Source organism: Reyranella sp. (genome assembly GCF_052439685.1).
Lineage (GTDB): Bacteria > Pseudomonadota > Alphaproteobacteria > Reyranellales > Reyranellaceae > Reyranella.
This window is the reverse complement of record NZ_JBQVQG010000018.1, coordinates 1-55205: the sequence shown is the minus strand read 5'-3', so window position 1 is coordinate 55205 and position 55205 is coordinate 1. Positions and strand designations below refer to the sequence as shown.

57 protein-coding genes (1 of these 57 running past the window's edge) are annotated in these 55205 nt (G+C 67.1%); 26 read left to right on the top strand and 31 right to left on the bottom strand.

Annotation, left to right across the window (positions count from 1 at the left end; translation table 11 throughout):
• The 5 genes from holA to ACT6UX_RS20800 all read right to left on the bottom strand — a co-directional run.
• Positions 1 to 836: the 5' portion of a DNA polymerase III subunit delta gene (gene holA, locus ACT6UX_RS20820; RefSeq protein WP_444777065.1), read on the bottom strand. It extends 208 nt beyond the left edge of the window; the window shows 836 of its 1044 coding nt (coding positions 1-836); the start codon lies at positions 834 to 836; its stop codon lies beyond the left edge, outside the window.
• A gap of 36 nt (positions 837 to 872) precedes the next feature.
• The gene (locus tag ACT6UX_RS20815) at positions 873 to 1043 is read right to left on the bottom strand and encodes a hypothetical protein (RefSeq protein WP_444777064.1); all 171 of its coding nucleotides are present in this window, start codon (positions 1041 to 1043) and stop codon (positions 873 to 875) included.
• Positions 1044 to 1228: 185 nt separating this feature from the next.
• Positions 1229 to 3172, bottom strand: coding sequence for an O-linked N-acetylglucosamine transferase, SPINDLY family protein (locus ACT6UX_RS20810; RefSeq protein WP_444777063.1), 1944 nt, complete (start codon positions 3170 to 3172; stop codon positions 1229 to 1231).
• A 37-nt stretch (positions 3173 to 3209) separates the two neighbouring features.
• Positions 3210 to 5822 (bottom strand): leucine--tRNA ligase, encoded by a 2613-nt coding sequence (gene leuS, locus ACT6UX_RS20805; RefSeq protein WP_444777062.1) that lies wholly within the window; start codon positions 5820 to 5822, stop codon positions 3210 to 3212.
• Between the two features lie 104 nt (positions 5823 to 5926).
• Complete coding sequence (locus ACT6UX_RS20800) at positions 5927 to 6487, bottom strand: DUF3576 domain-containing protein (protein ID WP_444777061.1); 561 nt, start codon at positions 6485 to 6487, stop codon at positions 5927 to 5929.
• Positions 6488 to 6885: 398 nt separating this feature from the next.
• Here ACT6UX_RS20800 and ACT6UX_RS20795 point away from each other — a divergent pair, with 398 nt between their 5' ends.
• Positions 6886 to 8268 (top strand): porin, encoded by a 1383-nt coding sequence (locus ACT6UX_RS20795; protein ID WP_444777060.1) that lies wholly within the window; start codon positions 6886 to 6888, stop codon positions 8266 to 8268.
• A gap of 74 nt (positions 8269 to 8342) precedes the next feature.
• Here the strand turns inward: ACT6UX_RS20795 and ACT6UX_RS20790 are convergent, their stop codons facing one another.
• The 9 genes from ACT6UX_RS20790 to ACT6UX_RS20750 form a co-directional block, all read right to left on the bottom strand.
• Positions 8343 to 9044: a class I SAM-dependent methyltransferase gene (locus ACT6UX_RS20790; protein ID WP_444777059.1), complete on the bottom strand. Its 702-nt coding sequence runs from the start codon at positions 9042 to 9044 to the stop codon at positions 8343 to 8345.
• Between the two features lie 65 nt (positions 9045 to 9109).
• Positions 9110 to 9796 (bottom strand): LutC/YkgG family protein, encoded by a 687-nt coding sequence (locus ACT6UX_RS20785; protein WP_444777058.1) that lies wholly within the window; start codon positions 9794 to 9796, stop codon positions 9110 to 9112.
• The gene (locus ACT6UX_RS20780) at positions 9793 to 11211 is read right to left on the bottom strand and encodes a LutB/LldF family L-lactate oxidation iron-sulfur protein (protein ID WP_444777057.1); all 1419 of its coding nucleotides are present in this window, start codon (positions 11209 to 11211) and stop codon (positions 9793 to 9795) included. The genes ACT6UX_RS20785 and ACT6UX_RS20780 overlap by 4 nt, the downstream gene beginning before the upstream one ends.
• Positions 11211 to 11984 (bottom strand): (Fe-S)-binding protein, encoded by a 774-nt coding sequence (locus ACT6UX_RS20775; RefSeq protein ID WP_444777118.1) that lies wholly within the window; start codon positions 11982 to 11984, stop codon positions 11211 to 11213. The genes ACT6UX_RS20780 and ACT6UX_RS20775 overlap by 1 nt, the downstream gene beginning before the upstream one ends.
• 139 nt (positions 11985 to 12123) lie before the next feature.
• Entirely contained in the window at positions 12124 to 13227 is a 1104-nt protein-coding gene (gene mltA / locus ACT6UX_RS20770) for a murein transglycosylase A (RefSeq protein WP_444777056.1), read from the bottom strand.
• A 16-nt stretch (positions 13228 to 13243) separates the two neighbouring features.
• Positions 13244 to 13954 (bottom strand): Tim44/TimA family putative adaptor protein, encoded by a 711-nt coding sequence (locus tag ACT6UX_RS20765; protein ID WP_444777055.1) that lies wholly within the window; start codon positions 13952 to 13954, stop codon positions 13244 to 13246.
• A gap of 91 nt (positions 13955 to 14045) precedes the next feature.
• Positions 14046 to 15398, bottom strand: coding sequence for an adenylate/guanylate cyclase domain-containing protein (locus ACT6UX_RS20760; RefSeq protein ID WP_444777054.1), 1353 nt, complete (start codon positions 15396 to 15398; stop codon positions 14046 to 14048).
• Complete coding sequence (locus tag ACT6UX_RS20755; protein WP_444777053.1) at positions 15398 to 16234, bottom strand: class I SAM-dependent methyltransferase; 837 nt, start codon at positions 16232 to 16234, stop codon at positions 15398 to 15400. The genes ACT6UX_RS20760 and ACT6UX_RS20755 overlap by 1 nt, the downstream gene beginning before the upstream one ends.
• Positions 16235 to 16244: 10 nt before the next feature.
• Complete coding sequence (locus ACT6UX_RS20750) at positions 16245 to 17093, bottom strand: MBL fold metallo-hydrolase (RefSeq protein ID WP_444777052.1); 849 nt, start codon at positions 17091 to 17093, stop codon at positions 16245 to 16247.
• Between the two features lie 199 nt (positions 17094 to 17292).
• Here ACT6UX_RS20750 and hspQ point away from each other — a divergent pair, with 199 nt between their 5' ends.
• A complete protein-coding gene (gene hspQ, locus ACT6UX_RS20745; RefSeq protein WP_444777051.1) occupies positions 17293 to 17664 on the top strand; it encodes a heat shock protein HspQ in 372 nt (123 codons plus the stop codon).
• Here hspQ and ACT6UX_RS20740 read toward each other — a convergent pair whose 3' ends face one another.
• From ACT6UX_RS20740 to ACT6UX_RS20715, 6 genes are all read right to left on the bottom strand, one after another.
• Positions 17665 to 18327 carry a cysteine hydrolase family protein gene (locus ACT6UX_RS20740; RefSeq protein WP_444777050.1) on the bottom strand — a complete coding sequence of 221 codons (663 nt, stop codon included), beginning with the start codon at positions 18325 to 18327 and terminating at the stop codon, positions 17665 to 17667.
• Positions 18327 to 19838, bottom strand: a complete 1512-nt coding sequence (locus ACT6UX_RS20735) for an ABC transporter ATP-binding protein (RefSeq protein ID WP_444777049.1) — start codon at positions 19836 to 19838, stop codon at positions 18327 to 18329. The genes ACT6UX_RS20740 and ACT6UX_RS20735 overlap by 1 nt, the downstream gene beginning before the upstream one ends.
• Positions 19835 to 20518 (bottom strand): biuret amidohydrolase, encoded by a 684-nt coding sequence (gene biuH / locus ACT6UX_RS20730; RefSeq protein ID WP_444777048.1) that lies wholly within the window; start codon positions 20516 to 20518, stop codon positions 19835 to 19837. The genes ACT6UX_RS20735 and biuH overlap by 4 nt, the downstream gene beginning before the upstream one ends.
• A gap of 8 nt (positions 20519 to 20526) precedes the next feature.
• Complete coding sequence (locus ACT6UX_RS20725) at positions 20527 to 21453, bottom strand: ABC transporter permease (RefSeq protein ID WP_444777047.1); 927 nt, start codon at positions 21451 to 21453, stop codon at positions 20527 to 20529.
• Between the two features lie 2 nt (positions 21454 to 21455).
• A complete protein-coding gene (locus ACT6UX_RS20720) occupies positions 21456 to 22511 on the bottom strand; it encodes an ABC transporter permease (protein WP_444777046.1) in 1056 nt (351 codons plus the stop codon).
• A 213-nt stretch (positions 22512 to 22724) separates the two neighbouring features.
• Positions 22725 to 23837, bottom strand: coding sequence for a BMP family ABC transporter substrate-binding protein (locus ACT6UX_RS20715; protein ID WP_444777045.1), 1113 nt, complete (start codon positions 23835 to 23837; stop codon positions 22725 to 22727).
• 214 nt (positions 23838 to 24051) lie between these two features.
• On the opposite strand from ACT6UX_RS20715, the gene ACT6UX_RS20710 reads away from it, so the two are divergent.
• Positions 24052 to 24711 (top strand): GntR family transcriptional regulator, encoded by a 660-nt coding sequence (locus tag ACT6UX_RS20710; protein WP_444777044.1) that lies wholly within the window; start codon positions 24052 to 24054, stop codon positions 24709 to 24711.
• A 299-nt stretch (positions 24712 to 25010) separates the two neighbouring features.
• On the opposite strand, the gene ACT6UX_RS20705 is transcribed toward ACT6UX_RS20710, so the two are convergent.
• The 6 genes from ACT6UX_RS20705 to rph all read right to left on the bottom strand — a co-directional run bounded on the left by ACT6UX_RS20705 (position 25011) and on the right by rph (position 29180).
• The gene (locus tag ACT6UX_RS20705) at positions 25011 to 25298 is read right to left on the bottom strand and encodes a GIY-YIG nuclease family protein (RefSeq protein ID WP_444777043.1); all 288 of its coding nucleotides are present in this window, start codon (positions 25296 to 25298) and stop codon (positions 25011 to 25013) included.
• A 230-nt stretch (positions 25299 to 25528) separates the two neighbouring features.
• The gene (locus tag ACT6UX_RS20700) at positions 25529 to 25741 is read right to left on the bottom strand and encodes a GIY-YIG nuclease family protein (RefSeq protein WP_444777042.1); all 213 of its coding nucleotides are present in this window, start codon (positions 25739 to 25741) and stop codon (positions 25529 to 25531) included.
• An 88-nt stretch (positions 25742 to 25829) separates the two neighbouring features.
• Positions 25830 to 26699 carry a transporter substrate-binding domain-containing protein gene (locus ACT6UX_RS20695; RefSeq protein ID WP_444777041.1) on the bottom strand — a complete coding sequence of 290 codons (870 nt, stop codon included), beginning with the start codon at positions 26697 to 26699 and terminating at the stop codon, positions 25830 to 25832.
• Positions 26696 to 27850 carry a radical SAM family heme chaperone HemW gene (gene hemW, locus ACT6UX_RS20690; protein ID WP_444777040.1) on the bottom strand — a complete coding sequence of 385 codons (1155 nt, stop codon included), beginning with the start codon at positions 27848 to 27850 and terminating at the stop codon, positions 26696 to 26698. Before hemW ends, ACT6UX_RS20695 begins: the two co-directional genes overlap by 4 nt.
• Positions 27847 to 28461: an RdgB/HAM1 family non-canonical purine NTP pyrophosphatase gene (rdgB, locus tag ACT6UX_RS20685; protein WP_444777039.1), complete on the bottom strand. Its 615-nt coding sequence runs from the start codon at positions 28459 to 28461 to the stop codon at positions 27847 to 27849. The genes hemW and rdgB overlap by 4 nt, the downstream gene beginning before the upstream one ends.
• On the bottom strand, positions 28461 to 29180 hold the full coding sequence (gene rph / locus ACT6UX_RS20680) for a ribonuclease PH (protein WP_444777038.1): 720 nt from the start codon (positions 29178 to 29180) through the stop codon (positions 28461 to 28463). Before rph ends, rdgB begins: the two co-directional genes overlap by 1 nt.
• A gap of 121 nt (positions 29181 to 29301) precedes the next feature.
• Here rph and hrcA point away from each other — a divergent pair, with 121 nt between their 5' ends.
• Complete coding sequence (hrcA, locus tag ACT6UX_RS20675; protein WP_444777037.1) at positions 29302 to 30405, top strand: heat-inducible transcriptional repressor HrcA; 1104 nt, start codon at positions 29302 to 29304, stop codon at positions 30403 to 30405.
• 42 nt (positions 30406 to 30447) lie between these two features.
• Here the strand turns inward: hrcA and ACT6UX_RS20670 are convergent, their stop codons facing one another.
• Positions 30448 to 31074: a L,D-transpeptidase family protein gene (locus ACT6UX_RS20670; protein WP_444777036.1), complete on the bottom strand. Its 627-nt coding sequence runs from the start codon at positions 31072 to 31074 to the stop codon at positions 30448 to 30450.
• A gap of 52 nt (positions 31075 to 31126) precedes the next feature.
• Between ACT6UX_RS20670 and ACT6UX_RS20665 the strand changes: the two genes are divergently transcribed.
• Positions 31127 to 31828 (top strand): fumarylacetoacetate hydrolase family protein, encoded by a 702-nt coding sequence (locus ACT6UX_RS20665; protein WP_444777035.1) that lies wholly within the window; start codon positions 31127 to 31129, stop codon positions 31826 to 31828.
• A 28-nt stretch (positions 31829 to 31856) separates the two neighbouring features.
• On the opposite strand, the gene ypfJ is transcribed toward ACT6UX_RS20665, so the two are convergent.
• On the bottom strand, positions 31857 to 32804 hold the full coding sequence (gene ypfJ, locus ACT6UX_RS20660; RefSeq protein WP_444777034.1) for a KPN_02809 family neutral zinc metallopeptidase: 948 nt from the start codon (positions 32802 to 32804) through the stop codon (positions 31857 to 31859).
• A gap of 65 nt (positions 32805 to 32869) precedes the next feature.
• Here ypfJ and ACT6UX_RS20655 point away from each other — a divergent pair, with 65 nt between their 5' ends.
• Together ACT6UX_RS20655 and ACT6UX_RS20650 are read left to right on the top strand one after the other, a co-directional pair.
• A complete protein-coding gene (locus ACT6UX_RS20655; RefSeq protein WP_444777033.1) occupies positions 32870 to 33691 on the top strand; it encodes an exodeoxyribonuclease III in 822 nt (273 codons plus the stop codon).
• A gap of 12 nt (positions 33692 to 33703) precedes the next feature.
• Positions 33704 to 33949 (top strand): GlsB/YeaQ/YmgE family stress response membrane protein, encoded by a 246-nt coding sequence (locus ACT6UX_RS20650; protein WP_444777032.1) that lies wholly within the window; start codon positions 33704 to 33706, stop codon positions 33947 to 33949.
• Here ACT6UX_RS20650 and ACT6UX_RS20645 read toward each other — a convergent pair.
• The 3 genes from ACT6UX_RS20645 to ACT6UX_RS20635 are packed head-to-tail and all read right to left on the bottom strand — an operon-like array spanning position 33946 to position 37665.
• Positions 33946 to 34434, bottom strand: a complete 489-nt coding sequence (locus ACT6UX_RS20645; protein ID WP_444777031.1) for a class I SAM-dependent methyltransferase — start codon at positions 34432 to 34434, stop codon at positions 33946 to 33948. The two genes, ACT6UX_RS20650 and ACT6UX_RS20645, sit on opposite strands and share 4 nt — an antisense overlap.
• A 40-nt stretch (positions 34435 to 34474) precedes the next feature.
• Complete coding sequence (locus ACT6UX_RS20640; protein ID WP_444777030.1) at positions 34475 to 34924, bottom strand: cyclic nucleotide-binding domain-containing protein; 450 nt, start codon at positions 34922 to 34924, stop codon at positions 34475 to 34477.
• 20 nt (positions 34925 to 34944) lie between these two features.
• Positions 34945 to 37665: an ATP-binding cassette domain-containing protein gene (locus tag ACT6UX_RS20635; RefSeq protein ID WP_444777029.1), complete on the bottom strand. Its 2721-nt coding sequence runs from the start codon at positions 37663 to 37665 to the stop codon at positions 34945 to 34947.
• Positions 37666 to 37832: 167 nt separating this feature from the next.
• Between ACT6UX_RS20635 and ACT6UX_RS20630 the strand changes: the two genes are divergently transcribed.
• The 19 genes from ACT6UX_RS20630 to ccmI form a co-directional block, all read left to right on the top strand.
• Entirely contained in the window at positions 37833 to 39125 is a 1293-nt protein-coding gene (locus ACT6UX_RS20630) for a glycosyltransferase family protein (protein WP_444777028.1), read from the top strand.
• A gap of 12 nt (positions 39126 to 39137) precedes the next feature.
• Entirely contained in the window at positions 39138 to 40415 is a 1278-nt protein-coding gene (locus ACT6UX_RS20625) for a glycosyltransferase (RefSeq protein ID WP_444777027.1), read from the top strand.
• 2 nt (positions 40416 to 40417) lie between these two features.
• Entirely contained in the window at positions 40418 to 41533 is a 1116-nt protein-coding gene (locus tag ACT6UX_RS20620; protein WP_444777026.1) for a glycosyltransferase family 4 protein, read from the top strand.
• Entirely contained in the window at positions 41530 to 42117 is a 588-nt protein-coding gene (locus ACT6UX_RS20615) for a histidine phosphatase family protein (protein WP_444777025.1), read from the top strand. The genes ACT6UX_RS20620 and ACT6UX_RS20615 overlap by 4 nt, the downstream gene beginning before the upstream one ends.
• The gene (locus ACT6UX_RS20610) at positions 42114 to 43259 is read left to right on the top strand and encodes a glycosyltransferase family protein (protein WP_444777024.1); all 1146 of its coding nucleotides are present in this window, start codon (positions 42114 to 42116) and stop codon (positions 43257 to 43259) included. Before ACT6UX_RS20615 ends, ACT6UX_RS20610 begins: the two co-directional genes overlap by 4 nt.
• Complete coding sequence (locus ACT6UX_RS20605) at positions 43256 to 44008, top strand: polysaccharide deacetylase family protein (protein WP_444777023.1); 753 nt, start codon at positions 43256 to 43258, stop codon at positions 44006 to 44008. Before ACT6UX_RS20610 ends, ACT6UX_RS20605 begins: the two co-directional genes overlap by 4 nt.
• A gap of 22 nt (positions 44009 to 44030) precedes the next feature.
• Positions 44031 to 44537, top strand: a complete 507-nt coding sequence (locus tag ACT6UX_RS20600) for a hypothetical protein (RefSeq protein WP_444777022.1) — start codon at positions 44031 to 44033, stop codon at positions 44535 to 44537.
• Positions 44534 to 46498, top strand: a complete 1965-nt coding sequence (locus tag ACT6UX_RS20595; RefSeq protein ID WP_444777021.1) for a dipeptide ABC transporter ATP-binding protein — start codon at positions 44534 to 44536, stop codon at positions 46496 to 46498. Before ACT6UX_RS20600 ends, ACT6UX_RS20595 begins: the two co-directional genes overlap by 4 nt.
• 1 nt (position 46499) lies before the next feature.
• The gene (locus tag ACT6UX_RS20590; RefSeq protein ID WP_444777020.1) at positions 46500 to 47498 is read left to right on the top strand and encodes an ABC transporter permease; all 999 of its coding nucleotides are present in this window, start codon (positions 46500 to 46502) and stop codon (positions 47496 to 47498) included.
• Positions 47499 to 47505: 7 nt separating this feature from the next.
• Complete coding sequence (locus tag ACT6UX_RS20585; RefSeq protein ID WP_444777019.1) at positions 47506 to 48696, top strand: ABC transporter permease; 1191 nt, start codon at positions 47506 to 47508, stop codon at positions 48694 to 48696.
• A gap of 407 nt (positions 48697 to 49103) precedes the next feature.
• Positions 49104 to 49745, top strand: coding sequence for a heme ABC exporter ATP-binding protein CcmA (gene ccmA, locus ACT6UX_RS20580; RefSeq protein ID WP_444777018.1), 642 nt, complete (start codon positions 49104 to 49106; stop codon positions 49743 to 49745).
• Positions 49742 to 50407, top strand: coding sequence for a heme exporter protein CcmB (gene ccmB / locus ACT6UX_RS20575; protein ID WP_444777017.1), 666 nt, complete (start codon positions 49742 to 49744; stop codon positions 50405 to 50407). The genes ccmA and ccmB overlap by 4 nt, the downstream gene beginning before the upstream one ends.
• A 14-nt stretch (positions 50408 to 50421) precedes the next feature.
• A complete protein-coding gene (gene ccmC / locus ACT6UX_RS20570) occupies positions 50422 to 51141 on the top strand; it encodes a heme ABC transporter permease CcmC (RefSeq protein ID WP_444777016.1) in 720 nt (239 codons plus the stop codon).
• A complete protein-coding gene (gene ccmD, locus ACT6UX_RS20565) occupies positions 51138 to 51293 on the top strand; it encodes a heme exporter protein CcmD (protein WP_444777015.1) in 156 nt (51 codons plus the stop codon). Before ccmC ends, ccmD begins: the two co-directional genes overlap by 4 nt.
• The gene (gene ccmE / locus ACT6UX_RS20560) at positions 51290 to 51724 is read left to right on the top strand and encodes a cytochrome c maturation protein CcmE (protein ID WP_444777014.1); all 435 of its coding nucleotides are present in this window, start codon (positions 51290 to 51292) and stop codon (positions 51722 to 51724) included. The genes ccmD and ccmE overlap by 4 nt, the downstream gene beginning before the upstream one ends.
• Positions 51725 to 51800: 76 nt before the next feature.
• The gene (locus tag ACT6UX_RS20555) at positions 51801 to 53765 is read left to right on the top strand and encodes a heme lyase CcmF/NrfE family subunit (protein ID WP_444777013.1); all 1965 of its coding nucleotides are present in this window, start codon (positions 51801 to 51803) and stop codon (positions 53763 to 53765) included.
• Positions 53766 to 54305 carry a DsbE family thiol:disulfide interchange protein gene (locus tag ACT6UX_RS20550; protein ID WP_444777012.1) on the top strand — a complete coding sequence of 180 codons (540 nt, stop codon included), beginning with the start codon at positions 53766 to 53768 and terminating at the stop codon, positions 54303 to 54305.
• A 263-nt stretch (positions 54306 to 54568) separates the two neighbouring features.
• Positions 54569 to 55000 carry a cytochrome c-type biogenesis protein gene (locus ACT6UX_RS20545; protein WP_444777117.1) on the top strand — a complete coding sequence of 144 codons (432 nt, stop codon included), beginning with the start codon at positions 54569 to 54571 and terminating at the stop codon, positions 54998 to 55000.
• Positions 55001 to 55005: 5 nt separating this feature from the next.
• The coding region (gene ccmI, locus ACT6UX_RS20540) for a c-type cytochrome biogenesis protein CcmI (RefSeq protein ID WP_444777011.1) at positions 55006 to 55205 on the top strand (200 nt) is incomplete at its 3' end.

The following is a 55205-nucleotide window of genomic DNA, read 5'->3' as shown; positions in this document are numbered from 1 at the left end:
GCCTTGAACAGGGCGCCCTCGAGGTTCGCTCCCTTGGCGACGTGCCCCGAGACGAGATGAAGTTGGTCGGCGTGGCGCTGGAGTGAGCGCACGAGCTGCACCGGATTGCCGCCTTCGGCGAAGACACGGTCGAGCGCTCTGTCGAGCGCCACCACCTCGCCGTCGAACGTCGCCGCGATCACGTCGTCGATGCCGATGGACGCGGTGTCGCCGAGCACCGCCATCGCGTCTTCGAGGGTGATGCTCTTGCCGGCATCGGTTCCTTTGTAGAGCAGCAGCTTGTCGATCTCGCCGCGGGTCTGGCCGCGGTCGCCGCCCAGCCGCTGCACGATCCATTCCAGGGCCTCGGGATCGACGCTCATCCCTTGGGCGCGGGCGGCGCTTTCGACCAGCCCCTCGAGCGCGGCCTCATTGTCCATGTAGCAGGGCAAGGCGGCGAGGCTGGGCTCGGTCTCGGCCAGGGTGCGCAGATTGGAGCGCGGCGTCAGGTTGCTGGCTTCGACGATGATCAGCGCATCGCCCGCAACGGCCTCGACCAGGTTCTCCAGCGCCGCAACGGACTCTTCGCCAGCGGGCCGGACGCGGATCACACGCCGCCCGCCCATCATCGAAAGAGCGCCGAACTCGTCGGCCAGCCTTGCCGGATCCTGCTTCAGCACCTCTCCCGCAATGTCGACCACGCGGAATGGATCCTTGAGATCCTCGCAGACCGACCGGGCGAGCGTGACGGCGCGCTCGGCGACCAACCCATCGTCGTTGCCGTAGATCACCACGCCCCGGACCTTGGGGTCCGGCTTCTTCAGGAAGGACTCGACCTGTCGTGCTTCGATCTTCACGGCCCGTCTATAGCATGGGCCAGGCGCCGGGAGAGGTCAGCTCTTGTCGGTCGACGGTTCGGTTTCGCCCGCCGCGGCCTCTCCGCCCTCTTCCAGCTTGGCGCGCTCGCGGGCGGCGCGCTTGGCTTCGGCCTTCTCGGCGACCTTGATGGCCTTGAGGCGTTCGCGCTCGCGGCGCTCGAAATCGTAGTTCGGCTTGCGTGCCATGTTTCTGGCCCTTCCTGGCTCTGCGGCCCTAGATTACAAAATTTACGATGCGGTTCGGCACAACGATCACTCGCTTCGGAATGTGGCGATCCACGGAAACGACGACTGCCTGGTGACGAAGGACACGCCCCGGACCCTGGGATCCGGCCTCTCGAGCAAGGCCCCGACCTGGCGTGGCTCGGTATTCACGCTTGTCCTGCGCTTCGCCCGGCACACCAGGCGGCCCACATATCACGATAGTAGCCTTCGACGGCGCGAGTAAGGCGCGGCCCGTCGCAGAGCGGCGACCGTTCGACAGTCTGGCGGAGCTCGCGGTGATATCCCTCGAGCCGTCGACGATCATCTGCCAGCGCCTTCGCCGTTCGTACATATCCCTCGACATCGAGGGCAACCAGTTCGGGCACTCCGACCGTCGTGAGGATGCTCGTCGCGGCGCGGCTGACCCACCGTGGACCTTGCAGGGTCACGACCGGGACGCCCATCCATAAGGCTTCTGCGGTCGTCAGGCCACCCCCATAGGGGAAAGGGTCCAGCGCAATGTCGATCCTGTTGTAAGCGGCGAGCAAGTCGGAGCGCGAGGACGGTCCTTCAAGGGTCAGCCGTTCGTCACCAATGCCGTGGACTGCGAACTGCCGCAACATCTCCTGCCGTATGGTGGGATTGTCCACGAACGCCGTCTTCACCAGGAGGCGACTGCCGGGCGTGGCGTTCAACACATCGGCCCACAGCCTGATCGTTGCCGGCGTCAGCTTGGCCCGGTTGTTGAAAGAGCCGAACGTCAGGGGCCGCTCGGCCGGCCGGTCGACCAGCGGGACGTCGAAGTCCGGGGGCGTGAAGCAGAAATACGTCTCGGGCAGCCGCCATACCTTTTCGGTAAAGGACGCCTCGTCGCCCGGCGGGACCACAAAGCGATCGGCCAGGATGTGGTCCATTGCGGTCAGCCCGGTTGTATCGACATAGCCCAGCCAGGTGGCCTGAACCGGTGCGGGTTTCAGGGCGAAGAGAGGCAGGCGATTCCCCGACGTGTGCCCCGAGAGGTCGACGAGGATGTCGATCGCGTCGCGCCGGATCGCGGCATCGGCTGCGGTATCGGACACCCCGGCGATTATTCGCCAGTGATCGGTCCTCTCGCGCAGCCGCCGGGTCACGTCGTCTTCGATGCGTGCGTTGCTGAAGCAGAAGATCTCGACCATGGCCGGGTCGCGGGCGGCGAGGATGCCGTCGAGGAAGATGCCGACGGGGTGTGAGCGGAAATCGGCGGAGACATAGCCGATGCGCAGGCGTCGATGAGGATTGGTGTCGTTGGAAAAGACGCGGCGGACGCCGTTCGCAACCTCGATAAGTCGCGCGAAGCGGCGTGCCTCCTGGAGCGTGTTGCGCTGAACGAAGCGCTCCGAATAGTGGAGCGTCATGAGAAGGTTGCTATGGGCCTCGGCGAAGCGCGGTCTCAGGCGAATCGCCTGCTCGTAGCACTCGATTGCCTCATCGAGCAGGCCCTGGTCCTTCAGGGCGTTGCCGCAGTTCGACAGAGCTTCGGGAAAGTCGGGCTTCAGCGCCAGCGCCCGGCGAAAGTGGCCGACGGCTTCGTCCACCAGGTTGCGTTCGCGCAGGGCGTTTCCGAGATTGGACAGAGCCTCGGGATAGTCCGGCCTGAGCGCGAGTGCCTGCCGATAGCACTTGATCGCCTCGTCGAACTGCCCCTGCTCCTTGAGCACGTTTCCGAGGTTGGAGAGCGCTCCGGGATAGTCGGGCTTGAGGATTAAGGCTCGCCGGAAGTTGGCGACTGCCGCGTCCAGGCGACCGAGATCCTTCAGCGCAGCGCCGAGGTTCGATAGTACCTCGGCGACGTCGGGTTTTAGCGCCAGCGCCTGCTCGTAGCGGGCGACGGCTTCAGCCGGCCGGCCGAGGTCCTTCAGCGCCAGGCCGAGGTTGGACAGCGCTTCCGGGACTTTCGGGTTGAGCTGGAGCGCACGCTCGTACTCGGCGACCGCTCCCGTCAGGTCACCGGCCTGGTGACGCCGTACGGCTTGTGCCAACAGCGTCCTCGCCGCTCCCGGTCCCCCGGCGAGGCCGGCCGGCGATGCCTTGCCCGCCTTCTCTGCTCGCCTCTGTCGGCGGTTGGTCGACATGGTCTGTTCCCCGGACGGCACGCCTCGAGGCGAGGCCTCACACCACGATGTTGACGATCCTGTTCGGCACGACGATCACCCGCTTCGGGGTCTTGCCGTCGAGGCCGCGCACGAGTTCGGGGAGCGCCAGCGCCGCGGCTTCCGCCGCGCCCTTCGACGTATCCTTGGCGAGTGAAATGGTGCCGCGCAGCTTACCGTTCAATTGCACGGCAACGGTGACGGTGTCGTCGACCAGCAGTGCCTCCTCGGCCGTCGGCCACGGCGCATCGGCAACGAGGCCGGTGTGGCCCAGTGCGTGCCACAGTTCCTCGGCGAGATGAGGAGTCATGGGGCCGATCAGGCGCACGAAGATCTCGAGCGCCTCGCGCAGCGCCCATTTCGTACTCTCGTCCTTCGCCTCGACCGAATCGATCGTGTTGGCGAATTCGTAGAGTCGCGCCACGGCCTTGTTGAAGTGGAAGGCCTCGATGTCGGCGGAGATGCCCGCGATTGCCTTGTGCGCGGCGCGGCGCAGGGCGACGGCTGCATCCGAGAGCGTCACGGGCCTCGGCGTGCCGACCGCCGGCAGGGCCTCCATCGCTGAAGACGCGATCCGGAAGAGGCGCTGCTGGAAGCGCCAGGCACCGGTGACGCCGGCTTCGGTCCATTCGAGGTCGCGTTCGGGAGGGCTGTCGGAGAGCATGAACCAGCGCGCGGTGTCGGCGCCGTAGTCGCGGATGATCTCGTCCGGGTCGACCACGTTCTTCTTCGACTTGGACATCTTCTCAGAACGCCCGACCTCGACCGGGCTCCTGTCGGAGGTGCGGACGACCTTGCCGCCGTCGCCGCGCTCGATCTCCTCCGGCGTCAGCCACGTGCCGTCGCTCGCGCGATAGGTCTCGTGGCAGACCATGCCCTGGGTGAAGAGACCGTCGAACGGCTCGTCGCGGCTGGTCATCTGGACCTCGCGCATGGCGCGCGTCCAGAAGCGCGAATAGAGCAGGTGCAGGATCGCGTGCTCGACGCCGCCGATATACTGGTCGACCGGCATCCAATACTGGTTCTCCTCGCGATCGAACGGCGCCGTCTCGAGCCCGGGCGAGGTGAACCGGTCGAAGTACCAGCTCGAATCGATGAAGGTGTCGAACGTATCGGTCTCGCGACGCGCGGGCCCGCCGCAGGTCGGGCACTCGACATGCTTCCACGTCGGATGGCGGTCGAGCGGATTGCCGGGACGATCGAACGTGACGTCATCCGGCAGCTTCACCGGCAGGTCCTTCTCCGGCACCGGCACGACGCCGCACTTCTCGCAGTGGATGGCCGGGATCGGGCAACCCCAATAGCGCTGGCGGGAAACCAGCCAGTCGCGCAGGCGATACTGCGTCGTGCCCTTGCCGACGCCCATCTCCTCGAGGCGCGCGATCACCTTGGCCTTCGCCTCCTCGACGCCGAGTCCGTCGAGGAACCCGGAGTTCACGATGAGGCCGTCCTCGACATAGGGCGCGGCGGCGATGTCGAGCGTCTTGCCGTCGGCTGGCGCCACGACCTGCAGGATCGGCAGGCCGTACTTGGTCGCGAATTCATGGTCGCGCTCGTCGTGGCCGGGGCAGCCGAAGATCGCGCCCGTGCCGTATTCCATCAGCACGAAGTTGGCGGCATAGACCGGCACGGTCTTGCCGGGGATCAGCGGATGCTTCGCCAGCAGCGGCAGCTTGTAGCCCTGCTTCTCGGCGGTCTCGACCTCGGCCGCCGCCGTGCCGGTCTTGCGGCACTCGGCAATGAAGTGCTGCAGACCGGGATCGGACGGCGCCAGTCCCGCGACCAGCGGGTGCTCCGCCGACAGTGCCATGAACGAGGCGCCGAACAGCGTGTCGGGACGGGTCGTGAAGATCTCCAGCTTGCCCCCATCCTTTTCAGGCAAGACGGCGCCCGAAGCATCGGTGAGTTCCCAGAAGACGCGCGCACCGCGGCTCTTGCCGATCCAGTTCGCCTGCATCAGGCGCACTTTCTCCGGCCAGCGGTCGAGCGTGTCGAGGCGGCTCAGCAGCTCGTCGGCGAAATGCGTGATCTTGAGGTTCCACTGGGTGAGCTTGCGCCGCTCGACGGGGGCGCCGGTGCGCCAGCCCTTGCCCTCGATCACCTGCTCGTTGGCCAGAACCGTGTTGTCGATCGGATCCCAGTTGACCCAGGCCTCCTTGCGGTAGGCGAGGCCCGCCTTCCAGAAGTCCAGGAACATCTTCTGCTGGTGGCGGTAATAGCTCGGGTCGCAGGTCGCCAGCTCGCGGCTCCAGTCGAGGGACAGGCCCATCGACTTCAGCTGCTTCTTCATCGAGGCGATGTTCTCGTAGGTCCACTTCTTGGGATGGACCTTCTTCTCCATGGCCGCGTTCTCGGCCGGCAGGCCGAACGCGTCCCAGCCCATGGGATGAAGGACGTTGAACCCCTTGGCGCGCTTGTAGCGGGCGATCACGTCGCCCTGCGTGTAGTTGCGCACATGGCCCATGTGGATGCGCCCCGACGGATAGGGGAACATTTCGAGCACGTAGTATTTCGGCCGTCCCTTATCCATCGTGGCCTTGAAGGTCTGGCACTCCTCCCAGACCTTCTGCCACTTGCTCTCGGTTTCGGTGAAATTGTAGCGCACGGTGGGTGCGGCTTGCGTGGACGACACGGAGATGTTCCCGAAAAAGGGTGTTCCGAAAAAGACGGAGGCCGCAGCGGATGCCCGCTGCGGCCTCTCACGTCAAGCTCTTGAGCGAGAGGAGCGCTGCCGTCTCAGGACCCGCCGGCAATGCGAAGCTGCCGGGCCCGCGTTAGGATCGCGTTCTCGATGTCGATATTGGTGCGCGGATCGACCTGGGCGTCGACCCAGTTGCCGCCCCGGGGGCTGGTCTGCTGCTTGAAGACCGAGACGCGCACGCCGTCGGCCCGCAGTTCGCGGTCGAGGATGGTGACCTGGACCTTCATGCGCTCGTTGGGGGTCTCCGAGGGCGTGTACCAGTCGGTGATGATGACACCGCCGAACGGATCGGCCGAGACCAGCGGGATGAAGTTGATGGTGTCGAGCGACGCGCGCCAAAGATAGGCATTCACCGCCACGCCTGTGCCGGTGTCATCTCTCTTCTCCGCCTTGGATCCGAGGAGACCACCTGGGCCGAATAGGGTGCCCTGCTCCTGCGTGCGGCCGCCCAAGCCTGAGCGAACGTCGTTTCTGCTGCGATCGCCCGACGGACCCGTGGTTCTTTCTAGTTTACCGGTCTCGTCGGCACAGCCGGCCGTCCCGACGGCCAGGACGGCAACTGCAGCGATGCTCACGAACTTGGACAGTCCCGACATAGAATGGCGCCTTGATCTTCCCATGGACCGCAATTCAGCGGCGGAGACAGTGGCGGCGACCATAGGCTCAACGAGACCTGAACTGCAAGCGGCGGGGCGATATGACACAATGAGATGCTCCAAAAAACCCATGGACCATCAGTCTGAGTAGCTTCATAAGACTTATTATTCCTGAGGCATTGTCAGCCAGTCGGCTGTGGGAAAATGTGACAAAGACGCCACAGGTGCGGGCAGAATGAAGCCACCGGGCGTCCATTTCTTGACCCCCGATTTGGCGAAGTGCTTTATAGCCTTGCCGCATTGGTGGATTCCGTGGGCCTCGTGTTCAGGCTTCCAGTTCCCGCCGGTCGGACAGGCCTTTTGGTACGTACCAGTCTCTGATCAATGAGAGAGGGAGAATGATGAAGAAGCTTCTACTTGGCTCGACCGCCTTGGTCGTCGGCGGGTTGATGGCCGCCCCGGCCATGGCCGCCGATCCGATCAAGCTCGGTGTGGGCGGTTATTACACCTTCTACGCCATTGCGGGCGGCATCCAGTCGACCTACGCCACGAACGGCACCTGGGCGCAGTACAAGGGTCTCAATTTCCAGCAGGAAGGTGAAATCCACTTCATCGGCCAGACCAAGCTGGACAACGGCACGTCGGTCGGCGTGCACGTCGAGCTCGAAGGCTGGGCGCAGGGCAGCACCTCGACGTCCGGTGCGGCCTGGATCGACGAAGCCTTCCTGTTCGCCTTCGGCGACTGGGGCCGCGTCGAGTTCGGTGCGCGCGATCCCGCGACCTACCGTATGTACTACGGCACGCCGTCGGCCCTGATCGGCTTCGGCGCCGTCCAGCACAACTCGAACTTCGCCTGGGCCAACCAGAGCGTCATCGCCAACAACAAGGCGTGGTTCCACGCCACGACGACGACGAACGCTGGTCAGTTCCAGGACGCGCAGGGCATCAACTACTTCACCCCGCGCTTCCAGGGCCTGCAGATCGGCGTCGGCTATCGTCCGAAGGTCAACGTGAACCCGCAGGGCGGCGCTGGCTCCGGCCTCGGCGTCGGTCCGGGTTCTGGCACGACCGGTGTCTGCGGCTACACCAACGCCACGTCTTCGCCGAACTGCCTGACGAACGACTACTCGTATCAGGACGTGTTCGACGTCGGCGCCAACTACCTGAACAAGTTCGGCGATGTCACGGTCGCTCTGTACGGCGCGTTCCTGTACGGCAGCTTCATCCCGGGCAACCAGCCGTTCGCTGGCGCCGCCAACCTGTCGACCGGTGCCAATGCGACGGCCTGGAAGCAGTGGGTCGTCGGTGCTCAGGTCGGCTTCAAGGGCTTCACCCTCGGTGGCGCACTTGGCTGGGACAACCAGGGCCTCGGCTCGAACTACTACACGGGTCAGAACAACGACACGCGCTTCTACACCGCTGGCCTGATGTATGAGACCGGCCCGTGGCAGATGTCGTTCGGCTGGACCGGTTCGTACAACAACAACGGTAACGGCTCGGTCGGCTGCAACCAGATCGCGGTCAACAGCGCTACCTGCACCAATCCGGCCGCCACCGGCGTTCCGGGTGTGAACTCGACCGCGTTCGGCAACGGAAGCAATCCCGCCAACCTTTCGTTCGGCCAGGAGTCGGTCAACAAGTGGGAGCTCGGTGTGAACTACGCGCTCGGGCCGGGCGTGAAGCTCACCGGCGGTGGTCTGCTGTACTCGGCTTCGGGTCCGTCTGCTGCCGTCTCCGGCAACAGCTGGGGTCTGCTGCTGGGTATGGACCTGCGCTTCTAGTCGCGGGACGATCCAAGAACTGGAAAGAGCGGGCGAAAGCCCGCTCTTTTCTTTTGTGCGTCTCGTCGCCGGCTCTATGTCGAGGGGCGCTGACCCACGAGGTTGACGGACAGGCAGGGCAGATAGGTACGAGAGACCGGCAGGCGTTGGGTCGCCTGGCGTGCCAGCACGGCGCGGTTGTCCTCGTGATCCAGAACGAGTTGGAACAGGCCCTGTTCGACGGCACCCGCCCCGGGATCGACGGCCGGTCCGCCCTCACGTTCGATCCGATAGGCGACATCCAGCCCGACATCGCCGCCGCTGTAGAAAGACGAAACGATCTCGAGTCTTTCGAACAGCAGCATCAGGCCCCGAGCCGAGAAACGCCAATAATCGTCCGGCGCGGCCTGGAAGGCACGAGACCAGGCTGCTGACACATAGGCGATCGCCCCCGGGCCCAGCGCACGCTCGACGTTTCGCGCCGCTCGCGCCGGGTGCCGGGTATGCTCGAGCACATGGCAGCAGATCACGAGGTCGAACGGCTCGTCGCCCAGCCTGCTCTTCAGCGTCCGCGGATCGCTGCAGATGTCGGCGACGCAGTCGACGTTGGCACCTTCGAAGAGATCGAGCCCCACGAAACGGGCATTCGTGCCGAAGCGTGTGTGGATCAGCTTGCGCCAGTTGCGCACGTTCCGGTCGGAAACCAGGGTGCGCGCGCCGACCTGCAGCACACGCGGTGCACGTTTGCCGACAGACTGGGCCACCCGGTCGAACAGGAGCTCCACCTCGCGCGTCACGCTGGTTCCGACGACGCGTAGCTCACCGGGGCGCGGCTCACCAGGAGTGGCGCCACCGCCCGCCATCAGTCGCGCACGACCAGTATATGCATGCGCCGGGGCCCGTGGGCGCCCAATTCGATCGTCTGCTCGATGTCGCCGGTGCGCGACGGTCCTGTGATGGTGTTGACCGTGCGCGGCATCAGGTTCTTGCCGTAACGGGACCGCAGCCGCACCCACACATCCTCGTAGCCACCGACGATGTCCGACTCGCGCAGCACGACGACATGCGTGTCGGGCAGCAGGTTGAGCGACACAGGATGATCCGGACCGGAGGCCATCACGACGGTGCCGGTCTCGGCGATGCCGGCGAAGGCGCCGGTCACCGAGACCTGGTCGCTGCCCTCTCCTCGACCCCGCCGGATTGCCAGCATTCTCTGGCTGGCCCAGTCGTAGCCTTCGAGAAGAGGTGAGGGTGCCATCGCGACGGTCGCGGGCAGGTTGTTGCGCGCAAGATAGGCGCTCACTTCGCCCGGCACTTCGGCAGGTCCGACCCTCGCCACGGTGGCGTTGAGGGTCTCGGCCCACTGACAGAACAAGGCGACCTTCTCGGCCTGAGGCAGCTGTCCGCGCGCGACCGACGGTCCGCGCGGCGGTTCGGCCAAGCGTGTCTCGACGACCTTGCGGGCCTCGCCCGGGAGCTCGCCGCGCCGCAGTGACCGGCGGATGCCGCCCAGGATCTGGGCGCGTGCGTCGTTCGTGGCGTTGCTCATGCCTTCCTCTTCGCCCAGCGTGCGTGGAAGGTGCCGCCGGCTTGGGGCGCCGGGAAATCGCGGAAGCGGGTCCAGCCGGAGGCCAGCGGCAGAGAGCCGTAGCGTCCGTCCGCACGACCGAACAGCGCCAGCGCGCGATTGGCGATCGCCGTCAGCCGGCGATAGAGGGCGGGCCGGCGCGCGACGAAGCTCCACATTGCCAGACCCTGCCGGACCGCCTTCGGGGTGAGATGCTTCTCGAACTCGCGCTCGCGCCAGTGTCGCATCAGCTTGGGCAGCGGGATGCGGACGGGACAGACGCTCTCGCAACGGCCGCAGAAGGTCGACGCGTTCGGGAGATTGCTCGCTTCCTCGACGCCCACGAGCTGCGGCGTCAGCACCGCGCCCATCGGACCGGGATAGACCCAGCCATAGGCATGGCCGCCCACGGCGCCGTAGACCGGACAATGGTTCATGCAGGCACCGCAGCGGATGCAGCGCAGAATGTCCTGCATCTCCGTGCCGAGCACGCTCGACCGTCCGTTGTCGAGCAGCACCACGTGATACTGGTCCGGCCCGTCGAGATCGCCCGGCCTCTTCGGTCCGGTGTTCAGCGTCGTATAGGCCGACGATTCCTGACCGGTCGCCGAGCGCGCCAGGACGCGCAACAGCACCGCCGCATCCTCGAGCGTCGGGATCACCTTCTCGATGCTCGCCAGCACGATGTGCATCCGGGGCAGCGTGTTCGAGAGATCGGCATTGCCTTCGTTGGTCACCAGCATCGACGAGCCGGTCTCCGCCACCAGGAAGTTGGCGCCCGTCAGCCCGACATCGGCATCGAGGAACTTCTGGCGCAGGACGTAGCGTGCCTCCGCGACGAGATCGTTGCGCTCGGTCAGGCGCTTGTCGAAGCCCAGCTTGGCGTGATGTTCGAGGAACGTGTCGGCGACCTGGTCCTTGGTGAGATGGACGGCCGGCGCGATGATGTGGCTGGGCGGCTCGTTGCGCAGCTGGATGATGTACTCGCCGAGATCGGTCTCGATCGGCGCGATGCCCAGCGCCTCGAGATGCTCGTTGAGGGCGATCTCCTCGGCCACCATCGACTTCGACTTCGCGACGGTGCGGGCGTTCACGCTCTGGCAGAGTTCGGCGATGATGCGCCGCGCGTCGGCGGCGGTGGGCGCCCAATGGACGTGTCCGCCCAGACCAACCACCTTGCGCTCGAACTCTTCGAGGTAGAAATCGAGATGGGCCAGCGTGTGGTTCTTGATGTCGCGCGCGCGATCACGCAGCGCCTCGAATTCCGGTAGCCGTTCGGCCGCCTGGCGTCGCCGCTCGGAGAAGCCGACTTTCAGCTTGGCCAGCGAATCCTGCAGGTTGGGGTCGGCCAGCGCGTGATCGACATTCGCCTTGAAGGCATGGGCGGTGGATTCCATCAGCCGCGCTCCGGTTCGCCGATCGCCGGCAGGTCGCCCATATCGGCCAGCACTTCGGCCACGTGGCGCACGCGCACGGCGCTGCCCTCGCGCTGCAGCTTGCCGGCCATGTTCATGAGGCAGCCGAGATCGCCGGCCAGCAATGTGTCGGCGCCGGTGGCCGCGATGTCGGCGGACTTCTCGCCGACCATGGCGTTCGAAATCTCCGGATACTTCACGCAGAACGTGCCGCCGAAGCCGCAACATACCTCGGGGGTCTTCATCTCCCGGAGCTCAAGTCCCTTAACCGATCCCAGCAGGTTGCGCGGCTGAGCCTTCACGCCGAGCTCGCGCAGACCCGAGCAGGAATCATGATAGGTCGCCGACCCGTCGTAGCGCGCAGCCACGTTTCGGACGCCAAGCACATCCACCAGAAACGAGATCAGCTCGTAGCTTCGGCCGGCCAGGTTCTCCGCGCGGATCTTCATGGACGGATCGTCGTCGAACAGGCCGGGATAGTGATGCGACAGCATTCCGCCGCAGGAGCCGGAGGGTGCCACGACCGCGTCGTAACCTTCGAAGGCGTCGATCACCTGGGCGGCAATGGCGCGGGTCGTGGCCCGGTCACCGGTATTGTAGGCTGGCTGTCCGCAGCAGGTCTGGAGCGGTGGCACCTCCACCGTGCAACCGGCCTCCTCGAGCAGCTTCACCGCGGCGAAGCCAACCGACGGCCGGAACAGGTCGACCAGGCAGGTGACGAAGAGCGCGACGCGGCGCGGGCGGGAGGAGGGCATGGCGAGCGAGCTGGACACGCCCCGACCATGGCAGCGGCCAATTTGGCATGCAAGATGCCGGGACAGGTTTGTCCCGCCTGCTCCGTGTCAAATCTGGTTGCGTTCCGGCGCTCGGGCGTGAGCCAAGACCGGGCGGGCTTCAGTTCTTGTTTGGCACCAGGATGATGGCGCGGCCGTCGCTGTTCATGCGGCCAGCCCAGTCTGCAGCCTGCGCGCCGGCGCCGTAGAAGACGTCGCCGCGGGCGGGCCCCTTGATGGCGGCGCCCGCGTCCTGAGCGATCATCAGGCGGCGGTACGGTTCCGTCGCGCCCGCCTTGCGGTAGACGGGACGGCGCGTGTCGATCCACACCGGCGTGCCATAGGGCGTGATCGTGGGATCCACCGCCATGCTGCGCTGGGCAGTAAGTGCAACGCCCTCGGCACCGATCGGTGCGGACGTTCTGGTATCCCGGAAGAAGATGTAGCGCTCGTTCTTGCGCATCACCTCGCGCGCCTGCTGGGGATTGCGCTTCAACCAGTCACGGATCGCCGGCCAGGTCGCATCTTCCTTCTTCATCACGCCCATCTCGACCAATACGGCGCCGATCGCCGTATAGGGCCGATTGTTGGAGCCGTCGAAGCCGAGCGTCATCGTGCCGCCTTCGGCGAGCTGGATACGACCGCTGCCCTGGACCTGGACCTCGAACAGGCCGACCGGATCCTGGACGTAGGCGATCTCCAGACCCTTGCCCTTCAGAGCCCCCGCCTCGATCTCCGCCCGCGTGTAGTAAGGCTTGTCCGTCAGGTCGGGCGGCTTGCGATAGACCGGCACGGTGAAGAGCCGCGAAGGCACCTTGCTGCCGCGCAGTTCCGGCTCAAAATAACCGGTGAACTTGCCGGGGGCCTTGACGATCAACGGCCGGAAATTCTCCTCGAAGAACATCCGTGATCCGCGCGCGTCGCCTGCCTTTACGGCGCCGGCTGCGTCGCAGATGCGAGACCATTCGGCCGGGGTGATCGTCTTTTCGCCGCCATCCGTGGCGATCCGGACGTCGGGGCCAGCCGTCAGTTTCGGGCAGGAGCGGCGGAATGCGACGAGCGCCTCGGCATGACGGTCCTGCGCCCACCCGGCGATCTCGTTGTAGGAGGTCGGCTCCATCGCAATCCGCTGCTGCGGCGGGGAGCCGGGGGTTCCGGCACAGGCGGAGAGAAGGCCGGCTGCAGCCAGCAAGGCCGCAACACCGGCAAGGAGTCTCCTTCGCATTCCCGGAAAAGCCTCCCTAGCCTTCGCTCTCGGTCTTCACGAGCTGCCAGTTGGGATCGCTCGACGTGGTGTCGCGACGGAACGTCCAGAGGTCGATGACCTTCTGCACTTCGTTCGGATTGCCGTCGACGATCTGGCTGTCGGCATTGCGCACGACGTTGATCTGCTCGCTGACGAAGCGCACCGTGACGACGGCATTCGGGCCCTGCATCTCCGCGCCGGCGATATCCGAGGCTTCGAAGCCGATCAGGGTCGTTTCGGCCTTCTCGTTGCGCTCGATGCGACCGCGGATGGCGCCTTCGAAGCTCGCGTAGGTGGTGCTGTCGAGCAGGGGCTTCAGTGTGGCGGTGTCGCCGCGTGCGAAAGCCTCGACGATGGCGGTGAAGGCTGCGCGCGCACCGCCGGTGAAACCGATCGGCTCGAAGGCCGGATCCGCGGCGCGAATGGCGGCAACGCCGGCGGTTGCCGTCGGCAGCACGGTGGCGCGAATGCCGCCGGGCCCGCTCGTGGCCGACGATTGACGCGGCGCTGGCGCATTCGCCGTCGGCAGCGGAACCACATTGTCGTTGCCTTGCGACGCGTCGCCGGCACGCGGCGCGGGCGGCGTGAGCGGATCGCGGGCGGGTGGCTGTTCGTTGCCCGTGCGTTTGCCGAGCACGGACCGCAGTCGCAGGATCAAGAAGACCGCGACCAACCCGATCAGGATGATGTCGTAGTTGTTACCCACGATGGCGCTCCACTGTCACAAATTACATAGGCTGCGAATGGGCAAAGGGCAAGGCGACCTCCCCGCCGCGCTTCCCGATCAGCCCCGCGCCTCAGGCGGCCAGCACCACAATATCGACAGATTCCGTGACCCCGCCAACTTTGCGATTGGGACGTCGCTCATGCGCCGCGGACGGCCGGTAGCCCTGACGCTCCGCGAGTGCAAAGGTTGCGCCGTCCGTGAGCGCGCGGGTCCCCTCTTCCTTGTTGTGCTTCTCGAGCTTCGCGGCGAGGTTGACGGCTTCCCCGATGACCGTGAATTCGAGCCGCTCGCCGTCGCCGACGGCCCCGAACACGACACGCCCCGACGCCACCGCGAGTCCGATCTCGAGCGGCGGCAGGCCGGCGGCTCGGCGCTCCTCGCGCCACGCGGCGGCCGCGGCCATCACGGCGTCGGCCGCCCGCAGCGCGTCCGCGGCGGCGGTGGCAGACGGCAACACGGCGCCGAACGATGCCAGGATGCCGTCGCCCAGGAACTTGTCGATGCTGCCGCCGGCCGCCGCGATCAGCGGGCAGACGCGGCCCTGGTAGTCCTGCAGGACCTTCATCACCTCGTCCGGCGGGAGCTCCATCGACAGGCGCGTAAATCCGCGCAGGTCGACCGTGAGGATGGCGACATCGCGCAGCTCGCCTTCACCCGCCGTGATCGAACTCGCCGCGCCGCGGATGCGCGCCGCGACTCCGGGATCGAAGAACCGCGACAGATCCTGGGCCGCGGTGCTTTCGCTTACCGCCTGCACCAGCAGATGACGGGCCCGCGAGATGGCGAGCGCCAGCACCAGGGTGGTGAGCAGGATGGCGATGATCTTGTCGACCTCGGCATGCACCAGCAGGGCGTTCGAGGTCATGTACTCGACGAAGTCGTCGGTCGGATTGGCCGGTCCGCCGCGCCCACCCACGGCGTAGAGGATGAGGCCGATCCACCCGGCGATCGCGGTCAGGCCGGTGAACACCACGAAGCGCGCTTCGAAGCGGAGTGCGCGGAGCGCAATGAAGAGGAACACGTACAGGAGCGTCGGCACCTTCAGATAGAAGACGGCCGGCTGGGCATACTTGTAATGGAACGAGTAGATCAGCCCCATCAGCAGGAGCATGTCGGCAATCACCGACAGATAGAGCATCCAGGGCCGCAGGAGGCGCGCGTAGGCCAAGGCCAGGCGCAGGAGACAGAAGGCGCCGTAGATGACCAGCACCTCGAATTCGAAGGAGTAGTCCTCCTGGACCACACCGCCCGGCATGGAACTGGTTTCGTAGACCGTGCCGACCAGCACGACGATGACGAGCTGGACCCAGCCGATCAGGATCTCGCTCTGCTCCTGCTGGCGTTCAATCGCCGCACGCACGCGCTCGGGGAGCTGGGCCGCATCGCCGCTGCCGAACAACCAGAGGCGCAGGCGGCGCAGCATCAGCGCTTTTCCAGCCAGAGGCTGGCGGGGAGCGCATCCGGCGGCCGCGGCAGGCGCGAGATCACCGAGGCGGCGAGGCGGTCGCTCATGCGACGCTCCGCCCACACACTGGAGAAGAGCGGCTTGAAAGCGCCGCTCGTCAGCATCGGCACCACGCCCTGCTGCTCGTTGTAGGCGCGCCAGCCCCAGATCGAGGGATAGTCGAACGGCAGGAAGATGTCGTGGATGTGCACCAGCACGCCGGCGGGCAGGCGCGGCAGGACGCGGTTCAGCAGGATGTCGACGTCGCTGCCCGGCATCAGGATGTGGCTGGAATCGATGAACAGCACGTCGCCCTGCACCAGCCCGTCGAAGACGGTGTCCGGGGCGGCCTGCAGGGTCGACGATTTCACGCGGACCCCCGGCAGGTCGGCAATATCGGCGCGCGGTGCCGGATCGATCGCCAGAATCTCGCCGACGCCCCCCAGGGCTTTGGACAGCAGCCGGGTCGAATGGCCGGAGCCCACTTCGATGATGCGACGCGGCTTGCGCTCCCGGACCAGGGCATAGGCCACGGCGGCATCGAGCGACGGAAACCACGATTGCTCGAACATCGCCTTGCAGCTCTCGAGCGCCTCCGCCCGCGCGTCGACCGCGTCGAGGACGGCGGCGAACTGGTCGGCATGCTCCTCGAACAGGCGCTCGATCGCGGGGTAGGGCGGCTGCGCACCCGGCGGCGGCAGCAAGGGCGCATAGCGGTGCGGAATGAACCAGCCGCGCGGCTTCAGGCCGAGCACGGTCGGCAGTCCCAGGGCGAATCGCCGCCAGCGGCCGCGAAGCTTCGATTTGGCGCTCATCGCGATTTCTTCACGGCGTCAGCGTCAGGCCTTCATGGGCGACGAGGACCCGCGGCAGCCCGCTCGCGGCAATGCCTGGGCGAGCGATCGCGGCCTCCCGGGCGATACCGTCCATGAAGGCGTCGTCGTGGCCGGGATCGTGATGGAAGATCGCCAGAGTGCCGACCCCCGCCGCATCGGCGACGCGCACACCCTCCTGCCAGGTCGAGTGGCCCCAGCCGCGATAGCGGACGTATTCTTCGTCAGTGTAGCTCGAATCGTAGATCATCACGTCGGCGCCGCGGCACAGGTCGACGATCGTGGAGTCGCGTTCGCCGTCGCGATGTTCGGTGTCCGTGATGTAGCAGATCGACTTGCCGAGATGGTCGATGCGATAGCCCGTGGCCCCGTTGGGATGATTGAGGGGGATCGTGCTCACCGCGACGGTGCCGCACGACAGGTTCTCGCCCGACTTGAACTCGCGGAACTCGACGCGGGCCTGGAAGACGTCGAGCGACACGGGATAGAGCGGCGCCTGCATCAGGTGGCCGACCACCTTCTTCAGCGTGTAGGGCGCCTCGAGATGGCCGGCCCACATCCGCACCGAATTGCGCCGGTCGAACAACGGCGCAAAGAAGGTGAGTCCCGAGATGTGGTCCAGATGGGTGTGGGTGAAATAGATGTCGATGTCGAGGGGCGGATGGCGGGCCAGTTCCACGCCGAGCGTGCGAATACCCGTGCCGGCGTCGAAGATCAGGCGACGACCGCCGGCGGTGACTTCCAGGCACGACGTATTGCCGCCATAGCGCACATATTCGGCGCCGGGACACGAGATGGATCCCCGGACGCCCCAGAAGCGGACTTTCAGACCTTCGACCAATTAACCCTTCCCAGCGAGTAGTGCGCCAGAGTCCACAGGCAGGTGCATCCCGTCAACCGATGCGCGAGGCTCCCGGAAACTGGCCGCATTCTTGCGTGGCGATCCGGGTGGCTGTTTTTCGCGTATTCTTGCAGTCGGCGGTCGAATCCGGCGTCCCGACTGCGTTGCCTGCCGGCCCGTTCGGAGCAATACTTTGCCTATGGAACCCATCAATCAGGCTTCTACCCCAGCGCTGGCCGCGCCGCCCGTGCGTTGCGCCAAGTTCGCCATCGGCCAGGTGGTGAAGCACCGCATCTACCCCTTTCGCGGCGTGATCTTCGACGTCGACCCGGTGTTCGCCAACACCGAGGAGTGGCTGTCCTCGATCCCCGAAGAGGTGCGGCCGCGCCGCGACCAGCCCTTCTACCATCTGCTCGCCGAGAATGCGCAGACCACCTACGTGGCCTACGTGTCGGAGCAGAACCTGCTGGCCGACGATACCGGCAAACCGGTCTCGCATCCGCAGGTGCCGCAGTTCTTCAAGGAAATGAAGCGCGGCCACTACGTCTCGCGCGAGCGCTCGCTGCACTAGTCAGCGAAGCGCCTCGGCGATCTGATCGACGGTGGCGGTCCAGCCGACGATCGCGCCCTGGGCGCGGATCATGTCGAGCGTGGCCTTCTTGAATTCCGGGAAATAGCTTTCGGTCGCGTCCTCGGCCAACAGACATTCGAAGCCGCGATCGTTGGCCTCGCGCATGGTCGTCTGCACGCAGACCTCGGTCGTGACGCCGGCGAATACGAGATGCGTGATCCCGCGCTCCGCCAATATGTCGCCGAGCGGGGTCGCGTAGAACGCTCCCTTCCCCGGCTTGTCGAGGACGATCTCGCCCGGCCTCGCCGCCAGCTCCGGCACGATGTCGGCACCCGGCTCGCCGGCGATCAGGATGCGGCCCATCGTGCCCGGATCGCCGATCCGCATCGACGGCTTGCCGCGCAGGCGCTTGGCCGGCGGGCAGTCCGACAGATCGGGCCTGTGGCATTCGCGGGTATGGATGATCGGCAGCCCGGCGCTCCGGAACGCCTCGATCAGCCGTCCGACCGTCGGCACGATCGCCGACAGAAGACTGACATCGTTGCCCAGCGTGGCGCCGAAGCCGCCCGGCTCGATGAAGTCGCGCTGCATGTCGATCACGATCAGCGCGAGATGCGCCGGATCGAAACTGAAATCGAACGGCTGTGCGGCAATGGTTTTCATCAGTGACCCGCCATGGCGCGGCCGATGGCGCCGACGTCGGCACTGGCCGCATCGGTCTGCAGTGCCAGCTTGCCGTCGAACATGACGACGATGCGGTCGGAGAGCTGAAGGATTTCGTCGAGGTCCTCGCTGACCAGCAGCACGGCGGCGCCGCGGTTGCGGGCCTGGACGATGCGGGCGCGGATCTCGGCGACGGCGGCAAAGTCGAGGCCGAAGCAGGGATTGGCCACGATCAGCAGGTCGCCTTCGCTCGACAGCTCGCGCGCCAGGACCGCGCGCTGAACGTTGCCGCCGGACAGGCCGCGGATGGCGGCGTCCGGTCCCGGCGTCTTCACCTTGTAGGCCTCGATGAGCTTTCGCGCCGTCTCGCGCATCGGGCCCCGCTTGAGCCAGATGCCGTTCGACGAAGAGGGCGGCTGGTCGAAGGAGCGCAGCGCGATGTTCTCGGCCACCGACATATCGGCGACGCAGGCGTTGCGCAGCGGCTCTTCCGGCAGGCAGGCGATCTTGTGACGGACCATCTCGGGCCGCGTCGCGCTGTAGACCTCGCCGTGCACCAGCATCCGGCCGGCCGCGACGTCACGCTGGCCGGCCAGCGTTTCCACCAGTTCGCGCTGGCCGTTGCCCGACACACCGGCCACACCGACGATCTCGCCGGCGCGGATGTCGAGTGCCAACTCTTCGACCGCAAGCTGGCCGACATTGTCGGCGACGCTCAGGCCTTCGAGCTTCAGCACCGCCTTGCCCGGCGCCCGGCTCTCGCGCTCCACCACGGTGCGCGTCTCGCGCCGGCCGACCATCATCTCGGCCATCATGTCGTTGTCGAGTTCGCTCGTCGGCCTGGTGCCGATCAGCTGGCCACGGCGCAGCACGGTGACGGCGTCGCAATAGGTGTTCACTTCCCGGAACTTGTGCGTGATGGTGACGATGGTGATCTGTCCGTTCGTCGTCAGCTTCTTCAGCGTCGTCAGCACCTCGTCGGCCTCGTCGGGCGTCAGCACCGAGGTCGGCTCGTCGAGGATCAGCAGGTTGCGCTTGAGATAGAGCTGACGAAGGATCTCGCCCTTCTGCTTCTGCCCGGCGGCCAAGTCGGCGACGGGCATGTCCACCGGAACGGTGAACGGCGTCGTCTCGAAGAAGGCTTTGAGCGCCCGCCGCTCCGCCGCCCAGTCGATCACCGCCGGCAGGTCGCCGCGCGACAACACGAAGTTTTCCAGCACCGTCATGTTCGGCACCAGCGTGAAGTGCTGGTAGACCATGCCGAGCCCCAGCTCGTGCGCCTGGCGCGGATGGGCGATCTCGACCTCGCGGTCGTTCAGCAGGATCTGGCCCTGATCGGCGGCGTAATAGCCCATGGCGCACTTCACCAAGGTGCTCTTGCCGGCACCGTTCTCGCCCAGCAGCGCATGAAAGGCGCCGGCCTCGATCTTCACCGACACATCGTCGAGCGCGGCCATCGCGCCGAAGCGCTTGGTGAAACCGATCAGCTCGAGGGACGGCGCCGTCGTCACGCCAGCGCCTTCAGGATCGCGGCCGAGTTGGCGACGGCGCCGAACACGCCGCCCTGCATCTCGACCATCTTCAAGGCAGCGGCGTGATTGCCGGGATCGGTGGCGCCGGTGCAATCCTCCAGGATCAGGCATTCGAAGCCGCGATCGTTGGCTTCGCGCATCGTCGTGTGGACGCAGACATCGGTGGTGATCCCGGTCAGCACCAGATTGTCGATGCCGCGCGTGCGCAGCATCAGTTCGAGATCGGTGGCGCAGAACGAGCCCTTGCCCGGCTTGTCGACGATCGGTTCGCCGGCGATCGGCGCGAGATCGGGGATGATCTCCCAACCCGGCTCGCCGCGCACCAGGATGCGGCCGCAGGGGCCGGGATCGCCGATGCCGGCGCCGATCTGCTGCGAGCGCCAGCGCTTGTTGGCCGGCAGGTCGGAGAGATCGGCCCGATGACCCTCGCGGGTATGGATCACGGTCCAGCCGGCTTTCCGTGCGGCGGCGAGCAGCATCTTGATCGGCTCGATCGGCGCGCGCGTCAGCGACAGGTCGTAGCCCATCTTGTCGACATAGCCGCCGCCGCCGCAGAAATCCGTCTGCATGTCGATGATGACCAGCGCGGTGTTGTCGGCGCGCAGGTCGCCGTTCCACGGCCAGGCATAGGGGCGCGAGTCGATGTGGGTCTTGGTCATGGCGGCTCCTACTTGACGGCGCCCAGCTCGGCCGGCGCGCCGCGCAGGCTGCGCGCGGGCGAGCAGGTGGCGATCATCAGGGCGAGGGTGAGGACATAGGGCGCGGCGCTGAACAGGTAGTAGCCCTGGGTCACGCCGACCGACTGAAGCGCCGGGCTGATCGCGCCGGCCGCGCCGAACAGCAGCGAGGCCCACAGGCAGCGGATCGGGTCCCAGCGTGCGAAGATCACCAGCGCCACGGCCATCAGGCCCTGGCCGCTCGACAGGCCTTCGTTCCAGCTTCCGGGATAATAGAGCGACAGGAAGGCGCCGCCGATGCCCGCGAAGGCACCGCCGACCGCCGTCGCCAGCAGGCGCACCCGACCGACCGAAGCGCCGATCGCCAGCGCCGCATCGACGCTCTCGCCGGCCAGGCGGACGATCAGGCCCCAGCGCGTGTTCTTCAGCGCCCAGGCCAGCGAGAAGGCGAGCGCGATGCCGATGAGGAACAGCGGATTGACCTGCAGCGCCTGCTGCACCTGCGGGAGGCTGCTCCAGCCGCCGAGGTCGAGCGCGCCGAGATTGGGCGCCTTGGGCTGGATGTAGGGCTTGCCCAGGAAGAAGGCGAGGCCGGTGCCGAACAGCATCAGGCCGATGCCGGTGGCGATGTCGTTGACCTTGGGCAACTGGCAGAGCCCCGCATGCAGCGCGCCCAGCAGCAGGCCGACGAACGCCGCCACCAGCACGCCGAGCCACGGCGAGCCACTCAGCAGTGCCGTGCCGTAGGCGCTCATCGCGCCCATCATCAGCGTGCCTTCGAGGCCGAGGTTGATGCGGCCGCTGCGCTCGGTCAGGCACTCGCCGAGGCTGACGAAGATGAACGGCGTGCTGACGCGGATGGCGCCCGCCAGCATGGCGAGAGGCACGCCCCACAGACCGATGTCGCTGCCGTCCATGCTCAGCGTCCCTCCACCGCTCTGAAGCGCCACAGCCAGGTCCACGAGCGGCCGTACAGCGTTTCGCTGGCCAGGATGCACACGAAGATGATGCCCTGCAGGACGACCACCGCCGCATCCGGCAGGTCGAGCCGGCGCTGCAGCAAACCGCCGCTGGCGCCGATGCCGCCCAGCAGGATGGCGACCGGAATGATCGCCAGCGGATGATGGCGCGCCAGGAAGGAGACGAGGATGCCGGTGAAGCCGTAGCCGACGGCCAGCGAGGCATTGGCCTTGCCGTGCACCGCCGCGACCTCGACCATGCCGGCGAGGCCCGCCGCCGCGCCACCGGCGGCGCAGGCGACCAGCACGTAGCGCCCGACATTGAGGCCCATCATGCGCGCGGTCTTGGGGTTGCCGCCGATCACCTGCATGGCGAAGCCGAAGGTCGTGAAGCGCTGCACGCCGTAGCAGAGCAGGCAGGCCACGATCCCGAAGGCGAGACCCCAATGGACGTCGCTGCCGCCGATCGTGCCCAGCATGTTGGCGTCGCCGATCGGATGCGTCGATGGCTTGTTCAAGCTCGACGGGTCGCGCAGCGGGCCCTCGACGAAATGATTCATCAGGGCGATGGCGATGTAGGTCAGCAGCAGGCTGGAGATCGTCTCGTTGACGCCGCGATACTGGCGCAGGCCGCCCGCCAGAGCGATCCAGGCGCCGCCAACGATCATCGCTGCCGCCGCCATGGTGAGTTGCACGATCAGCGGCCCCGAGTTCGATACCGCAACGCCGGCCGCCGCGGCGGCGACGCCGCCCAGGACGAGCGCGCCTTCGTTGCCGATGATGATCAGCCCGAGGCGCGCCGGCAGCGCCGTGCACAGCGCCGTCAGGATCAGCGGCGCCGCGCGCGTGAGCGTGTTCTGGAAGGAGAACCAGCTGCCGAACGCGCCCTGATACATGAGTGCATAGGCCTCGAACGGATCGACGCCGGCATAGAAGACGAGCAGCAGGCCGAAGATCACCGCCGACGCCAGCAGGGCCAGCGCCGAGACGGCGATGCGTTCGAGGGCCGTGTTCATGCCTTTGCTCTCCGTCGTCTCGACCGGAGCGCGCAGCGCGGAGTGGAGAGACCCTCGCTCCACCAAAAACTGGCTGATCGGGGAGAGAAGGTCTCTCCACTCCGCCTCGCTACGCTCGGCTTCGGTCGAGACGACGGGTTAACGGGCGACATGCGATAGCCCTATGTCAGACGGGGGAGGAGAAGAGTTGCTCGCCTCACGCGTGCGCGGCGCTTAGGACGTCGCGCCCAGGACGCCTTCGACCAGATAGTTCATGCCTTCGAGCACCGGCTCCGTCTGGGTGTAGGTCGTGCCGGCGGCGATGACGGTGTTGCCCTTGTTGTCCTTCAGCGGCCCCTTGAAGATCGCGAAGCTGCCGTCGACGATGCCCTTGCGGGCCTCCTCGACCTTGGCCTTTGCCGCGTCGGAGACCGCGGGGCCGAACGGCGAATTCTTGACGTAGCCTGCCTTGAGGCCGCCGCGCACGAAGTTGCCCGGCACGCCGCCCTTCTTCATCGTCTCGACGAAGTCGACGTAGATCTTCTCCCACTGCCACTCGGCGCCGGTGAGGTAGCCCTTGGGCGCGAGCTTGGCCTGGTTGGTGTGATAGCCGCAGGTGTAGATGCCGGCGCGCTCGGCGGTCTCGATCACGACCTTCGGGCTGTCGACATGGCAGGTCACGACATCGACGCCCTGCGCGATCATCGAGTTGGTGGCCTCGGCTTCCTTGACCGGCAGCGACCAGTCGCCGGTGAAGATCACCTGGCAGGTGACCTTGGGATTGACCGAACGCGCGCCCAGGGTGAAGGCGTTGATGTTGCGCAGCACTTGCGGGATCGGCTTGGCGGCCACGAAGCCGATCTTGCCGCTCTTGGTGGTCGACCCGGCGACGATGCCGCTGAGATACTGCGCCTCGTCGATGTAGCCGAAGTAACTGCCGGTGTTCGTCGGGTTCTTGCCCGCGGTCCACAGGCCGCCACAGTGGCGGAACTGGATCTTCGGATACTTGGCCGCCATGCGCAGCATGTGCGGGTCGAAGTAGCCGAACGAGGTCGGGAACAGCAGCGTGGCGCCGTCCATGTTGATCATGCTCTCCATCGATTTCTCGACGGCGACCGTCTCCGGCACCTTCTCTTCCTCGACGACCTTCACGCCGGCCATCTTCTTGAGGACGGCCGCGCCCTCGGCATGGGCCTGGTTGTAGCCGTAGTCGTCGCGCGGGCCGACATAGATGAAGCCCACCACCAGCGGCTTCTGCGCCTGGGCGCCGCCCGCGAGACCGAGAACGGCCGCGCCCGCCGCGCTGCCCAGAAGTGCCCGCCGGCCGATATTGAACTTGTCGATCATCGAACGTCCCCCTCGATCGCGTGTCCGGCCGTCGTGGCCCGAAAGGGAAACAGCAAGCGGTGTGCCACGCCTCGGAGGCCCTAAAAGCAGGCGAATCCGCGAGAAACCGACAGTTTTCCCGCCTGAATTGTATGCAATTTCACATCATTGCATTCTTTTTGAGCATGACTGAGTACAGTTTCGGCTTTGGCATCCATCTTGTATGCAACTCGGTATGCGTACCGACACCAACCCGACCCTGGCCGACAAACTCGCTGCGGCAATCGCCGACGGCATCCTCAACGGCAGGTTGCCGCCCGGAGAACGCCTCGATGAGGCGGGCCTCGCCGAGCAGCATGGCGTATCCCGCACCCCCGTCCGCGAGGCGCTGCGCCAGTTGGCGATGAGCGGCCTGATCGACATGCGCCCGCGCAAGGGCGCCATCGTTTCCAAGGCGACGCCCGAGGAGATCGAAAGCCTGTTCGTGGCGATGGCCGAGATGGAAGCGACCTGTGCCCGGCTCGCGGCCATGAGCATGACGCCGATCGAGCGGCGGCGGCTGCAGGCACGGCACGAGGCGATGATGGCGCTGGCGTCGGCGGGCGAGACCGAAGCTTATTCGGATGCCAACGTCGCCTTCCATTCGGCGATCTATGCGGGATCACACAATGCGCCGCTCGCCGAATACGCAATGAACCTGCGCCGCCGGGTCGCTCCCTATCGCCGCGCCCAGTTCCGCGTGGACGGCCGCCTGCTGCGCTCCAACCAGGAACACGACGCCGTCGTCCGCGCGATCGTCTCCGGCGACGCCACCGGCGCCCACGCCTCGATGATCCATCACGTCAGCCTGGTCGAAGACGCCTTCGAAGCCTTCGCCGCCATCAACGCGGCCTGAGACGACTACGAAAAAGGTCCTTCATCTCGACGGGAGCCGAGCGCAGCGAGGCGAAGCGGGAAGGTCTTTCTCCACGATTTGCCGGCTTTTGGTCGAGCGAAGGTCTCTCCGCTCCGCGCCTGCGGCGCTCCGGTCGAGACGACGGATAAAAGTAAGTAGGACCGTCATCTCGACCGGAGCCTCGCGGTGCGAAGCGTAGCGGAGAGATCTTGTCTCTACGATTTGCCGGCTTTTGGTTGAACGAAGGTCTCTCCGCTCCGCACCTTCGGTGCTCCGGTCGAGACGACGGATGTTGTGAGCTAATGTATCTCGTTCGACAGATCCAACCATTCGGGATTGGCGCTCTCGATCAGCGCGATTTTCTTTTCGCGGCGCCACTTCTTGATCTGCTTCTCGCGTTCGATCGCTTGAGGCGCTGTCTCATGCGATTCGAGATAGACGAGTTTGGTGATGTTGTAGCGAGACGTGTGCTCCGACTGTCCCTGGCGGTGTTCTTCCAGCCGACGACCCATATCGGTCGTGATCCCGACATAGAGTGCGCGATGGTTTGGGCTGGCGAGAATGTAGACGACGGGTTGGCGGGCCATGCGGGTCTATTCTGCGAAGGCCTTTTGTTTCGGCAAGGTCTCTCCGATACGCGCCTGCGGCGCTTCGGTCGAGACGGCGGACAAAAATTGAACCGTCATCTCGACCGGAGCCTCGCGCAGCGAGGCGTAGCGGAGAGATCTTCTCTCCACGATATGCCGGCTTTTGGTTGAACGAAGGTCTCTCCACTCCGCACCTTCGGTGCTCCGGTCGAGACGACGGATGTTGTGAGCTAATGTATCTCGTTCGACAGATCCAACCATTCGGGGTTGGCGCTTTCGATCAGCGCGATCTTCTTGTCGCGCCGCCATTTCTTGATCTGTTTCTCGCGCTCGATCGCTTGTGGCGCAGTCTCATGCGATTCGAGATAGATAAGTTTGGTGATGTTGTAGCGAGACGTGTGCTCCGACTGGCCTTGTCGGTGTTCGTCCAGCCGACGGCCCATATCGGTCGTGATCCCGACATAGAGCGCGATGGTTCGGACTGGCGAGAATGTAGACGACGGGCCGGCGCGCCATATGGGAACTCGCCCCTCAGTTCAGCGCGAACGGGAAGTACTTCTCGTTGAGCTTCTTGTAGGTGCCGTCGGCCATCATCTCGGCGAAAGCCTTGTTCAGCGCTTCGCGCAGCTTGCCGTCTTCCTTGCGCAGGCCCGCGGCGACGCCGACGCCCAGGGTCTGTGTGTCCTTGATGTCCTGGCCGACCAGCTCGCAGCACTTGCCCTCGGGCTTCTGGCTCCACAGCCAGAGCTGCGCCTTGTCGCCGAACACCGCGTCGACCTCGTCGTTGGCCAGCGCGGTCAGCGCTTCCTGCACCGACGCGTAGCGCTTGAGCTGGGCGGAGCGGCGGAAACTCTTGTCGGCCCAGTCGGCATGCGTCGAATCCTTCTGGATGCCGATGCGCTTGTTGCGCAGAAGCGACGGCGGCCCGTCATAGGGGGCGCCTTTGGGGGCGATGAAGGCCCCGGGCGAGAGGTAGTAGCGGCGCGACAGGCCCATGCGCTGGCGTCGCTCGCGCGTCACTTCCATCGACGACATGATGATGTCGAACTTCTTTTCCAGCAGGCCGGGGATCAGCTCGTCCCATTTCAGCGCGATGAACTCGCACTCGGCCTTGATGCGCTGACAGGCCTCCTGCGCCAGCTCCATCTCGAAGCCGGCCGGCATACCCTTGCGGTCGAGATAGTTGAAGGGCGGGAAAGCCGCCTCGGTGGCGATGGTGATCTTGAAAGCGGGCGGCGTGAACGGCGACTTCGGTCCCGGCTTGGCGGCCGGGGCTGCCGCGGCGGGTTTGGCGCCCGGTGCAGGCTTCGCCGACGGCTTCGGCGCCTGCGGTTGCGGCTGTTGCGCCGCCGCGACGGCCGTCATTGCGACCAGTGCCAGGAGACTGAGCAGCAGCCTCATGCGACCAGCCGCTCCAGAAGCGCGTTGAGCCGCTGCCGGCCCTCGGACGTCGCGCGCAGATGGGTGGGGTCGATTTCGAGGAAACCCGCGCGCACCAGCGGTTCGAGCCGCGCGGCCTCGATCGTTTCAACCGGATCGACACCCGTGACGGACGCAAAGGTGGCGCGGTCGATGCCGTCGGCCAGCCTCAGTCCCATCATCAATGCCTCCTCCACCATGTCCTGCCCCTCGACCGACGAGGTCTCCGCCGTGCCGTGGCCCGTCCGCTCGACGGACTCCAGCCAGGCTTCAGGCCCGCTCGACCGCCGGGTCGCCCTCTTGGCGCTGCCGACGGCGAAGCGGCCATGCGCCCCCGGTCCGATCCCGACGTAATCCTGATACCGCCAATAGATCAAATTATGGCGGCAGGCGGCACCGGCCTGCGCATGGTTCGAAATCTCGTAGGCCGGCATGCCGGCCTGGGTGAGCCGCGCCTGTGTGTGCTCGAACAGGGCGGCGGACGTCTCCTCGTCCGGCAGCACGAAATTGCCGCGGGCATGGTCGGTGAAGAAGCGTGTCCCGCGCTCGATGGTGAGCTGGTAGAGCGAGAGGTGCTCGCCGGCCAGCGCGAGCGCCCGCTCCAGCTCCTCGGCCCATGCCTCCGGCGTCTGGCCGGGCCGTGCGTAGATCAGGTCGAAGGAATGGCGCGCGAAATGACGCCGCGCGGTGGCGAGCGCTTCCAGCGCTTCGTCCGTCGAATGCTCGCGGCCGAGGAATTTCAGCGCCTGAGGATCGAGCGCCTGGACGCCGAGCGACACGCGATTGACGCCGGCCTCGGCCAGGGCGGCGAAGCGGCTGGCCTCGACCGAGGTCGGGTTGGCTTCCAGGGTGATCTCGATCTCGGGCGCGCTGTCCCAGAGCTGGCGTGTGCGCGCGATCAGGGCCGCGACGGTCTCGGGCTCCATCAGCGAGGGTGTGCCGCCGCCGAAGAACATCGTTTCGACCCGCCGGCCTGGTGCCTCGCGCGCGGCATGTTCGAGCTCGCGCAACAGCGCCGCCCGCCAGCGCGCCTGTTCGACGCCGTCGCGGACGTGGCTGTTGAAATCGCAGTAGGGGCACTTCGACTTGCAGAAGGGCCAATGGACATAGACGCCCAGGGGCGCCGGGCTCATCCGAAGCAGGCCTCGACCATCATCCGGAAGGCGCGGCCACGATGGCTGATGGCGTTCTTCTCGCCGTCGGACATCTCGGCCGTCGTGCGCGTTTCCCCGACGGGCTGGAAGCACGGATCGTAGCCATGCCCGCCCGTCCCGCGCGGCGGCCAGACGATGGCGCCGTCGAGCGTGCCGTGGAACAGCTCGACATGCTCGTCGGGCCAGGCCAGCGCCAGCACGCAATGGAAGGTCGCCACGCGCGCCGCATCGGTCTGCGGCACCTTGCGCGCCGCGAGCTCGTCCTGGATGCGACGCATGCCGACCATGGCATCGCGCGTCGGCCCTTCCCAGTCGGCGGTGTAGACGCCGGGCTGGTGATCGAGCGCGTGCACGCTGAGGCCGGAATCGTCGGCGAGCGACGGCAATCCGCTTCCCCGCACCGCCGCCAGCGCCTTGAGCATGGCATTGTCCTCGAAGGTCGTTCCCGTCTCGTCGGGCGCCGGCAGGCCGAGATCGGCGGCCGAAACGATCTCGACGCCGAATGGGGCCAGCATGGTGCGGATCTCGCCCGCCTTGCCGCGATTGTGGGTCGCCACAACGAGCCTGGGCAGAGCGAAGCGCCGCGCCATCAGCTCTTCCCGACGGCCAGCTTCTGCAGGCTCACCAGTTCGCCGATGCCCTTCTTGGCCAGCGCGAGCAGTTCGAGGAACTGCGCCTCGGTGAACGGGTCCTTTTCGGCCGTGCCCTGCACCTCGACGATGCCACCGGCCCCGGTCAGCACGAAGTTGGCGTCGGCGTCGGCCTTGGAATCCTCGGGGTAGTCGAGGTCGAGCACGGCGGCGCCCTCCCACAGGCCGCACGAGACCGCGGCGACGGTACCCGTCAGCGGACTGACCACCAGCTTGCCGTCCTTGATCAGGCGTTCGAAGGCGAAGTGCAGGGCCACCCAGGCACCGGTGATGCTGGCGGTGCGCGTGCCGCCGTCGGCCTGCAGCACATCGCAATCGATGTTGATCTGACGCTCGCCCATGGCCTGCAGGTTCACGACGGCGCGCAGCGAGCGGCCGATCAGGCGCTGGATCTCCTGGGTGCGGCCTGACTGCTTGCCGCGCGCGGCCTCACGGTCCGTGCGGGTGTGGGTCGAACGCGGCAGCATGCCGTATTCGGCCGTCACCCAGCCCTTGCCGCTGTTGCGCATCCACGGCGGGACCTTTTCGTCGACCGAGGCGGTGCAGAGAACGTGCGTGTCGCCGAACTTGACCAGGCACGACCCCTCGGCGTGACGGGAAAAGCCGGGTTCCAGGGAAACCGGGCGAAGCTGGTCGGGGGCGCGGCCTGATGGGCGCATTTATTTCTCCTGCGGGGCGGGCGGCGGTGTGTAGCGCCCGGGCGAAGGCGAATCCAGCCGCCATCCGGCATCAGGACAGTGTTCATTGACCGTGCTGTCCGTACTACCTACATCTTTTACCATGGCGATCCACCGAATCGGCGTGCCCGGGGGCGCCCAAGCCGACCCCCCGACCGGGCAACGAGCCGCCTCTGTGGCGGAACTGAACGAGCGCGCACGCGAGGTGCTGCGCCATGTCGTGGAAGGTTATGTCGAAACCGGCGAGCCGGTGGGCTCCCGGGCACTCACCCGCAAGCTGACCGAGACGCTGTCGCCGGCCACCATTCGCAACATCATGGCCGACCTGCAGGATGCCGGTCTCCTCTACGCGCCCCACACCTCCGCCGGCCGCCTGCCGACCGACGCCGGGCTGAAATTGTTCGTGAACGGCCTGCTGGAGGTCGGCAACGTCTCCGAGGAGGAGCGCGAGTCGATCGAGGCGCGCTGCGCCACGTCGGGTCGCACCGTCACCGAGGCGCTGGAGCAGGCGACGGCGATGCTGTCGGGCCTGTCGCGTTGCGCCGGCCTGGTCATGGCGCCCAAGACCGAGCAGCCGCTGAAGCACATCGAGTTCGTCAACCTTGGCCCCGGCCGCGCGCTGGTCGTCACGGTGACGCAGTCGGGCCATGTCGAGAACCGCGTCATCGACACGCCCATCGGCATGCCGCCATCGGCGCTGACCGAGGCCAGCAACTATCTCAATGCGCGGCTGAGCGGGCGCACCTTCGACGAGGCGCGCCGGCTGATCCTGGAAGACATCAAGCTGAAGCGCGCCGAGTTGAACGACCTCACCGCGCGCGTGATCGAATCGGGTCTCGCGACCTGGTCGGGCGAGCCGGGCGGCGGGTCGCTGATCGTGCGCGGCCAGGCCCGCCTGCTCGAAGACATCACGGCGATCGAGGATCTCGAGCGCGTCCGCATCCTGTTCGACGCTTTGGAGCGCGGCGAGAGCTTCGTGCGCCTGCTCGAACTCGCGAACACCGCGTCGGGCGTGCAGATCTTCATCGGCGCCGACAATCCGCTGTTCGCCAACACCGGCTGTTCGATGGTGGTGTCGCCGTTCCGCGATTCGCAGGAACGCATCCTCGGCGCCATCGGCGTGATCGGTCCCACGCGTCTCAACTATGCGCGCATCATTCCCCTGGTCGACTACACCGCCCGCGCGATCGGGCGAATGGTGGGTTAGGGTGCGTCGAGACGCGCCGTAGTCGATGAGTAGGAGCTGCTCCTACCAGTCCTTCTCGTCGAAATCCTCGAACTGCTTCAGGCGCTCGTCTTCCTCCGGGCGCGGAGCGGCATCCTCGTCGGCGGCGTGCGAGAGCACGCGCAGGCGGGTGTCCCGGGTGAGCAGCGGGAGCAACTCCAGAAGATCGTTCCGAGCAAAGGCGACGCAGCCCTGGGTGCCGGCATAATCGTCTCGGGCGATGTGCAGGAAGATGGCGCTGCCCCATTCGCCTTCCGGCGGATCGTCGTTGTAGCCGACCACGACGACGAGATCGTAGAGCCCGTCCTCGCGCCACATCTTCTCGGCGCTCCACTCGTTGGGGATATGGACCAGCCGATTGTAGGTCGGAGAGCGCGGGTCGTCGCACCAGCCGTCATGCTCGTTGATCGGCCGCGCCGGCAGGGCTCTCCCCGGAGAATTGGGCTTGGGCAGGACCACCAGGTCGTTGCGGTAATAGATGCGGCGCAAGGGGAACTCGCCGACCGGCGTAGCGGCGTCGCCCTCCACCTTGTCCTCGCGGATGCCGCCTGCACCCACAGTGCAACGCCAGCGCCGCTCGCCCAGGGTGGCCCACCCCAGCGACCCCTCGGCCGTATCGGCCTGTACGATCAGCACGTTTTCATCGGTCATTGCCCAGTACTCCGGTGCCCTTCATAAAGGCACGCTCTTGAGGGAGAAAGCGATGGCTTATGTCGTAACGCCGCCGGCCACCGTCGGCGTGCCGGTCAATGGAACCGGCGATCTGTTCCCCGTCCGCCGTATCTTCTGCGTCGGCCGCAACTATGCCGCCCATGCCCGCGAGATGGGACACGATCCCGACCGCGAGCCGCCGTTCTTCTTCACCAAGCCGGCCGACGCGATCGTGATCTGCGCCGATCCGAAGAACCCGACCAAAGTCGCCTATCCGCCCGCCACCAAGAACCTGCACCACGAGATGGAGCTGGTCGTGGCGATGAAGTCGGGCGGCAGCGACATTTCGGTCGAGAAGGCGCTGGATCACGTCTACGGCTACGGCGTCGGCCTCGACATGACGCGGCGCGATCTCCAGAACCAGGCCAAGGACATGGGCCGCCCGTGGGACATGGGCAAGGGCTTCGACCAGTCCGCGCCGATCGGCGAGATCTTCCCGGCCGCGAAGATCGGCCATCCCGCCAAGGGCACCATCCAGCTCGACGTGAACGGCAAGACCCGCCAGAAGTCCGACCTCAACGCGCTGATCTGGAGCGTGCCCGAGACGATCTCCTATCTGTCGGGCCTCGTCGCGCTGGCTGCCGGCGACCTCATCTACACCGGCACGCCGGACGGCGTCGCCGCGGTGGTGAAGGGCGACACGCTGTCGGGCTTCGTCGACGGCTGCGGCACGGTAACGTGCGTTCTGGTGTGATGCTGGGGGCGCAACAGCTTTAGCTTCGCTAAAGCTGTTGCGCGCGAAACGTATCGCACTGACGCGGATCTCCCGTGTCGAGGCCTCTCCGGAACCAGCGCGAGCGCTGCGCACTGGTGCCGTGGGTGAAGCTGTCGGGCACGACGCGGCCCTGGCTCTGCTTCTGCAGCGCGTCGTCGCCGATGGCGGTCGCAGCGGCCAGCGCCTGATCGACGTCCTTGTCGTCGATCATCTTGCCGCCGCGCTGCCGGTCGGCACGGTTGGCCCACACGCCGGCGAAGCAGTCGGCCTGGAGTTCGACGCGCACCGACAGCGCATTGGCGTCGCGCTTGCTCATGCTCTGCTGCATCTGCTGCACCTTGGCCGAGATGCCGAGCTGGTTCTGCACATGGTGCCCGATCTCGTGGGCGATCACATAGGCCTGCGGGAACTGGCCGGGCGCGTGGAAGCGGCGGGCCAGCTCGTCGAAGAAGCCGAGGTCGAGATAGACCCGCTGGTCGGCCGGACAATAGAACGGCCCCATCGCCGCCTGGCCGACGCCACAGTCGGTGCGGGTGGCGCCGCGGAACAGGACCAGCTTGGGGTCGCGATACTGGCGGCCCATCCCTTGGAAGATGTCGTGCCACACAACCTCGGTGCTCTTCAGCACACGCGACACGAACTGGGTCTCGGCATCGCCGGCCGGTGCCGGCGTGCCGGGCGTGCGGCTGGCCGAGGAAGAAGGAGGGGCCGGCGCGTAGCTCGAGGTGCCGCCTCCGCCGCCAGCGATGTCGCTCAGGATGGCGCCGGGATCGGCGCCCATGATCAGGGCGATGACGACGAAGGCCACCAGGCCGAACCCGCCCTTGAACAGGCCGCCGCCGCCTCCGCCCATGGGAATGGGAAAGCCGCCGCCGCCGAATCCCCCACCGCCGAACCCGCCGCCTTCGCCGCGGCGATCCTCGATGTTGCTGCTCTGGTCGCCATCCATCTGCATGGCTCGGTCTCCTTGGCCGAGATGTCCCGACGAGATCGTCTCCGGATCGTCTATAGTGCCCGGCGATGAGTCTCACCATTGCGACCTGGAACATAAACTCGGTCCGGCTGCGGATCGGAAACGTCGAACGGTACCTGAAGTTGCGCCAGCCCGATGTGCTGTGCCTTCAGGAGACCAAGTGCCCGGACGAATTCTTCCCGCACGAGGCCTTCGAACGCATGGGCTACACCCATCGCTTCGTGCAGGGGATGAAGGCCTATAACGGCGTGGCGATACTTTCCAAGGTGCCGTTCGCCGGCGGCACCATCCATCATCGCTGCGGCAAGGAGGATTGCCGCCACATCGAGGTCGCGCTCGATGTCGGGGGCGATCCGATCCTGCTCGACAATCTCTACATCCCCGCGGGCGGCGACGTTCCCGATCCGGCGCTCAACGTGAAGTTCGCGCACAAGCTCGATTTCTATCGCGAGATGGCCGCCTGGTATGCCGAGCGCAAACCGGGCCCGCGCGCCCGCAAGGGGCTGCGTCGCATAACGGTGGGCGATCTCAACGTGGCCCCGCTGGAGCACGACGTGTGGAGTCACAAGCAGCTCCTCAAGATCGTGTCGCACACGCCGGTCGAAGTGGAACTGTTCGGCAAGCTGCAGGCCTCGCTCGACTGGATCGACGTGCCGCGCCGGTTCGTGCCGGATGACCAGAAACTCTATTCGTGGTGGAGCTACCGCAACAACGACTGGCGCGCCTCCAATCGTGGCCGCCGGCTCGACCACGTCCTGGCCAGCCCCGCCCTTGCGGGAGCGATCCACAGTCATCACATCGACGTCGATCTACGCGACTGGGAGAAGGCATCGGACCATGTGCCGGTGTCGGCCACGTTCGAGGTTTAGGGGGAGTCCGCCATGCTGCAAATCATCGTCACCATCCTGATCGGCTTCGTCGTGGGTCTCCTGGCCCGCTGGATCGGTCCGGGCGCGCAGATCCAGGGCTTCTGGATCACCGTCCTGGTCGGTGTCGTGGGTTCGGTGATCGCCACCTATGGCGGCCAGGCCCTCGGCCTCTACCGTGCCGGCCGGCCGGCCGGCTTCATCGGCTCGGTGATCGGCGCGATCGTCCTGCTGGCTCTCGTCCAGCTCTTCGGCCGCTAACGCACGCGATAGAGAAAATACCGGTCCTTCGGCACGCCCGGAGGATCGGGCTGGCGCTGCCAGCGCGCGACGTCGAGCGCCTGGTTGGCCAGAACGTAGCCGCCCGACACCGCGAGTCGGTCGAGTGCGGGCCCGAGCCATTTGCCCATCGCGACGTTCGCGTCGTGGTCGCCGGTGCCGAGATCGGTATGGATCAGCGCGGCCGTCGCGCCGAGTTTTCGCGCGGCTTCGTCGATCGTCCGGTCGGCATCGCCGAGGAACAGGCGGTCGTCGGGTGGGACGCAGTCGGGATGGGCTGCCACCTTGCGTTCGAACACGAAGATGTCGCGGCCGGGAAAGAGTTCGCGCAGATGGTCGTAGGTGCGGCCGTTGCCCAGGCCCACTTCGAGGATCGGACCCGGCACGGCGTCGATGGCGGGCTTCAGGAAATTCAGGCAGTCGCGCTGCGCCTGCATGCGCGCGATGAAACTGTCGAGACGACTCATGACGATGGGATGACTCTGAGGGCGATGACTCTGAGGGCGATCAGCCGGCCCTGGTGGCGGCGCGCAGCTTCTGGTTGGTGTCCTCGAGGCGGTGCGCCAGCTCGCGCATGATCTCGATCGCCATCTCCGGGAACTCCGCGACCAGGCGATAGAACATGTCCTTGGTGATCTTGAGGGTGGCGAGCGGCTCCTTGGCCTTGATGGTCGCGGTGCGCGGCACGTCGCACAGGATGGCGATCTCGCCGAAGAAGCTGTTGCGCTTCATCTCGGCCACTGAGATCTGGCCGTTCGGCGTGTCGATCAGCACGTCGGCCGTGCCGCCCAGAATCACGTACATCGTGTCGCCGGGATCGCCCTGGTGACAGACTTCCTGGCCGATGCCGAAATTGACCCGCTCGCTGGTGAAGGCCAGCAGCTTGAGCCTCGCCTGCTCGACCTTCGAGAAGATCGGCACACCCTTCAGCAGCTCCACCTCTTCGTTGAGGTTCATCGCGTCCTCCTCGATGCGCCCTACGCCGACGCCATCAGCTCGGTATAGAGCCCGCCCTTTGCCGCCAAATCCGACGGCGATCCCTGGGCGACCACGCGGCCACCCTGCATAACGACGATCTGCTCGAACGGCTCCGCCTGGTTGGGACGGTTGGCGATCCAGAAGACCCCGCTGCCCCGTTCTGAACCATCGGACAGAATGTTGTCGCGAATGCGGTCCTGGGTGCGGCCATCGAACATGGCAACCGCCTCGTTGACGACCAGGAGCTGCGGTCGCTTGATCAGGGCGCGGGCAATTCCGAGCTTCTGGCGCTGGCTCGCCGGCAACCTCTTGCCGCCGACGCCGACATTGTAATCCAGGCCGACCTCGATCACCGAATCGCGCAGGCCGAGTTCGTCGAACACCTGGGCGATCAGAGTGCCGATGCGCTCGCCGGCCTGGGCCTGGCCGTAGACCAGGCGGCCGAACAGGATGTTGTCCTGCAGGGTGGCGGCGCTGTTGTAGCGCTCGAAATCGTAGAACTCGACGGCGTCGCGCAGGTTGGCCGGCAGGCCCTCGGCAAAGGCGCGGCGGGCACCCAGGATCCGCTCTTCCATGGCCGCGTCAATCAGACCGAGACGGTGACGGGCCTCGATGTAACGGAACGGCAGCGTCATCAGGCGGATGCGGTCGGCCTCGGGTACCGCCTCGATGCCCTTGCCGCCGAGGCGTTGCAGCAGCAGGCGGACGTTCGGCAGCTCGTCGGCCGAGATGAAGCTGTACTGTTCGAACAGAGGATTGTCGGGCGACAGTCCGGAGAACAACTCGACCATGGTCTCGGCGATGCTGAGACCCATGCGCTGCAGATCGACATCGAGCCCGGTCTTTTGCAGCACCGACATGACATAGGGATCGGCTGCGAGATTATCGCCGTCGAATTGCTTGCCCAGAGCCGTCCCGAACAGCAGGTTTTCGGCGACCGACAGGTTCTTGTTGTAATGGTCGTCGTTGAACGGTTCGACCAGTCCGGCATAGGTGCCGTCCTGCAGGTGCTCGTGCAGCGTATGCCGCGCCTTCAGGATCTTCTCGGCCAGGTCGGGCCGCAGCGCCGCGTCGACGGTACCGCGCAGGCCCAGCGAATAGATGTCCTCGTCGAGTTCGACCTGCTTCAGCACCCGCACCATGCAGGGCAGCAGGTCGGCCGGGCCGGTGGCGCCGGCCAGCTCATAGTCGACCCAGTCGGCATTGGGATCGAAAGCCGGATTGCCGGCGCGCTCGGACTCTTTCCAGAATACCTCGCGTATCGCCCTGGTGGCCTCGTCGTAGACCGCCGGCGCCACGGGGCGCAGCTTCAGACCGAACAGCAGGTTGTCGCGGACCGTCAGGGGGAAGAGGTAAGTGTCCTGCCCGACATAGGCCAGCCGTGCGCCGATGATGTATTCGGGCAGCTGGAAGAAATCCTTGCCGTCGATGCGGACCGAGCCGCTGGCCGGCAGGGTCTGGCGCGCCAGCACCTGGCCCAGCACGTCCTTGCCCGACCCCGAGCCGCCGATCACCGCCACGCGACGGTTGGTCTGCAAGGTGAGCGAGAGATTGTCGAGCTGCTTGACGCGGCCGTCCTCGGTCACGACGACGCCGGCCAGCGCCAGCTCCTTGCCGAGCGGCGGCGGCGGCCCGTCGGGAATCGCCTGGAGCTCCGGCGGCATCATGCCCTCGGGCTGGAACTGGTCGATCACCTGCTCGTACTTGATCTGCACGTCCTGGCGCTGCTGGTCCCAATCGATCAGCTCCTTGATCGGCGACGGCAGGTCCTTGTAGGCGAGCAGCACGCCGACCACGGCGCCGACATCCATCTGTCCGGTGATCGCGAAGTAGCCGCCCACCAGGTAGATGGCGAACGGCGTCGCCTGCGACAGGATGTTGTTCCAGAACTTGGCGACGAACTTCTTCTGGTAGAGGTCGAAGCGGATCTTGAAGATCAGGCCCAGTCGTTCCGAAATATCGGCGCGCTCGTAGTTGGCGGCGCCATGGATGTGGATCTCGTGCACGCCGTCGGCGGTCTCGGCGATGCGGCCGGCGAGCTGGCGGGCCGAAATCTGCCGCTGGCGGCCCAGCACCAGTACCGGTTTGCGCAGGCGCGGGATGATCGACATCTGCACGGCCAGCAGCACGATCACGATGATCCCGAGCAGCCAGTTCTGCATCATGATGAAGATGATGGCCGTCAGCGCCTGGCCCCCCAGGAACATCGGCTGCACGAAGGCATCGCCGATGAAGCCGCCGAGCGGCTCGACCTCGTCCTTCACCATGGTGGCGAGTTCGGCCTGCTTGACCTTGCGGAAGTGGGCCGGCGGGAAGCGCAGGATGCGGTCGTAGAGTTCGTAGCGCAGGCGGCGCAGCATGCGCTCGCCCATGCGGCCCTTCTGGGTATTGATCGTCTTCTTGAACAGGCCGTTCACGACGACCGCCCCCAGGAAGACGAAGCTCATCACCACGAGATACTGGAGCTGGTCGACCTGGAAACCGTCGAAGAAGCGGATGACCCTGCCCGGGAAGATGGCGGAGAGGTCCAGTTCCCACACCAGGAAGGGGATGGTCTTGCTGTCCTTGAAGGCGTTGCCCTGGATGCCGTTGTTGATGACCGACTTCGGCACCGTCAGCGACATGAAGTAGAAAACCTGGGCCAGGACCACCAGCAGCAGGATCATGACCTGTTCGGGCCGGCTGTGCCGCCAGATGTAGGAGAAGAGACTGCGTTCCATGAATCCTGCGCCGCCGCGATCGAGCTTCCCCCTATAGGCGATCAGTGCCTTGATTACATTAGATATTTGCCGGGTTGCCGCACCGGGGTTCGCGGCACGCGCGGCTTGTGGCATAGTCGCCCGGTCGTTCACCGGTCGGGGCAGAGGCTTCGGCGAGGGAGAGGCCAATGCCCGCCAGCACCCGGTCCAAACGCGTACTGCTCTACAGCCACGACTCGTTCGGTCTCGGCCATGTGAGCCGCTGCCGGACGATCGCCAATGCCATCGTCGAGGCCGACCAGTCCGTGTCGGTCCTGATCCTGTCCGGCTCGCCGGTCGTCGGCTCCTATGAATTCCGCTCCGGCGTCGACTTCGTGCGCATCCCCGGCGTCGTGAAGATCGAGACCGGCGAATACGATTCGGCCAACCTGCGCATGAACGTCGAGCATACGCTCGAGATGCGCACCCGCATCATCCGCGACACCGCCGACATCTTCCGCCCCGACCTGTTCATCGTCGACAAGGAGCCGCTCGGCCTGCGCGGCGAGGTCGGGCCCGCCCTGCGGCTGCTCAAGGATCGTGGCACGCCGCTGGTCCTCGGCCTGCGCGACGTGATGGACGATCCGGCCCAACTCGCCAAGGAGTGGGAACGCAAGAACGTCGTGCCCGCTCTGCGCGACCTCTACGACGAGATCTGGGTCTATGGCCTGCCCCAGGTCAACAAGCCGCTGACCGGCATCGACGTGCCGCCGTCGGTGCGTCACAAGATGGTCTACACCGGCTACCTGCGACGCGAGTTGCCGCTCCATAGCGACGTGCCGCATGAAATGGAGGAGATGAACGGGCCGTTCATCCTGGTGACGCCGGGTGGCGGTGGCGACGGTGTCGAGCTGGTAGAGTGGGTGCTCGCGGCCTACGAAGCCGACCCCAACATTCCTTACGGTGCAGTCATCGTGTTCGGGCCGTTCATGCCGGCCACGGCGCGCGAGGCCTTCAAGGAACGCGCCGCGAAGTTCCCGAACATCCAGACGCTCACCTTCACCAACAATCTCGGCGCCCTGATGCAGCGCGCCGCCGGCGTCGTCGCGATGGGCGGCTACAACACGTTCTGCGAGATCCTGTCGTTCGACAAGCGCGCGATCATCGTGCCGCGTACCCATCCGCGCCTCGAGCAGTTCATCCGCGCCCGCGCGGCGCGCAACATCGGCCTGATCGAGATGCTGGACCCCAATCGCGGGTGCGATCCGCAGACGATGGCCACGGCGTTGCGCCACCTGCCGCAGCAGGGCCTGCCGAGCGACGTCGTGGTGCCGGGTCTGCTCGACGGGCTGGGCAGCGTCTGGCGGCTCGTTTCCAAGCAGCTCTCCCATCCCCACCGTGGCCCCGCCTCGCTTGAGGCGGCGGATGCGTCCGGCACGCATTCGGGTGGCGAACTCGCCTCGGCGGACCCGGTCCCCTTGCCGGGACGCCACCGCACCTGATTTCCGGAGCCGATGTCGAAAGCAGAGAACGGGCCCAAAGTCGCGGTCATCCTGAAGGGCTGGCCGCGCCTCTCCGAGACCTTCATCGCCCAGGAGATCGCCGGCCTCGAGGCGCGCGGCGTGGCGCTCGAGCTGTGGTCGATGCGCCGTCCCACCGACAAGGCCCGCCATCCCGTGCATGATCGGGTCGCGGCGCGCGTCGTCTATCTTCCCGAATATCTCGAGGACGATCGGCGCCGCGTGTTCGCAGCCTGGCACAGGGCCCGCCACCTGCCCGGCTATGCCGCGGCGCGTGCCAAGTTCCTCGCCGACTTCCGGCGCGACCGCACCGCCAATCGTGTGCGGCGTTGGGGCCAGGCGCTGGTGCTGGCCGCCGAACTGCCCGACACGATCGAGCGCCTTTACGCCCATTTCCTGCACACGCCGGCGTCGGTGACGCGCTATGCGGCCACGATGCGCGGCCTGCCGTGGAGCATCTCGGCCCACGCCAAGGATATCTGGACCAGCGAGCCCTGGGATGTGCGCGAGAAGCTCGAGGACTGCGCCTGGCTGGTGACCTGCACCAAGGTCGGTCTGCAGCGGCTGGAAGAGCTGGCGCCAACCCCTGAGAAGCTGCGGCTGGTTTATCACGGGCTCGATTTCGCCCATCTGCCGCCGCCCCCGCCGGCACGGCCGGCGCGCGACGGCTCGAATCCGGCCGATCCTGTCGTGATTCTCTCGGTCGGCCGCAAGGTCGAGAAGAAGGGCTACGACGATCTCCTGAACGCCCTGGCATTGTTACCGGCCGGCCTGCACTGGCGCTTCGAGCATGTCGGTGCCGGCGATCTTTCCGAGGCGTTGAAGGCGCAGGCGACCTCGCTCGGCCTTGCCGATCGCTGCCTGTGGCGGGGCGCTCAGCCGCAGAAGGCCGTGTTCGAGGCGCTCGCCCGCGCCGATCTCTTCGTCCTGGCGAGCAAGAGGGCCGCCGACGGGGACCAGGACGGCCTGCCCAACGTGTTGATGGAGGCCGCCCATCAGGGCCTGCCGCTGGTGTCGACCCAGGCGGCGGCCATCGGCGAATTCGTGGAGGACGGCGAGACCGGCCTGCTGGTACCGCCCGCCGCGCCGCGGGAGCTGGGCCTCGCGCTCGCCCGCATGATCGCCGATCCGGCGCTGCGGCAGAGGCTGGCGCAGCGCGCCGGCGAGGTCGTGCGCACCCGCTTCTCCTACGAAGCCGGCGTCGAATGGATCGCCTCGGCCCTGCAGGGCCGGCCGGGCGAGGGCAGCGTCACCGCGCGCGCCGCGGAGTAGCCGTGCGCGTGCTGCTGCACACGCCGCTTAAGGCGCCCGACAGTCCCGTGGCGTCCGGCGACCGGGAGATGGCGCGCGGGCTGGTCCGTCTTCTCGAACGGCTCGGCCATAGGGTGATGATGCCCCCGTCGAGCCGTGTTGCACCCGGCGTGCCGCCGTTCGACGCTCATCTCGCGCTGGAGCGGCGTGCGCGCCTTCAGGCCGGGCGCCTGATCGCCCGTTGGCGGGCCCTCCCGGCGCATCATCCGGAGCGGTTCGATCTCTGGTTCACCTATCACTGCTACTACCGCAAGCCCGATTGGCTGGGGCCGGTGGTGACGCGGGCGCTGGGCATACCCTATGTGGTCGCCGAGGCCTCCCACGCGCCGAGGCGCGCCCAGGGTCCGACCCGAGCCGGCCATCGCGCCGTCGAACGGGCGCTGGCCACGGCCGACCTCGTGCTGACCGTCAATCCGCGGGACGTCGCGGGCGTGAAGGCGCGTCTGCGGCGGGGCGCCCGCCAGGTCTGGCTCCCGCCTTTCATCGACGTTGCGCCCTTCCAGGTGCCGCCACGCCGCGACCCCGGCCAGCCGCCCCTGCTGCTCAGCGTCGGCATGATGCGCACCCGCGACAAGCTCGATTCCTATCGGGTGCTCGCCCGCGCCTTCGGGCTGCTGATGGATAGAAAATGGCGCGCCCTGCTGGTGGGCGACGGTCCCGCGCGGGCCGAGATCGAGGGATTGATGGCGCCGTTCGGCTCGCGCGTGCGGTTCGCTGGTGCCGTGCCGCACGGCGAGCTGCCGGCGCTCTACGCGTCGGCAGACCTTTACCTTTGGCCCGCGATCAACGAAGCCTATGGCATGGCGTTTCTCGAAGCCCAGGCGGCCGGCTTGCCCGTCGTCGCCGGCCGCACCGGTGGCGTCCCCGCGGTCGTGGCCGACGGCGTCACGGGTCTGCTGACGCCGATCGGCGATGCGGCGTCCTTTGCGGCAGCCGTCGCGCGGCTGCTCGATGAGCCGGCGGAACGTGCGCGTCTCGGAGCCGCCGCCGCCCGGCGGGTGGCCGCGCATCACGACGAGCGCGCCGCCGCGCACGCACTCGGAACGGCGCTGGCGACCCTGCCGGGCGTCACGAGATGAGGGCGGTGCCCTTCGCGCTGCTGCGTCATGCCCCGACGGTCTGGAACGCCAGCGGTCGGCTGCAGGGCCTCACCGACACCGGTCTCAGTGCCGAAGGCGAGCGGGCGGCCCGGAGCTGGCGCCTGCCGGCGCCGGCCGACGCCTGGAAACGGGTCAGCAGTCCGCTGCAGCGGGCTCGCCGCACCGCCGAGCTCGTTCGCCCGTCGCTACCCGTCACCATCGATTCGCGGCTGCGCGAAATGAGCTTCGGCGTCTGGGAGGGGTTCACGGTGACGGAGCTGCGCGCGGCCGGCGGCGAGACCTTTGCGGCGGCGGAAGCGGCCGGCCTCGACTTCCATCCGCCGGGCGGGGAATCGCCGCGCATGACGATGGTCCGATTGTCGGTCTGGAGTTCGACGTTGACCGAACCCGTGGTCGCAGTGTCTCACAAGGCCGCGATCCGCGCGTTGCTGGCGCTGGCGACCGGCTGGAACATGCTGGGGCGGCCGCCGCACAAGCTCGACTGGAAATGCGCTCACTTCTTCGTCGCACAGGGCGGGGGACGCGTGGCAATCGAACGCCTGAACGTGCCGCTGACGTCATGAGCGCGCGCGTCTTCTTCTATGTGCAGCATCTGCTGGGTATCGGCCATCTGCGCCGTGCCGCGACCCTGACGCGGGCGCTGGCAGCGGGCGGTTTCGATGTGCTGCTGGTCTCCGGCGGCGCCCCGGTCGAGGGGCTGGCGCTCGGAGGCGCGCGGCTTCACCAGCTGCCGCCGGTGCGCGCCGCCGATGCGGGGCTCAAGGAACTGGCACGGCTCGACGGCGCGCCGATCGACGAGGCGTTCCGAGCCCGGCGCACGCGGCAACTGCTCGATCTGTTCGAGGCCGAGCAGCCCGACATCCTGCTCACCGAGCAGTTCCCCTTCGGCCGCACGCAGCTTCGCTTCGAGCTGCTGCCACTGCTGGAGGCGGCGCAGGACCGGCCGTCCGCGCCGTGGATCGTCTCGTCGATCCGCGACGTACTGCGCCGCACCGCCTCGCCGGCGCGCGTGGACGAGATGGTGCAGACCTTCGAAGCTTTCGATGCCGTCCTGGTGCATGCCGACCCGGCGCTGGTGCGGCTCGACGACAGTTTCCCGGCCTGGCCCGACATCCAGGCGCGCGCGCTCTACACGGGATACGTTTCCGATTCGGACGCCGCCGTTGCCGACATCGCCGTCGGGAAGGGCGAGGTGATCGTGTCGGCCGGCGGCGGAGCGGTCGGTGCGCCGCTGCTGCGGGCCGCCCTCGCCGCCCGCCCCCTGACGTCCCTGGCCGATCGCAGATGGCGGCTGCTGGTCGGACCGAACATGCCGGACGCGGAGCGCGCGGCGCTTGCGGCGTCGGCGGACGGGGACGTCATCGTCGAGCCGGTGCGCGCCGACTTCCCGTCCCTGCTGCGCAACGCGGCCCTGTCGATCTCGCAGGCGGGATACAACACCGTGGTCGAGACGCTCTGCCTTGGTGATCGCGCCGTGCTGGTGCCGTTCGGGACGGCACGCGAAACCGAGCAGGCCGACCGCGCGCGCGTTCTGGTCGAGCGCGGCATGGTGGCCGCCGTGCCGCCCGGTGAACTGACGCCGGAGAGCCTTGCCGCCGCCATCGCGCGAGCCTGGGCAGGACCGTCGATCCGCAGCTTCCCGCCGGTCGATGCGCGCGGGACATCGGCCACGGTCGCGGCGCTCCGCCAGATGGTGTCGCCATGACCCGCTGGCAGGCGCTTGCCGACGAGGATGCGCGCTGGGGTGATGCCGGCCGCGTCGCCGAACTCTGGTGGCGAGACGACGATGCGAGCGACGTGGCACCCTCCCTCGACCGGCTCGTCGACCTCGCGCGTGACACGGCGACGCCGCTCGCGGTCGCGGTGGTGCCGGCTCGGGCAACAGCGGCGCTGGCCGATCGTCTTGCCGATGAACCGCTCGTCGACGTGCTGCAGCACGGCTATGCCCATGCCAATCACGCGCTTGCGCCGGAGAAGAACATCGAACTGGGGACGCAGCGTCCGGCCATGATGACCCTCGGCGAGCTGGCGACGGGTTGGATGGCGCTCGAGCGTCTGTTCGGATCGCGTGCGCTCGCGGTCATGGTGCCGCCCTGGAACCGTATCGCGCCCTTGCTGGTGCCCACGCTCCCCGAGATCGGCTATCGCGGCCTCTCGACCTTCGGACCGCGGGCGCGCGTCCATCCGGTGCGCGGTCTGCTGCAGGTCAATACGCATGTCGATCTGATCGACTGGAAGGGCGGCCGCGTCTTCGCCGGCGAGGACGCCGCGCTCGCGGTACTCGTGGCGGCTCTCGAACGGGCGCGCTCTGGCGATGGAGAGCCGGTGGGCGTCCTCAGCCATCATCTTGCGATGGACGCCGGGGCGTGGGATTTCCTAAGGTCATTGTGGGAAAGAATGAAATTGCTGGAGAACATCCGTGTGCGTCCGGCGCGCGCGCTGTTCGGCCCATGATGCCGACCGAGGGAGGGCGCAGGTGAATACCGTCGGTCTGCGCTATCCGCAGCAGACGCTCGTGGCGGATTATCTACGCGCCACGGCCGGCGTGGTGCTCTGTGGGGCGCCGCTGCTGCTGCTCGACGTCAACCGCTGGCTGGCCGCCCTCCTTCTCGCAGGTTTCGGACTCTTCGCCCTCTTTCTGCTACGCACGGCCCTGCGCCACCATACGCGCTATGTGCTGAGCCCGGACTCCCTGCGGGCCGAGGGGCCGGCCGGGTCGGTGGTGGAGTGGAGCCGCCTGGACAGGATGAAGCTCAGCTACTTCTCGACCAAGCGTGACCGGTCGGACGGCTGGATGCAGCTCGGCGTCGGTTCGACAGGCGGCAGGCTGGTGAAGGTCGATTCCTCGCTGGAGGGCTTTCACGATATCGTCGCGCGCGCGGCGGAAGCTGCCGAAGCGACGGGCGTGGCGCTCGGCGATGCGACGCGCGCCAACTTGAGGTCGATGGGGATCGTGGTGGCGGGTCAGGAAGAGACGGTATGAAGGATCTGCTGCGAGTCGAGGACCTGACGGTCGAGTTCGGCGTCCACGAGGGCGTGCTGCGGGCCGTCGACAAGGTTTCCTTCTCGATCCCACCCGGCGGCACCGTGGCGCTGGTGGGCGAGTCGGGCTCGGGCAAGTCGGTCTGCAGCCAGGCGATCATGGGGCTGCTGCCGCGCACGGCGAAGATCACCACGGGCTCGATCCTGTTCCAGGACCCGCGCGTGCACCAGGGCGTCGTCGACATCGCCCGCATCGACCGCACCGGTCCGGAAATGCGGCGCATCCGCGGCGGCCAGATCTCGATCATCTTCCAGGAGCCGATGACGTCGCTGTCGGCGCTCCACACGGTGGGCGACCAGATCGGCGAGGCCGTCGAACTGCACGGCGCGCAGCCCGGCAGTCCTCTGGGCGGCGAGAGCGGGCGCAAGCTCAGCCGCGCCGAGATCGATTCGCTGACCATCGACATGCTGCGCATGGTGGGCTTCCCCGACCCGAAACGCGCGCTCCGGACCTATCCCTTCGAATTGTCCGGCGGCCTGCGCCAGCGCGCGATGATCGCCATGGCGCTGGTCTGCCGCCCGGCGCTGCTGATCGCCGACGAGCCGACCACCGCGCTCGACGTCACCATCCAGGCCCAGATCCTGCGCCTCATGAAGGACCTGCAGTCCGAACTGGGCATGGCATTGCTGATGATCACCCACGATCTCGGGGTGGTCGCCAACGTCGCCGACGACGTGGTCGTGATGTATCGCGGCAAGGTCGTCGAATCGGGCAACCTGCACGACATCTTCCGCGATCCGCAGCACCCCTATCTCAAGGCCCTGCTGCAGGCGGTACCGCGCTTCGACATGGAGCCCGGCGAGCGGCTGCAGCCGATTCGCGAGATCAAGGGCACGACCGGCCATCTGCTGAAGGAAAAGCCGGTCTCCGAGCCCACGGCGACCTTCAATCCCGAGGCGCCGGTCCTCAAGGTGCGTCACGTCACCAAGACGTTCCGCATCCGCAAGGCCGATACGCTGATGGAACAGCTGATGGGCGGCGGCACGACCCGTACCGTCCGCGCCGTCAACGACGTGAGCTTCGACGTGCTGCGCGGCGAGTGCCTCGGTCTCGTGGGCGAATCGGGCTGTGGTAAGACCACGCTCAGCAAGATGCTGATGCGCGGCATCTCCGCCGACGAGGGCCAGGGCGGTCGCGTGATCTTCGACGATTGGGGCCGCAAGATCGACGTGATGAGCCTCGAGGGCACGGAGCTCAACCGCTTCCGTACCAAGCTGCAGTTCATCTTCCAGGATCCGTTCGGCTCGCTCAACCCGCGCATGACTGTGTTCGACATCCTGGTCGAGCCGCTGGTCATCCATAAGATCGGCGACGATGCCTATCGCCGCGAGATGGTGGCCGAGCTGATGGAGATGGTCGGCCTCGACCGCCGCCATCTGAGCCGCTACCCGCACTCCTTCTCCGGCGGCCAGCGCCAGCGCATCGGCATCGCGCGCGCGCTCGCGCTGCGGCCCGACATGGTGATCTGCGACGAGCCGGTCTCGGCGCTCGACGTGTCGATCCAGGCGCAGATCCTGAACCTGCTGAAGGACCTGCAGAAGCAGCTCGGCCTCACCTATCTGTTCATCAGCCACAATCTCGCGGTGGTCGACTACATCGCCGACCGCATCGCCGTGATGTGCGCCGGCCGGCTGGTCGAGCTCGCGCCGGCGGGCGAACTGTTCCGCAACCCCATGCATCCCTATACCAAGGCCCTTCTCTCGGCGGTGCCGATGCCCGATCCCGACGCCCGCCTCGATCTCGGCGCGCTGATGGAGGGCAAGGCGTCCGATCCCTCGGTCTGGCCCGAGCCGTTCCGCGACGACGGTAAGACGCCGCTCTTCTGGACCGAGGCCGAGCCGGGGCATTTCGTGCGCGTGGCGCGAACCGACGGGCACCTGGTCGGGCGAGAGGTGGACTGACATGCTGCACTTCATTGCCCGCCGTGTTCTGCTGATGATCCCGACGCTGTTCGTGATCAGCGCGCTCGTCTATTTCATCATCGACCTGCCGCCGGGCGACTGCGTCACCTCGCAGATCGAGGAGCTGCTGGCCCGCGGCGATCCCGATGCCCACCAGCGCGCCGAAGAACTGCGCGAGCTCTATGGCCTCAATCTTCCGCTCTGGCATCGCTACCTGGATTGGGTGGCCGGCATCTTCCGCTGGGACTTCGGTCTCTCGTGCCAGGACACGGTGCCGGTCGCGGACCTGATCAGCGAGAGGATGCTGCTCACCATCGTGATGGAGACCTGCACGATCGCCTTCATCTGGATCGTGTCGTTCGTCATCGGCGTCTATGCCGCCACCCATCAGTACAGGTGGGGGGACTACGTCGCCTCGTTCATCGGCTTCATCGGCCTGTCGATCCCGAACTTCCTGCTGGCGCTGGTGCTGCTCTATGTCGGCAAGGTCTATTTCGGCCTGTCGATCGGCGGCCTGATGGACCCCGAGTACATCGACAAGCCGCTGAGCTGGGGCAAGGTCGTGTCGGTGATGGAGCACCTGATCATCCCGGTCGTCGTGATCGGCATGTCGGGCACCGCCGGCATGATCCGCCGGCTGCGCGCCAACCTGCTCGACGAGCTGCAGAAGCAGTATGTCGTCACCGGCCGGGCCAAGGGCCTGCCGCCCATGAGGCTGCTGGTGAAGTATCCGCTTCGCCACGCCATCAACCCGTTCGTCGCCGACATCGGTGGCCTGCTGCCCGACGTCATCTCGGGCTCGGTCATCGTCTCGGTGGTGCTGTCGCTGCCGACCACGGGCCCGATGCTGCTGAGCGCGCTCAAGACCCAGGACGTCAATCTCGCCGCGACCTTCCTGCTGTTCGTGGCGGTGCTCACCGTCATCGGCATGCTGATCTCGGACCTGGCGCTCGCCGCGCTCGATCCGCGCATCCGCTTCGGCGCCAGTGCGGAAAAGTGAGGGTGCCATGACCGACACGACACCCTCCGGCACGCCCCCCGAATCCCCCCGCCGCGCGCCCCACTTCGTCTCGCAGGAGCCGTGGGACCCCTATGTCGCCGACAAGCTGACCGCCGAGCAGGAACGCTACTACATGGCGGGCCAGTGGAAGCTGATGTGGTGGCGCTTCCGCCGCCACAAGCCGGCCGTCGTCTCCATGGTCTTCCTGCTGTTGATGTATTTCTCGACGCTCATCAGCGAATTCATTGCGCCCTACGACCTGCACACGCGGCATTCGCGCTATATTTTCGCCGCGCCGCAGTCGGTCCATCTCTTCCACGAGGGCACCTTCCTCGGGCCGTTCGTTTACGGCCTCAAGATGGAGCGCGATCCGGCCACGCTGCAGCGCATCTACTCGGCCGACACGACCAAGCCGCAGCCGCTGCGCTTCTTCTGCTTGGGCGACAGCTACGAGTTCTGGGGCCTGATCGAAGGGCGCTTCCATTTCGTCTGTCCCCCGGAGGACGGGACCATCTTCCTGCTGGGGACCGACCGATTGGGAAGGGACATGTTCAGTCGCATCGTCTACGCGGCGCGAATATCGCTCACCATCGGCGTCATCGGCATCGCGCTGTCCTTCACGCTGGCCCTGATCCTGGGCGGACTGGCGGGCTATTACGGCGGCTGGATCGACAGTATCGTCCAGCGGCTGACCGAGATCATCAAGAGCTTCCCGCATCTGCCGCTGTGGCTCGCTTTGTCGGCGGCGCTGCCGGTCACCTGGTCGCCCCTGCTGGTCTATTTCGGCATCACCATCATCCTGGCCCTGCTCGACTGGCCGGGTCTGGGACGCGCCGTCCGCTCCAAGCTCCTGTCGCTGCGCGAGGAGGATTACGCGGCGGCGGCCCAGATGATGGGCGCCAAGCCCGCCCGCATCATCGGCCGGCACCTGCTGCCCGGCTTCATGAGCCACCTGATCGCCTCGGCCACCCTGTCGATCCCGTCGATGATCCTGGCCGAGACGGCGCTGTCGTTCCTCGGCCTCGGCCTGCGTCCTCCCATCACCTCGTGGGGCGTGCTGCTGAACGAGGCGACGGACATCAACGTCGTGGCGGTGAACTGGTGGCTGATGCTGCCGGTGGTGCCGGTCATTCTCGTGATCCTGGCGTATCAGTTCATGGGCGACGGGATGCGCGACGCTGCAGACCCTTACGCCTAGGGCGTAAGGGTCGAAGCGTCGGGCGGGCGGCAGGGCCTGTAATCAGGCCCGGGAGCCCGCACGGCTCAGAACGGACACGGGTGTTGAGGCACCCTCAAGCCTCTGAAATCCTTATCTATTCTGCGCCGTGCGAGCTCCCGGGCCTTCGTCGCTGCGCGCCTCCAGGCCCTGACGCTCGCCAAACGGGGGTAATTTGAGCCGGTAGGCTCAAATTACCCCCGTTTTGCCCTAATTGGGTCTAGCGACGGCCACGCGGGGCTTCCATTTAGGTTGGGTATCTCCCCCGAACGTGGTCCCCCCAAAGCCACGTTCTAGCCTCCTCGGAGGCGCTCAGGCCGTCATCTCACTCTCCCCCGAGATGACGGCCTTTTTCTTTGCCTGCGGCCGTTATGCTAGGAGGGCGCCCCATGGTGCCTCCGCTCCTCGAAGTGACCGGCCTGTCCTGCCGCCGCGGCGGCCGCGCGGTGTTCGACCGCCTGTCCTTCGGGCTGGGCGCGGGCGAACTGCTGGCGCTCACGGGCCGCAACGGTAGCGGCAAGACCACGCTGCTGCGGGCGCTGGCCGGACTGACGCCGCCCGAGGCCGGCACCGTCGCCTGGCAGGGCGTCGACACGGCCGAGGATCCCGAAACCTGGCGCGGCCGGCTGGCCTGGCTCGGCCATCTCGAAGGGCTGAAGGGCGACCTCACCGTGGTCGAGAACCTGTTGGTCGCCGAGCGGCTGCGCGGCGGCAAGGCCGGCGGCCGGCTGGACGGCGCACTGGTCGCCTTCGATCTCACCGGCCTGGCTGCACGCGAGGTGCGCACTCTTTCGGCGGGCCAGCGTCGCCGCACGGCGCTCGCCCGCGTCGTGCTGTCCCAGGCGCCGCTCTGGCTGCTCGACGAGCCGCTGAATGCGCTCGATGCGCCGGCGCAGGCGGCGTTCCGGACGGCGCTGCAGACCCATCTCGCGGCCGGCGGACTGGCCATCGCCGCGACCCATGCCGAGCTGGGCATCGAGGGCGCGCAGCGGCTCGACCTGCGCGGCGGTGGCGTGCGGGACGAGCCATGAGCGGCTTCACGACTCTGCTGATGCGCGACCTGCGCCTGGTGCTGCGGCGGCCCGGCGATGTCGGCGTCGTGCTGGCCTTCTTCGTCGTGGCGACGGTGCTGTTCCCGCTGGGCATCGGCCCCGAGACCAACCTGCTGGCGCGCATCGCCGCGGGCGTCCTGTGGTGCGCCGCTTTGTTCGCGGCACTGCTCTCGCTGGAGCGGCTGTTTGCCGCCGACTACGAGGACGGCACCCTCGACCTGCTGCTGCTGGCGCCATGGCCGCTGGAGCTGGCGGCACTCGCCAAGTGCCTGGCTCACTGGATCGTGACCGGCCTGCCGCTCAGCCTGCTGGCGCCCTTTCTGGGCATCGCCTTCGGTCTCGATGGGCAGAGCCTGCTGGCGCTGGGCGCCACCCTGCTGGTCGGCACACCCACTTTGTCGTTGATCGGCGGGCTCGCCGCGGCGCTGACGCTGGGCGCGCGCAAATCCGGCGCGCTGCTGGCGCTGCTCGCGCTGCCGCTCTGCGTGCCGACCCTGATCTTCGGCGCGGGCGCGATCGAGACGCTGGCGGCGGGCGATGGCATCGTGACACATGTCGCGATCCTCGCCGCTCTTGCATTGGTCGCCTTGGCCACGACGCCTTGGGCGATTGCCGCAGCCTTGCGGCAAGCCGGCGAATAGGGAGGATGGGGCCGATGGCCGACCTGCATTTTCTCGCCAATCCTGCGCGTTTCCGCCGCTTCAGCCAGCGCGTGCTGCCGGGCCTCGGCTTCGCCACGGTGCTGATGCTGGCGGTCGGCGTCTACATGGCCTTCTTCGTGGCGCCCGAGGATTACCAGCAGGGCAAGACGGTGCGGATCATGTTCCTGCACGTGCCGTCGGCCTGGCTGTCGATGGGCGGCTACGCGCTGCTGGCCGCGCTCGGCGCCTCGCTGCTGGTGTGGCGCCATCCGCTGGCGGCGCTGATGGCGCGCGCTGCCGCCCCCGTGGGCGCCAGCTTCGCGGCGGTGTGCCTGCTCACCGGCTCGCTATGGGGCCGGCCGATGTGGGGCGCCTACTGGGTGTGGGACGCGCGGCTCACCTCGATGCTGCTGCTGTTCTTCCTCTATCTCGGCCACATCGCCTTGAGCCGCGCCTACGATTCGCCCGAGCGCGGCGATCGCGCGGCCGCGATCCTGGCGCTGATCGGCGTTATCAACCTGCCGATCATCAAGTTCTCGGTCGACTGGTGGAACACGCTGCACCAGCCGGCCTCGATCACACGGCTCGATGCGCCGGCGATCCACAATTCGATCCTGGTGCCGCTGCTCTGGATGGCGTTGTCGCTGCTGTTCCTGTTCGTCTGGCTGGTGCTGCTGCGGACCGAGACCGAGATCGACCGTCGCCGGCTCGAGAATGCCGAGGCGGCAGCATGAGCAATCACGCGGCCTATATCCTCGGCTCCTATCTTGTTGCCGCCTTGATCCTGGGCGGGCTGGTGATCGCCTCGCTGGGCGCCCGCCGCAAAGTGCGGCGCGAACTCGCGGCGCGCGGGCTGGCCCCGCGTGGACAGGACAGACGCCGATGACCCCGAAACGCCGCCGCCTCTGGTTGCTGCTGGGATCGCTGGCCACGCTCGGCGTCGCGGCGACGCTCGTGCTCACGGCGCTGAACGACAATCTCGTCTTCTTCTATTCGCCGACCCAGGTCGCCGAGAAGAGCATCGGCCCCGACCGCCGCTTCCGGCTGGGCGGCCTGGTCGAGGAGGGCAGCGTCCAGAAGGACGGGCAGGTCGTGCGCTTCACCGTCACCGACACGCACAAGACGCTCAAGGTCACCTATCGCGGGATTTTGCCCGACCTGTTCCGCGAGGGTCAGGGCGTGATCGCCGAGGGCTCGATCGGCCCCGATGGCGTGTTCACCGCGCGCGAGATCCTGGCGAAGCACGACGAGAACTACATGCCGCCGGAGGTCGCGAAGGCGATCAAAGAGTCGGGTCAATGGAAAGACAAGAAGTGAGCCTTCCGTGTCATCCTGAGCGCAGCGAAGGATCCTTCGCTGCGCTCAGGATGACACAGGTGGTGGAGGTCCGGCTTTGATACCGGAGCTGGGACATTTTGCACTCATTCTCGCGCTCGCGGTCGCGCTGGTGCAAGGCACGCTGCCCTTGATCGGCGCCAGCCGAGGCGACCTCCGCCTCATGGCGCTCGGCCGCACCGCGGCGCTGACGCAGGCCTTCCTCGTGCTGCTGGCGTTCGGCGCGCTGACGCAGGCTTACGTCACGTCGGACTTCTCCGTCCTCAACGTCGTCGACAATTCGCACTCGGCCAAGCCGCTGCTCTACAAGATCAGCGGCGTGTGGGGGAACCACGAGGGCTCGATGCTCTTGTGGGCGCTGATCCTGGCGCTGTTCGGCGCGGCGGTCGCAATCTTCGGCAACAACCTGCCGGACACGCTGCGCAGTCGCGTGCTGGCGATCCAGGCGCTGATCGGCGTCGGGTTCCTGGCCTTCCTGCTCTTCACCTCCAACCCGTTCGCACGCGTGTTCCCGGCGCCGCCCGACGGCAACGGGCTCAACCCGCTGCTGCAGGATCCCGGCCTCGCCTTCCATCCGCCGCTGCTCTACCTCGGCTATGTCGGCTTCTCGGTGACCTATGCCTTCGCCGTCGCCGCTTTGCTCGAAGGCCGCGTCGATGCCGCGTGGGCGCGCTGGGTGCGGCCGTGGGCGCTTGCGGCCTGGTGCTTCCTGACGCTCGGCATCGCGCTGGGTTCGTGGTGGGCCTATTACATCCTGGGCTGGGGCGGCTTCTGGTTCTGGGATCCCGTCGAGAACGCCTCGCTGATGCCGTGGCTCGCCGGCACCGCGCTGCTGCACTCGGCTATCGTGGTCGAGAAGCGCGACGCGCTGAAGAGCTGGACGGTGCTGCTGGCGCTGCTCGCCTTCTCGCTGTCGCTGCTCGGCACCTTCCTGGTGCGCTCGGGCGTACTCACCTCGGTCCACGCCTTCGCGCAGGATCCGGCGCGCGGCATGTTCATCCTGGCCTTCCTGCTGTTCGTCACCGGCGGCGGCCTCGCGCTCTATGCGTGGCGCGCGCCGCAATTGCAGGGCGGCGGCCTGTTCCAGCCGGTCAGCCGCGAGGGCGCGCTGATCCTGAACAATCTCCTGCTCTGCACGCTGGCGGCGACGGTGCTGCTGGGCACGCTCTATCCGCTGTTCCTCGACCTGCTGACCGGCAACAAGGTCTCGGTCGGCCCGCCGTTCTTCAATGCCACCTTCGTGCCGCTCTGCGCGCCGCTGTTCGCCGCGCTCTGCGTCGGCCCGTTCCTCGGCTGGAAGCGCGCCGAGCTGTGGCCCGCCCTGATGCGCCTGCGCGTGGCTCTCGTCGTCTCGCTGGCCGCCATCCTCGTCGCCATGACGATGATCGACAGCCGCTCGACCCTGGCAGCCCTGGCCTTCGGCTTCGGCGTCTGGCTGATCGTCGGCAGCCTCGCGTCCTTGGGCGACCGGTTCCGCAGCGGCACCTTGCGCACCCTCCCGCGCTCGACCCTGGGCATGGTGATCAGCCACGCGGCCCTCGGCGTCGTCGTGCTGGGCTCGGTCGCGACCTCGTCGTGGAACACCGAGCTGATGCACACGATGAAGCCCGGCGACCGCATCGCCTTCGCCGGCTACTCGGTGGAGCTCGAGCGCATGGACGAGGTGCGCGGCCCCAACTACATCGCCGAGCGCGCGACGCTCGCCGTCAGCGTCGGCGGCAAGCCCTACACGGTGCTGCAGCCCGAGCGCCGGCTGTTCACGGTGCAGCGTCGGCAAGTGGCCGAGACGGCGATCCAGACCAACCTGCTGCGCGACTTCTACGCCACCCTGGGCGAGGGCAACCCGCAGCAGGGCTGGGTGATCCGCCTCTATCTCAACCCGCTGGCGCCGTGGATCTGGCTGGGCGCGGCGCTGTGCGCGCTGGGCGGCTTCGTGTCGCTGTCGGACCGGCGGCTGCGCATCGGCGCGCCGTCGCGCCGTCCGTCCTCCCCTCAAGCGCCACCCCTGCAGCCGGCCGAATAGATGCGCCGCCTCCTCTTCATCCTGCCGCTGCTGACGCTCGCTCTGATGGCGGGCTTCTTCGCCTGGTCGCTGACCAGCGGCCGCGACCCCGCCTCGATCGGCTCGGTGGTGGTGGGCCGGCCGGCGCCCAGGCTCGACCTGCCGGCGCTGCGCCCGGGCGAGCCGCCGCTCACAGATGCCGACCTGCGTACCGGCAAGCCGGTGATCGTCAATTTCTTCGCGAGCTGGTGCACGCCGTGCCTGGCCGAGCATCCGCTGTTCACGCGGCTCCGCGAACGCGAGGGCGCAACGATCGTGGGCATCGCCTGGAAGAACAAGCGCGACGACGCGCTGCCCTGGCTGAAGCGGCTGGGCGATCCCTACAAGCTCGCGGGCCTCGACCTCGACGGCAAGACCGGCCTCGACTGGGGCCTCTCCGGCGTGCCCGAAACCTACCTGATCGATGGCGCCGGCATCGTCCGCCGCCACTATCGCGGCCCCATCACCGAGCGCGATCTGAACGAGACGATCCTGCCGTTCCTCAAGGGGACGGTGAAGTGATCGCGCGTCGCCCCCTCACCCAGCCTCTCCCCCTAGGGCGTTTCCGCTTCAAGTTCACACACCATCCTCATCCTGAGGAGCGCCGCGAAGCGGCGCGTCTCGAAGGATGGGCCACCCACAAGGTGCTCGTGCCCACCCTTCGAGACGCGGCCCTGCGGACCGCTCCTCAGGGTGAGGTCATTGTTGCAAAACGATGTGATTCCGTGCGGGCCGGAAGGAGTCTAGCGGGGGAGAGGAGCTTGAGGTGGTTCCTCTGCCTCCTCATGATGCTCTTCGCGTTCCCGACACTCGCCGTCGAGCCGTCCGAAGTCCTGCCCGACCCGGCGCTCGAAGCCCGCGCCCGCGAAATCGGGCGGGCGTTGCGTTGTGTCGTCTGCCAGAACCAGTCGATCGACGATTCCTCGGCCGAGGTGGCGCGCGACATGCGGCGCGCCGTGCGCGAGCGGCTGACGGCCGGCGACAGCAATGCCGATGTCTTCGCCTTCATGGTCGCGCGCTACGGCGACTACGTGCTGCTGAAGCCGCCCTTCAAGGCCGGCACGCTGATCCTGTGGCTGGGCGCGCCGCTGCTGCTGCTGGTGGCCGGTGCGGCACTCCTGCTCGCCGCCCGCCGCCGCCGCAACCAACCGATCGTCGCGCCAAAACCGCTCGACGAGGAGGAGCGCCGCCGCCTCGACGCGCTCCTGAAGGGCTGACGGCCATGCTCGAATTCCTGCTGGCGCTGCTCACCACCGCGACCGTCGCCGCCCTGCTCTGGCCGCTGCTGCGCATGCGCCTGCCCGCGCGCGACCGGCTCTCGGGCGAACTGGCGATCTACCGCGACCAGCTGGCCGAGCTGGAGCGCGAGCGCGCCGCCGGGACGCTCAAGCCCGCCGACGCCGCTGCCGGCCGCACCGAGAT

Bases quoted from the DNA above. Each gene is read 5' to 3' on its own strand.
- ACT6UX_RS20815 (WP_444777064.1), bottom strand. From the start codon at position 1,043: ATGGCACGCAAGCCGAACTACGATTTCGAGCGCCGCGAGCGCGAACGC.
- ACT6UX_RS20810 (WP_444777063.1), bottom strand. From the start codon at position 3,172: ATGTCGACCAACCGCCGACAGAGGCGAGCAGAGAAGGCGGGCAAGGCA.
- ACT6UX_RS20800 (WP_444777061.1), bottom strand. From the start codon at position 6,487: ATGTCGGGACTGTCCAAGTTCGTGAGCATCGCTGCAGTTGCCGTCCTG.
- ACT6UX_RS20795 (WP_444777060.1), top strand. From the start codon at position 6,886: ATGATGAAGAAGCTTCTACTTGGCTCGACCGCCTTGGTCGTCGGCGGG.
- ACT6UX_RS20785 (WP_444777058.1), bottom strand. From the start codon at position 9,796: ATGAGCAACGCCACGAACGACGCACGCGCCCAGATCCTGGGCGGCATC.
- ACT6UX_RS20780 (WP_444777057.1), bottom strand. From the start codon at position 11,211: ATGGAATCCACCGCCCATGCCTTCAAGGCGAATGTCGATCACGCGCTG.
- ACT6UX_RS20775 (WP_444777118.1), bottom strand. From the start codon at position 11,984: ATGCCCTCCTCCCGCCCGCGCCGCGTCGCGCTCTTCGTCACCTGCCTG.
- mltA (WP_444777056.1), bottom strand. From the start codon at position 13,227: ATGCGAAGGAGACTCCTTGCCGGTGTTGCGGCCTTGCTGGCTGCAGCC.
- ACT6UX_RS20760 (WP_444777054.1), bottom strand. From the start codon at position 15,398: ATGCTGCGCCGCCTGCGCCTCTGGTTGTTCGGCAGCGGCGATGCGGCC.
- ACT6UX_RS20755 (WP_444777053.1), bottom strand. From the start codon at position 16,234: ATGAGCGCCAAATCGAAGCTTCGCGGCCGCTGGCGGCGATTCGCCCTG.
- hspQ (WP_444777051.1), top strand. From the start codon at position 17,293: ATGGAACCCATCAATCAGGCTTCTACCCCAGCGCTGGCCGCGCCGCCC.
- ACT6UX_RS20740 (WP_444777050.1), bottom strand. From the start codon at position 18,327: ATGAAAACCATTGCCGCACAGCCGTTCGATTTCAGTTTCGATCCGGCG.
- biuH (WP_444777048.1), bottom strand. From the start codon at position 20,518: ATGACCAAGACCCACATCGACTCGCGCCCCTATGCCTGGCCGTGGAAC.
- ACT6UX_RS20725 (WP_444777047.1), bottom strand. From the start codon at position 21,453: ATGGACGGCAGCGACATCGGTCTGTGGGGCGTGCCTCTCGCCATGCTG.
- ACT6UX_RS20720 (WP_444777046.1), bottom strand. From the start codon at position 22,511: ATGAACACGGCCCTCGAACGCATCGCCGTCTCGGCGCTGGCCCTGCTG.
- ACT6UX_RS20715 (WP_444777045.1), bottom strand. From the start codon at position 23,837: ATGATCGACAAGTTCAATATCGGCCGGCGGGCACTTCTGGGCAGCGCG.
- ACT6UX_RS20710 (WP_444777044.1), top strand. From the start codon at position 24,052: ATGCGTACCGACACCAACCCGACCCTGGCCGACAAACTCGCTGCGGCA.
- ACT6UX_RS20705 (WP_444777043.1), bottom strand. From the start codon at position 25,298: ATGGCCCGCCAACCCGTCGTCTACATTCTCGCCAGCCCAAACCATCGC.
- ACT6UX_RS20700 (WP_444777042.1), bottom strand. From the start codon at position 25,741: ATGGGCCGTCGGCTGGACGAACACCGACAAGGCCAGTCGGAGCACACG.
- ACT6UX_RS20695 (WP_444777041.1), bottom strand. From the start codon at position 26,699: ATGAGGCTGCTGCTCAGTCTCCTGGCACTGGTCGCAATGACGGCCGTC.
- hemW (WP_444777040.1), bottom strand. From the start codon at position 27,850: ATGAGCCCGGCGCCCCTGGGCGTCTATGTCCATTGGCCCTTCTGCAAG.
- rdgB (WP_444777039.1), bottom strand. From the start codon at position 28,461: ATGGCGCGGCGCTTCGCTCTGCCCAGGCTCGTTGTGGCGACCCACAAT.
- rph (WP_444777038.1), bottom strand. From the start codon at position 29,180: ATGCGCCCATCAGGCCGCGCCCCCGACCAGCTTCGCCCGGTTTCCCTG.
- hrcA (WP_444777037.1), top strand. From the start codon at position 29,302: ATGGCGATCCACCGAATCGGCGTGCCCGGGGGCGCCCAAGCCGACCCC.
- ACT6UX_RS20670 (WP_444777036.1), bottom strand. From the start codon at position 31,074: ATGACCGATGAAAACGTGCTGATCGTACAGGCCGATACGGCCGAGGGG.
- ACT6UX_RS20665 (WP_444777035.1), top strand. From the start codon at position 31,127: ATGGCTTATGTCGTAACGCCGCCGGCCACCGTCGGCGTGCCGGTCAAT.
- ypfJ (WP_444777034.1), bottom strand. From the start codon at position 32,804: ATGCAGATGGATGGCGACCAGAGCAGCAACATCGAGGATCGCCGCGGC.
- ACT6UX_RS20655 (WP_444777033.1), top strand. From the start codon at position 32,870: ATGAGTCTCACCATTGCGACCTGGAACATAAACTCGGTCCGGCTGCGG.
- ACT6UX_RS20650 (WP_444777032.1), top strand. From the start codon at position 33,704: ATGCTGCAAATCATCGTCACCATCCTGATCGGCTTCGTCGTGGGTCTC.
- ACT6UX_RS20645 (WP_444777031.1), bottom strand. From the start codon at position 34,434: ATGAGTCGTCTCGACAGTTTCATCGCGCGCATGCAGGCGCAGCGCGAC.
- ACT6UX_RS20640 (WP_444777030.1), bottom strand. From the start codon at position 34,924: ATGAACCTCAACGAAGAGGTGGAGCTGCTGAAGGGTGTGCCGATCTTC.
- ACT6UX_RS20635 (WP_444777029.1), bottom strand. From the start codon at position 37,665: ATGGAACGCAGTCTCTTCTCCTACATCTGGCGGCACAGCCGGCCCGAA.
- ACT6UX_RS20630 (WP_444777028.1), top strand. From the start codon at position 37,833: ATGCCCGCCAGCACCCGGTCCAAACGCGTACTGCTCTACAGCCACGAC.
- ACT6UX_RS20625 (WP_444777027.1), top strand. From the start codon at position 39,138: ATGTCGAAAGCAGAGAACGGGCCCAAAGTCGCGGTCATCCTGAAGGGC.
- ACT6UX_RS20615 (WP_444777025.1), top strand. From the start codon at position 41,530: ATGAGGGCGGTGCCCTTCGCGCTGCTGCGTCATGCCCCGACGGTCTGG.
- ACT6UX_RS20610 (WP_444777024.1), top strand. From the start codon at position 42,114: ATGAGCGCGCGCGTCTTCTTCTATGTGCAGCATCTGCTGGGTATCGGC.
- ACT6UX_RS20605 (WP_444777023.1), top strand. From the start codon at position 43,256: ATGACCCGCTGGCAGGCGCTTGCCGACGAGGATGCGCGCTGGGGTGAT.
- ACT6UX_RS20595 (WP_444777021.1), top strand. From the start codon at position 44,534: ATGAAGGATCTGCTGCGAGTCGAGGACCTGACGGTCGAGTTCGGCGTC.
- ACT6UX_RS20590 (WP_444777020.1), top strand. From the start codon at position 46,500: ATGCTGCACTTCATTGCCCGCCGTGTTCTGCTGATGATCCCGACGCTG.
- ACT6UX_RS20585 (WP_444777019.1), top strand. From the start codon at position 47,506: ATGACCGACACGACACCCTCCGGCACGCCCCCCGAATCCCCCCGCCGC.
- ccmA (WP_444777018.1), top strand. From the start codon at position 49,104: ATGGTGCCTCCGCTCCTCGAAGTGACCGGCCTGTCCTGCCGCCGCGGC.
- ccmB (WP_444777017.1), top strand. From the start codon at position 49,742: ATGAGCGGCTTCACGACTCTGCTGATGCGCGACCTGCGCCTGGTGCTG.
- ccmC (WP_444777016.1), top strand. From the start codon at position 50,422: ATGGCCGACCTGCATTTTCTCGCCAATCCTGCGCGTTTCCGCCGCTTC.
- ccmD (WP_444777015.1), top strand. From the start codon at position 51,138: ATGAGCAATCACGCGGCCTATATCCTCGGCTCCTATCTTGTTGCCGCC.
- ccmE (WP_444777014.1), top strand. From the start codon at position 51,290: ATGACCCCGAAACGCCGCCGCCTCTGGTTGCTGCTGGGATCGCTGGCC.
- ACT6UX_RS20550 (WP_444777012.1), top strand. From the start codon at position 53,766: ATGCGCCGCCTCCTCTTCATCCTGCCGCTGCTGACGCTCGCTCTGATG.
- ACT6UX_RS20545 (WP_444777117.1), top strand. From the start codon at position 54,569: ATGATGCTCTTCGCGTTCCCGACACTCGCCGTCGAGCCGTCCGAAGTC.